At 45.6% G+C, this 57,671-nt stretch carries 49 protein-coding genes and 1 pseudogene (2 of these 50 running past the window's edge); 23 read left to right on the top strand and 27 right to left on the bottom strand.

What is annotated here, in order from left to right; all coding sequences use genetic code 11:
- The 3 genes from CWM47_RS21230 to CWM47_RS21240 all read left to right on the top strand — a co-directional run.
- Positions 1-114: the final stretch of a hypothetical protein gene (locus CWM47_RS21230; protein WP_157816025.1), read on the top strand. It extends 432 nt beyond the left edge of the window; the window shows 114 of its 546 coding nt (coding positions 433-546); its start codon lies off the left edge, out of view; it ends in the stop codon at positions 112-114.
- A gap of 339 nt (positions 115-453) precedes the next feature.
- Positions 454-1,263: a toxin-antitoxin system YwqK family antitoxin gene (locus tag CWM47_RS21235; RefSeq protein WP_100990199.1), complete on the top strand. Its 810-nt coding sequence runs from the start codon at positions 454-456 to the stop codon at positions 1,261-1,263.
- Between the two features lie 305 nt (positions 1,264-1,568).
- Positions 1,569-2,849 carry a DUF4249 domain-containing protein gene (locus CWM47_RS21240; RefSeq protein WP_100990200.1) on the top strand — a complete coding sequence of 427 codons (1,281 nt, stop codon included), beginning with the start codon at positions 1,569-1,571 and terminating at the stop codon, positions 2,847-2,849.
- 253 nt (positions 2,850-3,102) lie between these two features.
- Here the strand turns inward: CWM47_RS21240 and CWM47_RS21245 are convergent, their stop codons facing one another.
- The 14 genes from CWM47_RS21245 to CWM47_RS21310 all read right to left on the bottom strand — a co-directional run bounded on the left by CWM47_RS21245 (position 3,103) and on the right by CWM47_RS21310 (position 15,069).
- The gene (locus tag CWM47_RS21245; RefSeq protein ID WP_100990201.1) at positions 3,103-3,396 is read right to left on the bottom strand and encodes a hypothetical protein; all 294 of its coding nucleotides are present in this window, start codon (positions 3,394-3,396) and stop codon (positions 3,103-3,105) included.
- 135 nt (positions 3,397-3,531) lie between these two features.
- Entirely contained in the window at positions 3,532-3,903 is a 372-nt protein-coding gene (locus CWM47_RS21250) for a hypothetical protein (protein ID WP_100990202.1), read from the bottom strand.
- Positions 3,893-4,168 carry a hypothetical protein gene (locus CWM47_RS21255; protein WP_100990203.1) on the bottom strand — a complete coding sequence of 92 codons (276 nt, stop codon included), beginning with the start codon at positions 4,166-4,168 and terminating at the stop codon, positions 3,893-3,895. Before CWM47_RS21255 ends, CWM47_RS21250 begins: the two co-directional genes overlap by 11 nt.
- Positions 4,169-4,181: 13 nt before the next feature.
- Positions 4,182-4,967 carry a nucleotidyl transferase AbiEii/AbiGii toxin family protein gene (locus tag CWM47_RS21260; protein ID WP_100990204.1) on the bottom strand — a complete coding sequence of 262 codons (786 nt, stop codon included), beginning with the start codon at positions 4,965-4,967 and terminating at the stop codon, positions 4,182-4,184.
- 158 nt (positions 4,968-5,125) lie between these two features.
- Positions 5,126-5,482, bottom strand: coding sequence for a DUF6922 domain-containing protein (locus tag CWM47_RS21265; protein WP_100990205.1), 357 nt, complete (start codon positions 5,480-5,482; stop codon positions 5,126-5,128).
- A gap of 191 nt (positions 5,483-5,673) precedes the next feature.
- The gene (locus CWM47_RS21270; RefSeq protein ID WP_100990206.1) at positions 5,674-6,081 is read right to left on the bottom strand and encodes a hypothetical protein; all 408 of its coding nucleotides are present in this window, start codon (positions 6,079-6,081) and stop codon (positions 5,674-5,676) included.
- A 184-nt stretch (positions 6,082-6,265) separates the two neighbouring features.
- The gene (locus tag CWM47_RS21275) at positions 6,266-6,865 is read right to left on the bottom strand and encodes a phage replication initiation protein, NGO0469 family (RefSeq protein ID WP_100990207.1); all 600 of its coding nucleotides are present in this window, start codon (positions 6,863-6,865) and stop codon (positions 6,266-6,268) included.
- A 12-nt stretch (positions 6,866-6,877) separates the two neighbouring features.
- Positions 6,878-7,453 (bottom strand): LytR/AlgR family response regulator transcription factor, encoded by a 576-nt coding sequence (locus CWM47_RS21280; protein WP_100990208.1) that lies wholly within the window; start codon positions 7,451-7,453, stop codon positions 6,878-6,880.
- A 130-nt stretch (positions 7,454-7,583) separates the two neighbouring features.
- On the bottom strand, positions 7,584-9,776 hold the full coding sequence (topA, locus tag CWM47_RS21285) for a type I DNA topoisomerase (RefSeq protein ID WP_100990209.1): 2,193 nt from the start codon (positions 9,774-9,776) through the stop codon (positions 7,584-7,586).
- Between the two features lie 322 nt (positions 9,777-10,098).
- Positions 10,099-10,509, bottom strand: coding sequence for a hypothetical protein (locus CWM47_RS21290; RefSeq protein WP_157816026.1), 411 nt, complete (start codon positions 10,507-10,509; stop codon positions 10,099-10,101).
- A gap of 986 nt (positions 10,510-11,495) precedes the next feature.
- Positions 11,496-11,747 carry a hypothetical protein gene (locus CWM47_RS38230; protein ID WP_157816027.1) on the bottom strand — a complete coding sequence of 84 codons (252 nt, stop codon included), beginning with the start codon at positions 11,745-11,747 and terminating at the stop codon, positions 11,496-11,498.
- A gap of 621 nt (positions 11,748-12,368) precedes the next feature.
- The gene (locus CWM47_RS21300; RefSeq protein ID WP_100990212.1) at positions 12,369-12,812 is read right to left on the bottom strand and encodes a peptidase associated/transthyretin-like domain-containing protein; all 444 of its coding nucleotides are present in this window, start codon (positions 12,810-12,812) and stop codon (positions 12,369-12,371) included.
- A gap of 242 nt (positions 12,813-13,054) precedes the next feature.
- On the bottom strand, positions 13,055-14,407 hold the full coding sequence (locus CWM47_RS21305) for an erythromycin esterase family protein (protein ID WP_100990213.1): 1,353 nt from the start codon (positions 14,405-14,407) through the stop codon (positions 13,055-13,057).
- A 53-nt stretch (positions 14,408-14,460) separates the two neighbouring features.
- The gene (locus CWM47_RS21310; protein ID WP_100990214.1) at positions 14,461-15,069 is read right to left on the bottom strand and encodes a hypothetical protein; all 609 of its coding nucleotides are present in this window, start codon (positions 15,067-15,069) and stop codon (positions 14,461-14,463) included.
- 578 nt (positions 15,070-15,647) lie between these two features.
- Between CWM47_RS21310 and CWM47_RS21315 the strand changes: the two genes are divergently transcribed.
- Positions 15,648-16,334 carry a hypothetical protein gene (locus tag CWM47_RS21315; RefSeq protein ID WP_100990215.1) on the top strand — a complete coding sequence of 229 codons (687 nt, stop codon included), beginning with the start codon at positions 15,648-15,650 and terminating at the stop codon, positions 16,332-16,334.
- Positions 16,335-16,665: 331 nt separating this feature from the next.
- On the opposite strand, the gene CWM47_RS21320 is transcribed toward CWM47_RS21315, so the two are convergent.
- The 3 genes from CWM47_RS21320 to CWM47_RS38235 all read right to left on the bottom strand — a co-directional run bounded on the left by CWM47_RS21320 (position 16,666) and on the right by CWM47_RS38235 (position 19,590).
- Positions 16,666-17,319 carry a porin family protein gene (locus CWM47_RS21320; RefSeq protein WP_100990216.1) on the bottom strand — a complete coding sequence of 218 codons (654 nt, stop codon included), beginning with the start codon at positions 17,317-17,319 and terminating at the stop codon, positions 16,666-16,668.
- Positions 17,320-17,487: 168 nt separating this feature from the next.
- The gene (locus tag CWM47_RS21325; protein WP_170069438.1) at positions 17,488-18,993 is read right to left on the bottom strand and encodes a T9SS type B sorting domain-containing protein; all 1,506 of its coding nucleotides are present in this window, start codon (positions 18,991-18,993) and stop codon (positions 17,488-17,490) included.
- A gap of 432 nt (positions 18,994-19,425) precedes the next feature.
- Positions 19,426-19,590 (bottom strand): hypothetical protein, encoded by a 165-nt coding sequence (locus CWM47_RS38235; protein ID WP_157816028.1) that lies wholly within the window; start codon positions 19,588-19,590, stop codon positions 19,426-19,428.
- Between the two features lie 368 nt (positions 19,591-19,958).
- Here CWM47_RS38235 and CWM47_RS40315 point away from each other — a divergent pair, with 368 nt between their 5' ends.
- From CWM47_RS40315 to CWM47_RS21400, 15 genes are all read left to right on the top strand, one after another.
- Positions 19,959-20,165: a YodC family protein gene (locus tag CWM47_RS40315; RefSeq protein ID WP_100990218.1), complete on the top strand. Its 207-nt coding sequence runs from the start codon at positions 19,959-19,961 to the stop codon at positions 20,163-20,165.
- A 394-nt stretch (positions 20,166-20,559) separates the two neighbouring features.
- Positions 20,560-20,922 carry a DoxX family protein gene (locus CWM47_RS21335; protein ID WP_100990219.1) on the top strand — a complete coding sequence of 121 codons (363 nt, stop codon included), beginning with the start codon at positions 20,560-20,562 and terminating at the stop codon, positions 20,920-20,922.
- Positions 20,923-21,263: 341 nt separating this feature from the next.
- Positions 21,264-21,728, top strand: a complete 465-nt coding sequence (locus CWM47_RS21340; protein WP_100990220.1) for a hypothetical protein — start codon at positions 21,264-21,266, stop codon at positions 21,726-21,728.
- A gap of 283 nt (positions 21,729-22,011) precedes the next feature.
- A complete protein-coding gene (locus CWM47_RS21345; RefSeq protein ID WP_100990221.1) occupies positions 22,012-23,079 on the top strand; it encodes a TlpA disulfide reductase family protein in 1,068 nt (355 codons plus the stop codon).
- 120 nt (positions 23,080-23,199) lie between these two features.
- Positions 23,200-23,604 (top strand): energy transducer TonB, encoded by a 405-nt coding sequence (locus CWM47_RS21350; RefSeq protein WP_100990222.1) that lies wholly within the window; start codon positions 23,200-23,202, stop codon positions 23,602-23,604.
- Between the two features lie 101 nt (positions 23,605-23,705).
- Complete coding sequence (locus CWM47_RS21355) at positions 23,706-24,206, top strand: ATP-grasp domain-containing protein (RefSeq protein ID WP_100990223.1); 501 nt, start codon at positions 23,706-23,708, stop codon at positions 24,204-24,206.
- 88 nt (positions 24,207-24,294) lie between these two features.
- Complete coding sequence (locus tag CWM47_RS21360) at positions 24,295-24,645, top strand: hypothetical protein (protein ID WP_100990224.1); 351 nt, start codon at positions 24,295-24,297, stop codon at positions 24,643-24,645.
- 317 nt (positions 24,646-24,962) lie between these two features.
- Positions 24,963-25,352, top strand: coding sequence for a hypothetical protein (locus tag CWM47_RS21365; RefSeq protein WP_100990225.1), 390 nt, complete (start codon positions 24,963-24,965; stop codon positions 25,350-25,352).
- Between the two features lie 286 nt (positions 25,353-25,638).
- Positions 25,639-28,035: a TonB-dependent receptor gene (locus CWM47_RS21370; protein WP_100990226.1), complete on the top strand. Its 2,397-nt coding sequence runs from the start codon at positions 25,639-25,641 to the stop codon at positions 28,033-28,035.
- A gap of 21 nt (positions 28,036-28,056) precedes the next feature.
- Entirely contained in the window at positions 28,057-29,376 is a 1,320-nt protein-coding gene (locus tag CWM47_RS21375; RefSeq protein WP_100990227.1) for a DUF4249 domain-containing protein, read from the top strand.
- A gap of 242 nt (positions 29,377-29,618) precedes the next feature.
- Positions 29,619-30,878 (top strand): DUF4249 domain-containing protein, encoded by a 1,260-nt coding sequence (locus CWM47_RS21380; RefSeq protein WP_100993981.1) that lies wholly within the window; start codon positions 29,619-29,621, stop codon positions 30,876-30,878.
- Positions 30,879-30,898: 20 nt separating this feature from the next.
- On the top strand, positions 30,899-32,098 hold the full coding sequence (locus CWM47_RS21385) for a DUF4249 domain-containing protein (protein WP_100990228.1): 1,200 nt from the start codon (positions 30,899-30,901) through the stop codon (positions 32,096-32,098).
- A gap of 68 nt (positions 32,099-32,166) precedes the next feature.
- A complete protein-coding gene (locus CWM47_RS21390; protein WP_157816030.1) occupies positions 32,167-33,510 on the top strand; it encodes a Kelch repeat-containing protein in 1,344 nt (447 codons plus the stop codon).
- A 54-nt stretch (positions 33,511-33,564) separates the two neighbouring features.
- Positions 33,565-34,635 (top strand): DUF4249 domain-containing protein, encoded by a 1,071-nt coding sequence (locus CWM47_RS21395; RefSeq protein WP_100990230.1) that lies wholly within the window; start codon positions 33,565-33,567, stop codon positions 34,633-34,635.
- Between the two features lie 98 nt (positions 34,636-34,733).
- Positions 34,734-37,121 (top strand): TonB-dependent receptor, encoded by a 2,388-nt coding sequence (locus tag CWM47_RS21400; RefSeq protein ID WP_100990231.1) that lies wholly within the window; start codon positions 34,734-34,736, stop codon positions 37,119-37,121.
- Between the two features lie 529 nt (positions 37,122-37,650).
- On the opposite strand, the gene CWM47_RS21410 is transcribed toward CWM47_RS21400, so the two are convergent.
- The 5 genes from CWM47_RS21410 to CWM47_RS21430 form a co-directional block, all read right to left on the bottom strand.
- The gene (locus tag CWM47_RS21410; protein ID WP_100990233.1) at positions 37,651-38,253 is read right to left on the bottom strand and encodes an outer membrane beta-barrel protein; all 603 of its coding nucleotides are present in this window, start codon (positions 38,251-38,253) and stop codon (positions 37,651-37,653) included.
- 132 nt (positions 38,254-38,385) lie between these two features.
- Entirely contained in the window at positions 38,386-38,766 is a 381-nt protein-coding gene (locus CWM47_RS21415) for a hypothetical protein (protein WP_100990234.1), read from the bottom strand.
- A gap of 174 nt (positions 38,767-38,940) precedes the next feature.
- Positions 38,941-41,352, bottom strand: a complete 2,412-nt coding sequence (locus CWM47_RS21420) for an FtsX-like permease family protein (RefSeq protein ID WP_100990235.1) — start codon at positions 41,350-41,352, stop codon at positions 38,941-38,943.
- 118 nt (positions 41,353-41,470) lie between these two features.
- Positions 41,471-42,514: a DUF4249 domain-containing protein gene (locus tag CWM47_RS21425; RefSeq protein WP_100990236.1), complete on the bottom strand. Its 1,044-nt coding sequence runs from the start codon at positions 42,512-42,514 to the stop codon at positions 41,471-41,473.
- A 6-nt stretch (positions 42,515-42,520) separates the two neighbouring features.
- Positions 42,521-43,864: a Kelch repeat-containing protein gene (locus CWM47_RS21430; protein ID WP_100990237.1), complete on the bottom strand. Its 1,344-nt coding sequence runs from the start codon at positions 43,862-43,864 to the stop codon at positions 42,521-42,523.
- Between the two features lie 886 nt (positions 43,865-44,750).
- Here CWM47_RS21430 and CWM47_RS21435 point away from each other — a divergent pair.
- Positions 44,751-45,392: a porin family protein gene (locus CWM47_RS21435; protein ID WP_157816031.1), complete on the top strand. Its 642-nt coding sequence runs from the start codon at positions 44,751-44,753 to the stop codon at positions 45,390-45,392.
- A 330-nt stretch (positions 45,393-45,722) separates the two neighbouring features.
- Here the strand turns inward: CWM47_RS21435 and CWM47_RS21440 are convergent, their stop codons facing one another.
- The 4 genes from CWM47_RS21440 to CWM47_RS21455 form a co-directional block, all read right to left on the bottom strand.
- Complete coding sequence (locus CWM47_RS21440; RefSeq protein WP_100990239.1) at positions 45,723-46,337, bottom strand: hypothetical protein; 615 nt, start codon at positions 46,335-46,337, stop codon at positions 45,723-45,725.
- A 173-nt stretch (positions 46,338-46,510) separates the two neighbouring features.
- Positions 46,511-49,666 (bottom strand): lantibiotic dehydratase, encoded by a 3,156-nt coding sequence (locus CWM47_RS21445; RefSeq protein WP_100990240.1) that lies wholly within the window; start codon positions 49,664-49,666, stop codon positions 46,511-46,513.
- A gap of 565 nt (positions 49,667-50,231) precedes the next feature.
- Positions 50,232-50,990: a LytR/AlgR family response regulator transcription factor gene (locus CWM47_RS21450; RefSeq protein WP_100990241.1), complete on the bottom strand. Its 759-nt coding sequence runs from the start codon at positions 50,988-50,990 to the stop codon at positions 50,232-50,234.
- On the bottom strand, positions 50,974-51,978 hold the full coding sequence (locus CWM47_RS21455) for a sensor histidine kinase (protein ID WP_157816032.1): 1,005 nt from the start codon (positions 51,976-51,978) through the stop codon (positions 50,974-50,976). The genes CWM47_RS21450 and CWM47_RS21455 overlap by 17 nt, the downstream gene beginning before the upstream one ends.
- Before the next feature lie 313 nt (positions 51,979-52,291).
- On the opposite strand from CWM47_RS21455, the pseudogene CWM47_RS40320 reads away from it, so the two are divergent.
- From CWM47_RS40320 to CWM47_RS21465, 3 genes and pseudogenes are all read left to right on the top strand, one after another.
- Positions 52,292-52,666 (top strand): annotated as a pseudogene (locus CWM47_RS40320) (carboxypeptidase-like regulatory domain-containing protein); the annotation flags it as partial.
- A gap of 327 nt (positions 52,667-52,993) precedes the next feature.
- The gene (locus CWM47_RS21460) at positions 52,994-54,754 is read left to right on the top strand and encodes an outer membrane beta-barrel family protein (protein WP_240625383.1); all 1,761 of its coding nucleotides are present in this window, start codon (positions 52,994-52,996) and stop codon (positions 54,752-54,754) included.
- Positions 54,755-54,798: 44 nt separating this feature from the next.
- Positions 54,799-56,346: a serine hydrolase gene (locus CWM47_RS21465; RefSeq protein WP_100990244.1), complete on the top strand. Its 1,548-nt coding sequence runs from the start codon at positions 54,799-54,801 to the stop codon at positions 56,344-56,346.
- A 557-nt stretch (positions 56,347-56,903) separates the two neighbouring features.
- On the opposite strand, the gene CWM47_RS21470 is transcribed toward CWM47_RS21465, so the two are convergent.
- Positions 56,904-57,671, bottom strand: the 3' portion of a protein-coding gene (locus tag CWM47_RS21470) for an IS3 family transposase (protein ID WP_157816232.1). Its footprint extends 153 nt past the window's final position; the window shows 768 of its 921 coding nt (coding positions 154-921); the start codon falls outside the window, past its right edge; its stop codon occupies positions 56,904-56,906.

Raw genomic sequence — 57,671 nt, forward strand, 5'->3', positions numbered from 1 at the left:
AAGACTAAGCTAGTCATAGGCGCCTTCAATCTAGAATTGATCGGTCGCTCGGATGAAGTAGCCCATTTTAAAAATGGTGTTTTTAAAGTCAGAATGACAGACGAGTTTAAATAACTTGTTGGGTCAATCCCTTTTACAGTAGAAAGGCTAACTACGATACATAGGATTAAATGATAGTATACTCAGTTTCATTGCTTTCAGGAGAATGGAACGTTTCATCAGTGTTTCACATAGCATAATCAATGTGGCTGCGGTTGCAAGAGTCATCTAAAGAATTGTCAACTACTATCCAGAGCATAAACCTCTGGATTTTGTTATTCGTTTTGTGTACACTTATAAACCCGGTTGTGTTGCACCTTTCATAGGGTATGTCTGATCACTATTAACTTATTTCCAACCTTTTAAAGTCGTTAGGGGTCTTTGTCTTGTAAGTTATCTATAACAGAAATCCTTATGCGCTACTTTTTTACGGTTGTAAGCCTTTTACTGCTTAACGTAAGCTGCCGGGAACAAAATAGGGTCCCCCCCTTAGATGCTTTTGTTACATCCCTTGCCGACCTGCCTACTACCTACCAATCGTTTCAAGGGGGTAGCGCTGCCGCCGGTCGTCTTAAACGTGAAACCCAGAACGGCAAAACCACTGGCGAATGGCGTTATAATGAGCGCGGCCAATTAATTGAGTGGCGACTTTACCGGTTTGATGCCGTGGAATCAGCCGTTCAGTATCGTTACGACAAAGATGGCCGCTTACTGTATGTACAGCAATTCGCCAATAACTGCGGCTACTCAAGTGTCTATAATTGTAGTGGCCCGGTGGAATGGACCAGTTACGACCAGTTATTGTCTGACGCCGCCGGGCGTATTACGGAGAGCCGGACGTATCTTAAGCTGAATGGAAACTGGGAGTTTCGTAGCAAAAGCGTGTATGCGTATAACGCGCAGGGTCAAATTACAAACGTGCTACGGTATGATGCTAAGGGCGTATTGGCCGTTACTCAAACGCTTACTTACGACACACATGCCAATGTAATAGCTAGTAGAGAACAAAGCACCGTAGCTTCCGCTGACCTCGCTGACCGCACGTTTACCTATGCGTATGACACCGGCCGCAATCCCTATTTTAACACGGTCTACTATCCTGCTGCCCTGTTTTTAAGCCGTAATACGCAATTAGCTCCAGGGTTAACTTATGACTACCGCGCTGATGGCTTGCCGGTACGTATCCGTCAAAATGGGAGCATTACGGAATTGGAGTACTATTAAAAGCAGGAGATATCCAAACAAATGGGCGTAGGCTACTTACTATGTTGGACAGCTATTTAAAATCAGTTTCTTACTAAGCCCTTTTACTTGAGACGACAGAGTCTTCCTACATCTGCTTTAGGAAATGGGCGTTTAAGGAAACGCTTCATTATTAAGTATTTTGCCTGACGCGTCCTACGTTGGCCAACATACGGCCCCCTATACACCAGCCGGGAATGGTTAATTTGGCCCTAGGAAAGCCCAGGTAAGTAAACTAGCCCTAACCCCTACTTTCTTTTGTTTAGCCTTTAGTTGATTCGTTGCTTATGCGATCCGCTACGTTGCAGGCACTTCTTAGCTGCCTACTCGGTCTGTTACTCCTGGCTTGCGTAGACCCCGAAGATCTGGTGCTACACGGCACAGTGGACATTATCGTGGTGGATGGCACCGTGAACAATCTGGCCGAACCCCAGTTTATTCGGCTCACCTACGCCCGAGCCGACCGGCTGACGGGCCGGTCTGGCAACCTGCCCATTACCAAAGCCAGCGTTGAGGTTTGGGAGGACTCCGCCCGAGTGATCGCTTGCCATGAAACCACGGATGGTGTCTACCAACTACCGGCCGACTTTAAAGGTCAGGTGGGTCATGCCTACCAGCTACGATTCACCCTCACCGATGGTAGCCAGTATGTCTCCACTCAACAACTGATGCCCGCGACCGCTCCTATTAATAAGATTCGTGCTCAATTCAACCTGAACAGTCTGTCCCCCTCCGTGCGGGGCTACTATACCTCGGGCCATGATATATTCATCGAGTTACAGGATCCCATCGAGCAGCGCAACTACTACCGCTGGGATCTGGTCGACTATGAACCCCAATACTGGTGCCGTAGCTGCGAGCAGGGCTTTTACAACATCTATAATGTCATCGAAGACTATCATGGCATTTACCGCTCGGGGCCAGACCTCTACGAAGCGTGCTACTACCCGCCTTACGTTTATATCGGTGATTTCGTTTACGGCCGCACGTTTGATTACCGGTGCCGTACCCAATGCTGGGAAATATTGCCCAGCTACGCGGTGACCCTCTTTGATGACCAGTACAGCAACGGGGGCCTCATCCCCAACTTCAAGGTAGCGGGCGTTCCCTTTTATCAGCATGGCCCTTGTCTGGTACAGGTACGGCAGTCCTCCCTGACGGTCGATGCCTACCGCTATTATAAGCTGTTTCAGGCGCAAACCCAGAACACGGGCGGCCTGGCCGACACGCCCCCCACGGCCCCGGTGGGTAATGTCCATAATGTGGCTAGCCCCAACCAGGTGGTGGTGGGTTATTTTACGGCTACGGGGGTGTATACCAAGCCCATTTACATTGATCGTCAGGACTATCAGGGCGTGCCGCTGGGCCTGGATCTAACTAATGGCTATTCGAAATTTATTGGCGGTGAACTCTTCTATGCCCTGAATGGCCGTGAGGTAACACCCGAGCCTGCCCCTGGCTCGAATACGCGCCCCCTTTTCCTCGACGGTACGCCCCGCCCGCCCACGGCCCTGTGTGCGCCCCTTGACCAACGAACACCGGTCAAGCCCGCAGGATGGCCCAACTAGTCACCGTGACTGCCTAGCTGAAAATAAGACTACTTCACGGTGAATCAATCGGTTGTACTTTATCCAGAGCCATAGGCTACGGATGGTGGTGGTCAGTTATCACTAATCCCTGTCTTGTAAAAACGCTCAATTCCTGCAACGGCTTTCTCAAAGGTTGGTCGTGAATTAACCACCAAATAGACAAAATAAACTCAAGTGACGAATTTGGCGGCCGCCGCTGCGCTAGGCCGCTCTAGCGGTCCATTTTTTAGATTTACCCAATTATGGGTAAGTCAAGATAAACGACAGTCGATATAAATACGATCTCATCTCGATAAACAATCCGCATCGAGGAGGACAGCCGGGCGTTCGTATAATTAATGGCTTTCATCAGCGCCTGCTCGATGGTTAGCAAAGCAGGTACGACAAATCCTTCCGCTTCGATTCGTCCGATTAAGTCCAGGATATCGTTAGTCGAATAGGCCAGCACTGGACTCGACTGGTTAGCCATCGTTTCCAGGTAATCAAAAAAGGGATCACTTAGGTCGTATAAAACGGTAGTTCTCATACCTAAATATCGCTTATCAGGGCAGTCCAATCTGGGTTAACAACAAATCTTTGGAAGAGAGGTGAATCATCTTTCCCCCGTTATTGACTTTCGTTTTGTCCAAATTTTTGGACATTTTTCTTACTCTTAACCCAATCAGGAAAACGGAATTTGATCATCTGTAATTTGTTCAGCCAGTTCCTCCGTTGTAAAACACGCTAGCTGAATTGCCGAAAAATAACCGATAATCCGCGTGTTGTTGTCATTAGCTAAAGGTGTTGTTTGTAAGGGCATTTGTGAATGATGGTCAGCATTAAAAGCACTTGGGCTAAAATAAAGGTGATTTTCTTGATCAAGGATAGCTGCGTAGGCGGTGGAGTCACTTTGCTGGAGTTTCTCCGGCATCACGTCTTCAAATGCTTTGGACAAGCCAGCCGCTAGTGACAATTTAGTGAGCATGATTTCTGAGTCGTTTTCGATTAAAAATAGAGTTGCTTGTTGGATGGTAAACACCTGGCTAGCGGCCATCTTTAATGCGGCCACTACCCGTTAGTTTCTTACTTGATACATGAACGGTGTAATGCGCCCTTTCTTCGTCCTGAACCGTAAAACCTAACTGCGTGGCACCGTAAGCCATGACCTGACGGATTTGAGACTCAAACTGATCGAACTGCAAAATGGCATCGGCGGGTTGATCAATTCGTTGCCAGCGGAGCTGGGGATGGTAGTATTCAGTAAAGGCAATTACCGTGGCCTGCGGGTAGGCTTCTGTAATAATTGGGTAGTTCAACATAAATTAAATGAAGTTAAGTCACTCGACGGGTACTGATTGGTCGGGATACCTGAGCAGAGGGCGTTTTCGGTTGACTCGGGAGCGCCTTGGCTGGGGCGGACGACTTTAGATCGGTCAGGTGAGGATTCCCGGGTTTAAGCAAACGGGGTGCTTTCAGTGTTGGTATTTCAGAGGGGTGCTGAACGGCTTTTGCCATAATTTTCTTTACCTGGTCCCAACTCCTGCCGTTTCGAACATCAACTTTGGTTGAATCTGCTTCAGCATCCGTAAAGAAAGTAAGCGCCCGGCGAGTATGGCTCATCGCCATCTGGGAGGGCGAAAACTGACGCTGATAGTTTTTGAGTACCTCTTTTAAGGGCATCCGTTGGAGGATCTCCGCCAGATCGTAAAAATCACGGCGTAATCCGCGGTTAGCCACAGCGTGAACTTTCATCGCTACGGCATCCCTTAGATCCAGAAATCGTATATTCTGCTCCGCCAGGGGGGCATGCTGCATCTGATAAGGAAATCGGATCATATCAAATTTTACCCCATCCAAAAAACCTCGAATACCCAAATCACTTTGTGAATACACATCGACACGAGCGCCAAAGGTTTGCTCCATGAATTTCTTCATGGCCCCTGGCGGAATGGCTTTGGGCGTAAACAAATCAATATCCGTACTTTGCCGGTGGCCCAGGTGCAGGGCAATTGCCCCACCACCGCATAGTAAAAACCCGGCTTGCTCCAGCTCCCGATTCGTCATCAATTCCTGCAGCAACTGGTAGGGTTTTGTATCGATGGTTTGGAGATGATACATGCGGGCTTTTTATTTTCAGGCTTATTTTAAATTCTGTAATCGTGTGGATTCATTTGGTGCTTCTCATGACCTTTTACTTTAAAGCTTGTTTCAGTTTGTCCCTCGATAAGGTTACGAATAAGAAGAGTTGACTGATGATAAGCGCGCTCCTAATTGCGTTAAAACGAAGCATGCTTCAGCTGTGATAAGTCCAGTCGTTTGTAAGCCCGGTACATTTCCGGTTTTAGATTCAGCCAAATGGCCGTGAGGGAAATAGTCGATGACTGCAATTCAGCGGTATTCAATAACGCTTGTTTAATCGTCTCCAGATCAAAAAAATCGATTATGGCCAGCTTGTCTTCATGGGTGCCCGCATCAAAAACGCGCGCGATAATTGTCTGCCGATCCTGATCGTCATCGATATTGAGCGAGTCGACGTCGTAGCCCCATAAACTGCGGGTGGAGATCTGCAACGACTTGCGGGATGTAGCCGGTTTGCCGGTTGCCAGGTTAGGGATTGAATGATCTAAAGCCATGATCTTTTAAACTAAAATGGATGAATAAACCTAAGTCTTATTGACCGAAAACAAAATAATTTTTTAAGCAAATTAGGCCAACAAATGAAATGATAAAATTTATTGATTTTGAGGGCAATCAGGCGTTAAGGGTTTTACTGCAGAGATAAAAAAAGCCATCGCGTTGACCACGATGGCACGGGATGCTCAATCTATAAATCTTGCGGTGAGACTTTCTTCTCATAGGTGGTAATCAACCGCCCATGTTCATCGACAAGGTCAATTTGCTCAACAACTTCAATCGTAGGTGTGGCATTAGCTAGTCGGTAGCCAACGTACAGAGACATACCAATTTGAACAATTTCAGCGGCTATGGCGAGATAGAGCATCCACTGCCGCCCGGTTGCATCCTGTTTAAACAAAGCAAAAACCATCTTTATTAGAAAAACGCTGATGGCCATACCAATGCGAAGCCGGCTGATGAAATAGGCCTCTGGTCCCAGTAGAATGGCGATGGTGAGCCGGATTGCCCCTACCAGGAAAGCCTGTATGTAGTAGGGAATATCAAACAGCTTAGGCACTTTAAACGGTAATGACAGGGGTTCAAAAAGGCGTTTCATGACTAGGCGGGCGTCTTAAAGGTTTCTTCCCTATTCAATATACAATCTACTTCAAAAAGAATCGGGCTAATACGTCTGAAATGAGTACAAGAGCTTATCATTTCTTCCCGGTTATCGCCCTGTTTTATTCGACGCGTTAAATAAACAGCCTAGCTGGTCAGGCACTCTAATCGATACAACTTAGCTACTGATCATGATTTTCAATTGTAGACTGGTTAACCCGGGCGGGCAGCTTTGCATACTCTGGCGATCGGGCAATCTCCTGCTGTAGCTTCTGGCTTAATTCATCGTATATTTCCCAGTTCCAGTCTTTAAATGTCAGCGAATAAAAGTCATATGGACAATCGGATACGCCGGTGTCAGCGGGGAGTGGTTTAATCTGTTTTAACTCAGGATGGCAGGTTTCACCTTTTTTGGTTACCTGTACCGATAAAAGACTGGGAGTTCCTAACAGGGATAACAGATCAAATGGATAGGTAAGCTCCGATTCAGAAAAGTCATAGCCTCTCATCCCAATGACATCACGGTACAGGTGCGAGCTTTGCCGGAGTGATTGCGTGTATTCTTTATGGATCAGGACGGGACGCGGTTGCTTTTGAACGAGTTCATACTGATCCGGCAATACCCAAGTCAACAGTACTTTTGGCCGCTGATACAGTTGATTCGTTTGTTTGAATAGCTCATCCTGCGTTCCTTTTTCAACAATACGAAACAATATGCCCACGTATTCACCCGTGGTTAAGTCGGTTGGACTTTGCTGAATTATTGGCAATAGAAGGCTCATCGTTGGTCTTAGTTAAAGGATTAAATCAAATAACTGGGGAGAGTCCTGCCGTCGTTCACGAAGGTGGCGTCGAGACCAGGGTAACTTCTCATCGGTTTTCAGCAGCAAATACCGGTCTTTCTGTCTCTTTTGTTGATCCAGTAAATACTGCTTTACGTAGATCGGATTAACCGCATGGGTTCGGTGAATTCGGACAAAATCGTGTAAGTATTTCGACACCCATTTTAGACTCATCGCTAATAAATAACGGGTATTATCCTTCAGATAAATGTAGCAATACCCTCCATTGCTTTCCAGTCGAATAATTTCTTCATTGCGCAGAGGCTCCAGCTCAGATTTATTGCCATTAGCGTTCACCTCTCGATAGATCAGATAAGCCGGCTCCCCAACTATAATTGCATTTTGTGTATCGTTTGGCATTGTCGCTTCAGTTAACCATTCTAACTCGTCAGTTGAACAGGGTTCACTCGGCTTACAGGACGAAAGCCGATCATCATTTTCATCCGATACTCTTATTTTTTCGGTACTTCCATGGTAGGTAGGAATTCTTAAATACCGGATCGTTGCATTAAGGCGTATACGGTGCATGGCTAAAGTAGCGTTTTTTGGGGAATTTTAGAGGCGATGTACACCCAACCGTTTATATTAGGTTTCAAATAAATCTTTTTTTGAAGATATTTTTGTTTTTTTTTCGGTTCAAAAAACGCAAAAAAAGTAACTACTTGTTAGTGGCTTTCCTTTTCCATTCCAGATAGGCTTTTATGATAGTCTGTGCATCAGCGGCCTTAATCGTTTTCATCTGGCTTTCCGTAGCAAACTGCTTAGGCAGTTTAGCGTTCGTAACCCCATCCGTTAGGTAGTACCCAAACTGCCCTTTCCTGACTTCGTATTTTCCGGCTTTGTGAATGATTGTAAGTCCTTTAGCAGCCGGTGCCGAAGAACTTGATTCTAACATTGGAATAGCAAGCTCCAGCGTTACCTCATCGGCGGCTAGCGACTCGACCCCCGTAAACGCATCGGCATATAAAAGGTACGTTCCCTGTTTTGAGGTACCGACCCGAACGGGTTTATTCTTATACTCCCCCAGTAATCGAGTAGCCGTTTCCCGCTTGGCATCAGATAGCGTCGCTTCCACGTGAGCAATCATTCGCTGATGCATTTGATCATAGCTCTGAATAACAGTCAGAAATTTGCTTTTGCCTTCGACTATTTCGTCAAGTTGTTTCTCCATGCCTGCCGTAAATCCGTAGTCAATTAATGGGGAGAAATTCGCTTCAAGAAAATCGGCTAATTGAATACCCGTAGCCGTGGGGACCAGTTTTGCTTTATCGCCCCCAACGGATTGTTGTTCGGTCGTGGTACGAATCGTCCCCTGTTTCAGCGTAATGATGGTTGTCGGCAATTTTCGGGCAGCTACATTGCCAGTTTCTGCATAATTCCGCTTTTGAATCGTCGATAGGATACTAGCGTAGGTAGATGGTCGTCCAATCCCTTTCTGTTCCATACTTTTAATCAGTGTTGCTTCATCAAATCGCTTAGGGGGCTGTCGGTAGGTTTGTTTACCCTGCATTTGATCGAGGCGCAGCGTTGTACCAACCGCTACGGGCGAAATAACGGACTCGTCCTCACTTGCCTCCTCCTCATCAGACTCCGTATAGACAGCGCGGTAACCCTCAAAAATTAAGGTACTGGCTTTTGCCTGAAAGGTATCAATGGGCTGCCCGGTGCCGATCGTTAGTATTGTCTCCTCGTACTGGGTTGGTTTCATTTGTGACGCCATGGCCCGCGTGTAGATGAGCCTATACAAGGATTGTTCATCCCCGTTAGTCCCCGCCATTCGAACATCCATATGAGTTGGTCGGATCGCTTCGTGGGCTTCCTGGGCATCCGCTTTGACGGGAAAGCGCCGGGGCTGAAAATAGGTTTCTCCGAATTGGCTAATGACCTGCTCTTGAATTGCCTCGACCGCTTCCAGGGATAGGTTGGGTGAATCAGTACGCATATACGTAATATGACCAGCTGCGAATAACGCCTGAGCAACCTCCATAACCCGTTTTGCCCCCCATCGGTCATTTCCTTTGGATAGTTTGCGAATGGCTTCCTGCTGCAGAGAGGAGGTTGTGAAAGCCGGGCCAGGCTGCCGCAGTACCGGCTTGCTTTGTTTATCCAGCAAGCGCCACAACTTGCCGGTGGCACTATTTAGATAAGCCTGTAAAATAGGCAGTGCATTCATTTTTTGGCTGTCCGCTTCCCCCGCCCCTACGTAATTGGCTTTGATAAACTCATTTTTGGGGCTCGTAAAAACAGCCGTGAGCTTAAAGCTGAACTGATCTGTAAAGGAAGAGATCGTTTTCTCCCGCTCCACAATTAGCTTTAATGCAACACTCTGCACCCGGCCTGCCGTTAAGTTTTTACCTGTTTTGCGCCGGGCGATATCCGAAACTTCGTAGCCGGCAATCCTGTCGATGGCCCGCCGGGCTTCCTGGGCTTTGACCAGGCTCATATTAATTGGCCGTCGGCTATCCAGCGCTGATTTAATAGCTGATTTGGTAATCTCCTGAAAGGTGGCTCGTTGTGCCTTGTCTGGTGATATGTTGAGCAACCGGCTCAAATGCCATGAAATGGCTTCGCCTTCCCGATCAGGGTCAGTGGCTAAAATCACATTATCAGCACCCACCTCCCGGACCAGGTTCTTTAGGCCAGTAACGACTTTTTCCTTATCCCGGCTTACCTGGTATGACATGCTGTAATTGCGCTCCCGGTTTATGCCTAATTCCTTTTCCGGCAGATCCTGAACGTGACCTACACTGGCCGCTACGTACCACTGGCCGCTACCATATAAATCATCGAGATATTGAAGTAATTTTTGCTTTTTATTTGGTGACTCAACAATGAGCAGATGCTTAGCCATGAATCAAGAAAAGTAACGGGTTAGAAAATTAGATAGGTAAGCTGTCAACCCCACAAAAAGTACACGACCATAAAACCCCCATTCATAGGGCCTACCTTGACCATTTGTACCCACGCAAAAGCGAACCGCTATCCAGCTTAGGCCGGTTGCCCAGAGAACACATTGTATCAAACGCCACAACCTCTCCAAAGACCCACCGGCTGTTCTTCTTGCCAGCAGTGAGCTGCTCAGGCGTCCAAACCAAAAATGAATAACTAACCCTAGGACTACGAGTAGCAGAAGTTGACTCCATAACGGCCAGTTTCCTATTTCTTGAGTAAACTTATTCATCCGTATGCATCAGTCGATGAGCCGCATGAAAACAAGTTAGAAATAAGCCTTTTTGCTGATCTGCCATCAACGTTTGACAGCTTGAGAATTCATAATCGAATGGTACAATTCCTAAACTTATAAAGCTGTTGTGGACTTGTAAAGCGTCAATCAAATTTAAATCATCACCGGATTCCATTAGGATGCCAACGTAAGGCATTTCAGGATCTTCGGTATCAATTACATAGACTACACCTACGCTGCCACACGGGTTATGGGGCCCATAATGCGGTTCAGCAAGGGTTACCAGCTGTCCGACTTGCCAAAGCTCAGGCAACGCATCAGCTTTTTGAGATAAATAGGGAAATTGATCCATTAGTGAGGCAAGAGGTTGAGCTATGTGGAAACCTTCAAAATGTTTCATAAATGTATAAATTTAAATACTTTTTGACCAAATTATACGGTCAATATTTTATGAATAAAATTTTTCGATCATAGGTCGATGGTGTGGAAAATTTGAATCTCAGCGGTTAAGACTACCAGAAGTTGATCGGTCCGGTAAATGGAATTTGGTTTGTCTTAAGGTACCTGCCAATATTCCGGGAAAATGTTTCGTCAGATAGGGTGTACTAATTGATAATCAGCAATTTAACTAGACGCCAACATCCCTCTTGCTACGAATGTTAATGGTTCGCCACTGCGGCAACTCCACTATTTTCATTGGATTTGTTCAGGTTAGCTCACTGATTCGCTGAATAGACTGAACCTTAATTGCTGAACAGGTTCGATTAACTAATTTGAGCACTCAAGAATGATTCTTTTGATCCTAGTCATGCTCGGTGAATGGTACATTCATACGTACGTTTCACTTTACTTCCTCATGACTCTCACAGAAATCCTACCCGCCGATCTTGTCCTATAACGTGCTTAAAATCAGAGTAATACTGCTGGCATATGAAACATTTTCCCGAAATGTTGGCAGGTACCCAATATCCTCGACGTTAAAGAGATGCGGCTTAACAACGAGTTTTGCTAACTCGTCTAAAGCATTTTTTTGACCATGAGCCGTTACCATGATAGAGTTGGATTAGTTAAGTACATCCAAATTCGTACCTATTCACTTGTAATGGCAACAAAAGTTGGCGAAATAGCCTAATTAGTTGGTGAGGGGGTGAATGTCTTGTTTTAGGGGGTGAAGTGTAGGTATTCGCTCATCAGTAAGATACAATCTTACACATTTGATACTGTGTTGGGAGTTTTGCGAAATAGAGGTAAGTAGTCAGATAGGAGAGGAGTTAGTCTCACAAGCTCATATGCACCACTGAAAATTAGACTTTGATTTGTGAGATAACAAACGATTCCAAATGACAGATTTTGTACAAAGTGGCAAACGACTCATTATTTAATTTGCTAGTCGTTGCGTTCCGTCCATTGATAGCAAGCACTTGTCTTGTTAAACCGTCGCACAAACACATTCCCATTGATAGCCGTAGTTTTTTCTTCAGGTACGCCAGCACAACTCGCTCGGACTTCCACGTAGACCTTTTGATTAGCTTTTAAGAGAGAATCGGGCAGAGTCAAGGCATATCCAGCGGGAATGCCGTTCACTTGAGGATGGGTATAGGGAGCTTGCTGAGCGGAATCGGCTAGAATATAGACCATCCAACTAAGTCGAATAGTTGTATCTGAACTTTCAATTGATGAAGTCCTAATGGTTAATCCTTGGCTAGGATTATAACACACTGGATCAACAAAAATATGAGCCGGTTTATCGCAAAAGTCGGGCAGTTTAGGCGCTGGACAACTCGTCATTCCCAACGTACCCACTAGTAAAGTCCCAAGATAAGTGAGTTTCATAACATATGTTTATTCGCTTAACGTAGGGGATTTTAACTGTAGTATAAGTGCCATTATGATTACCGAAAGCCTTGATTCTACAAAATATAATGACGGATTTTGTATGAAACAGCAAACATACTCAAAGATGCTATGTAGAAGACATCAGCCATGAGCTTTCAACTTATTCCGGCGTAATTACAGACTCGCCACAATCTGCTTATAATTACTTGCTTGTTTTTGATATTGGTGATTCGAATGAACAACTCGTCCATTTTGACTTATAGTTTGACGGCAATAAAGCAGATTTGTAAATACTGGTGTTGGTAAACGAAACCTTAGGTAACTATTCTTTTTGGGATATTCTTGTCCCTTAAACTGATGGGCCTTTTACAAAAGCCACTGGCCATAAGTTAACCTGAAGGAAAAGCTTCAATTAGTTTTTCTTCAAGATGATCTTGATGGTATGCTGCTTACCTGGAAATAGATAGCCATCAAACTGGTAACCTGATGTGATATTAATACTGGCGTCCGGGATGATTGCCTGGACCGTATCGACTGAATAGGACTGTCCTGAATTTTAAAGTCGAAGGCCCATCGCAGTTCATAGCCTAAGCCACCTAATCCCTCGGATAAAAACAGGCCTTGGTAGGCAAAAGCCCCATTTTTATCGGTGCGAAAATCTTGCTGAGACACTAAGTTACTGCCACCAAAAGTTGACCCATTCTTAGCCAATACGCTGAGCGGATAATTCTCAACGGGTTTTCCCGTATTGAGTTGAACCGTTCCTGTTATTGACGTTTGTTTATCAACGGCCGTAAAGCCACAGCTTAAACTGCCGGTGAGTATGGCCAAAAGCAGGCTATGCTTTACTGCTTTTATCGTTTCCATCTTCTAAAGACCAGAAAAAGGGTTTAACCGTTGGAAATGTGTTGTATAAGTGGCGCAGCGGCAGACCGCAGCCACATTACTTATACAATCTGAATGAGAATAATACAATTTATACGGATTACTAGACAGGTGTGAGGATTTATGTACGACTTTGCAACGCGACCCTAGACATCTAATTTTTGAAAACAATCAATCATCTAAGATTTGAACAATTGGTAGCAAACCAGTATAAACATCGTTGTTTAAAAAAGTAGCTGGGTCGGGGTTGTGTCCCGAAAATGAATTAACACATCGAAGTGGCCGGTCAAGGCAGTTATAGTATAGTATTTCTCAGGGTGAGTTTCATCAAAAACGGCACCCGCATCGAACATTGGGTGCTTGGCGTTCAGCCAGTTGGTTAATACGGTGTCTGGCTGAGGCTGGTACAGGTTCAATGCAAACGTAGCGTACTGCCCTTTACCTAGCAGGTAGTTGAACGAATTGTTTACCCCTTCCGTACGGATCGAGAGGGATTTTAAGCGGCCAATACCTTGAGAGCCGTCGATGGCTGTAAACGAACCGTTGGTGAACAGTTGACCCACGATCAGGTATTTCGTCGTCAATTGCTTTTTCAACACAGCGCCCATCGTGGGCAGGTTACAAGACGCAACAGGCATATTGGCCATGTGATAATTATGAGCCCACAAGCTTACCTTGCCAATGTTCATTCTGGTCAACAGCCATTGCACATTCTCGGCCATATACTGATCCCGTTTGGCACCCGAGTTACAGGTGCTGCCATCGCCTAAATCCTGCTGTTGAATGAGCACGCGAGCTGCCTGCCGAGCAATCTCATACTCCATACGTCCGCCCGCAGCAACCCATCTACCTTCATTGGCCACAAACCGATTAGACAATACGGCCAAACCCTGGGCATACTGCTGCCGAAGCGGATCGGTCGTTGACAACTTGCTCACAAGCGCATATTGACTAACCAGGGAATCAACTTTTGATAAAGAAGCGGGGTCAACCTTAGTCAAAAACTCAGTGAGCAAGGGAAATTCGTCATCCGCATACTGGCAATCAAAACCGTAGAAGGATAGTTGCTGGTCGGCTGATTTACCAGTATTGTAGTCTTTCATCCACTGGAGCAACTCGCGTACCTCGTCGGTTGACCACGTCCAGAAATACATGCTTTTAGCCGCTTCGGCTGCTGAAGCTAGTCCCGTACTCTGGCCATGAATAAACCGGTTTACCATCACTGAGCGGCCGAAACTAGCTTCAAAGGCGATGGTCTGATGGCCATGTTTCTGAACCAGGTAGCGAAACAGGCGGTCTTTCATTCGAAAAAACTCACGCGTCCCGTGGGTGCCTTCGCCCATACCCACCACCTGTGCTTTGGCTAGAACGGTATCCAGAGGGGCTAGCTCAGTAAACTCCCGTGTCGGGTCAGCATCCTGTAAGGGCAGAATGACTTTATTCAACGCCTGTACAACCCGGATCTTGTCCGCAGATAAGTCGGCTAATGGATCAGGTTCCGCCTTTTGGCAACTGGTCACCAACAGGCTGAAGCCAAGAGAGAACAGAAGGTGAAAAGCAGGGTAGGGCCTTTGCATAACCGAATCAGGGAGTGAAAGCTATTAGATAACTATCAATGGTTGCCGCTTCCTTAATTCACCGATAAGGTAACATCGTCGTAATAAACTGTACCTGTCGTTTTTGGTAAGAAAAAGAAGATCACATATAAGTTTTGGGTATTAGCCGGAAATGAATCAAAGGTTAGGGTGTATTCTTTGAAATCATTGGTTCCTGTAATGGCTACTTTCCCTCGGGTTTCAGTAAAAAAAGCCGATGCGTAATTATCGTTGACTCCCTTATAACCCCCCATCGCCATAGAAATGCCTTCACCCTGCATGTTAACGGTCTTAATTTTTGCCTTTAAGGTCAATTTGGCACCAGTCGGAATAGGTGTAGAAGATGTAGTAAGCGACTGTTGAAAAAGTTGATAAGTCGAGTCACTCGGGGCGGCACTGCAACTAACCTTTATAGAATGGGTGGGTGATGAGGCTGCTTCGGTTGAGTAATCGACTGTGTAACTAGTAGGACGAGTAACAGAGTTTTTACTAACATCCGATATCCATGTTGAGTAGGGGGATGTTTCGAAGTCGCCACCGGTAAGCACATTGGCAATGGTCTGCGGTTGGGCATCGTCCTTTTTACAGGAGTTTAATAAAACGCTACTGCTGAGTATGAATAGGAATATCTTAGTCGCTTTCATCAAAAAAATGTAACTATGTAGTTGAATAGTATTAAAAAGTCCGGTTACTCAATTAACTACTTAGCTTAAAAGAAGTTGATTACACCTATAGTTAACTTATTGATCAATTTGATCAAAGAGGCTAGCTTTACCTAGTTCCACTATTGAGATTGATTCACCTTATCTAGCTGAGCGATCAAGAATTTTGACAAGCTTCAGTTGACTATTATCTACTGTTTATCTGATTAACGGCCTTTGACCCAGAAAGGCCACAGAACCAACCTCATCCTATAAATCAAAGATGTGCTTATAGTGTAATATTAAACGCTCCTGCTTGAGACGAAGAAAGTCGGATGTATCTGCTTCTTAAAATGGGCGTTTTTTGAAACACTGCTACTTTGTAGTGCTTAGAAAAACGTAAACTAACTAACCTTGCCTTCTGTCTTACAGCTATAAAACAGCTTTTGTTCTTGTGTTACATTTTGTAGTATTTAATATAGTTCTGATTGTATAACAGAAAAATAGGTTCTCTTGACTAGAACCATTGAGTTATATTCAGTTACTGAAATATTAAGCACCTCACTTATACAACACGAGAAATGATATTTTTTATTAGTCTGTTGATCTTTTTAGCTAAGCCAATTCCGATTAGTGTTATTGAGCAGCAGACTAATTCCTTTTCGGTCAATAAACCGGAGGATAGCTTAACGATCCAGTATGTTGATCTCCGAATAAATCCATTGCTTTTTTCCGAGGTAAAGAAATATATTAAAGAACAGCAGGATAGTAGTCAACTATTTAAAGATGGGTTTGGCTATTTAACAATAGCCGGAATTAAACTGGTTCGTAATGGTAGCCCTATTGAGGTTGGTTCCTTTAAGGAGCATCTAAAAGATGTTGAACTTGAATTTACTATTGGCCTTAGTAGCTTTTACCCAGCACAGAACATAGGCAAGCCACTTTATTATTCATTCGTGGAGAGTAGACTAATCCTTATTTATGATCAGAATGTGAGATGGATACATCAAAACTCCTATTCAACTGCTAGCATAAGCAAACTCAAAGAGCTCGTCAAACAGACACTCATGCCGGTTTTCGATCCTGACTTCACATTTAAAACTCTTCATGGAGATAGTATGGTGCTTACACCCGAACGTAGAGAGCAAATGAGTCAAGAACAGATCTTGGAAATGGCCGCTTCAACTTTATCAAAGCTTAAAACGGTTATCGAGTATGTTGATGGGAGTATTTCCTACCGCTATGTCCAGTTAGGAAAAGTGCGTTAAATATTATTATTCTTACATATTGAAAGCTGTACTGCACGTTTCGTAATTAAAATTTTCCCTTTGCATAACTAAGGTGGCTGTTGCAAAAGTAGGTAAGTATAAAATGAACTGTGTTAAAAGTCAAGCCATCGAGCGTAAAATAAGCTGGTAATGGGGACTTTTAATCTTTATCGAACTTTATAATGACTGACGATATAGCCGCACAGGCGGACCCGCTAATGGCGATTGCTCTGGCGGCCGGTGCCATCAACGGTTTAGTTAAAGCACAGCAAGAAGAACGGAACATATAGACCATTTTATCGAAGGCATTGCAGGTGAACGTATCTCAACGCTACTTAAAAAAATAGCTCAGATTTAATGACCAAACCCGCTGATACTGAGGCGTCAGTTTAATGAAGGTGGACGTTCCTGTTATAGGATCAATAGCGGTAAAGTCTTCATATAGTGATCTCAAACTGTGATAATACCGAACATCCATCACTAGATGAGTACCCAATCGGTATCCCACCCCACCGGTTAAACCTGCATCGAGCCGGTTGATGTTCTGAGCCGCCAGGGCTTGGTCTTTTTTAGAGGAAAAATAACTGCGCCCAGCCAAAAAGTAGCCTATCTGGCCACCTAACTCGATAAATATTCGATCAAATTTTGGTTGGAAGCGAACAAAAATTGGCAGTGTCACATAGTCATATTCACTAATGATGGCATCATTTCCCATGATTCCTGAAACCTTCGCTTTAGCGCCATGACGAGCATATTTCAGTTCCGCAGCCAGGGCAAAGTTTGACGAGAAAGGCTGTTCCACCGTAACACCCGCGGCATACTGCCATCTCAGACCAGACGTTTTGTTGATTGAAGGCGTATTTAGCTGTCCCGCATTTAACCCGCCAGTAATGCCGTATCGAAACGAATTTACACTTTGCCCATAACTTCTTCCTGGAAAAACCAGGAGCCAACATAAGATTAGTACCCGCTTACTTGTTTTCATAGTGCTTAGTCAAATATGGATTGATTCATAATAAAATGCATGTCCCGCAGACTCTTTAACAACAAGTGAAGAATAGTACGAAGGGGCGCCTGAGCGGTCCGCTCCTGCGGCACGAAACGATAAATACGCTCAATTTATCGCTCCCTACAAACGCATAATTGAAAATAATTAGCGAAGTACGGCAACTTTACCTTGGTAGTCCTGGCTTTGTCCGTTAGGTAACTGAACCCGGAGCTGGTAGCTGTAGAAACCCCCTATGACGACTTCCTGATTATCCCCATCCCACAAAATAGCACCGTTTGACAGTGTTTCATTCGTCCGATGAAAAACAACATTTCCCCATCGATTATAGATGATTAAGTCAGTTAGCTGTAAACGGGTAAACGGAAAGAAGAGCGCCCAGCCGTCATTTATCCCATCCCCATTGGGGGAAAAGGAATCTGGCATATAGACCATACTCGCGCAAGGTTCACCTAATTGAATGATTTGGTGGACCAGGCAGTTTCGCCCGTCTTTCACCGTAACTTCGTAGCGACCCGCTGGCAACTGGCTAAAGGATGAATCTGGCTGAAAGTCCTGGCCGTTTACACTATACATACGTTTTCCCTGTGCGGTGGCCGAAACCGTCAAACGGCCATCGAGGCTTCCACACGCAGGGGGTTCAAGCTTAATTGGCCCAATAGCAGGGCCTTCGCTTGGATCAATGATGACCGACTTTGCGGCGCGACAACCCGTTTCATCCCGCACAGTAACAAGGTAGGTTTTAGCGGCTAGATTTAGGAATACACCGGAGGTGTTCACCTGCACGCTGTCCAGCGAGAACGTCAGCTGGCCATTCCCAAGGGTACGACTCAGGTCAATTTGCCCGTTGGACAGGCCACAATGGGTTGCCTTAACGTCGATGTCTTGGAGCTGAAGCGAAATGCTTTTTTTAAGTCTGACCGGTTGCGACGCCAAACATCCGTCCTGATCCCGCACCCATACCCGATAGTCTCCAGCCGCTAAGCTGAGAAACGAATTGGCCGGATTAAAATCCACCCCCGTCAAGGAATACTCAAAGTTACCCGCTCCGCCAAAGGCCGTAATCGCTACGCGACCATTCGACTGGCCACAGGACGGGTCATCGGTATTGACTGAGCTGATTGTAGGGTTTGGCGGAGCGGCTACTGTAACGTTACTGGTACCCCAACAACCGGCGGCACTGGAATCCATAAGCAGGTATGTCCCTGGCGCTAAGTTGGTGAACACAGGTGATCGTTGAGCAGGCCCTTTATTTAAACTATAATAAATGGGGTTACGCGCCGTTTCGCCCGTAGCCGTTACCGAAATAACCCCATCATTTTTACCACAGCTAGCGGGTGTAGTTACCACATTGCGTAAATAGAGCTCAACGATTTCTATCGTGATGGCAACCGGCACGGTTTCCACCCCACCCAGGGTTTGCGTCAGATAATACGTGGTAGTTTGGTCCAGTGAGGGAGTTTGGTAGGTATTTCCCTGGAAAAGCAGTTGTTTTTTGTTCGCGTCGGCGTACCAGCGCACCTGGGTTCCCGTAACGGTTAATATGGGATCGCCGCCCCGACAATTCGAATCGTGGGATAGTAACACAATACTGTCCGAGGCCGTAGCGATTGGCTTGCCACGACGGGCAGGATCTGCCGTGGCTAATGTCACTCGAAATAAAGCGATATGACAAAAAACAACAACTGCGAATACCCATTTTATCCCTCTGGACCCTTGCATTAGGTAGCTATGTTTCACCCTGACAGGACGCTAGACCACACTTATTTACTCATTGGCAACTAACTCTTTATGGCTCTAATACAGAAATACAGCGTAAGCGGAAACATACTGATCGGTAATGAACTAAGGAAAGAATCAGCGGTACCGTCTATCCCTTCAATGGTCAGAGGATGGCTACCTAAACAGACTCTTTAATTTACTTCCAGACTTTTGCAACAGCCACTACCATTATATAATGATACTATTTTATGAGAGCATCTATTTACAAACCTTCGCTATTCGTAAAGCGGTGTGATTCGTATGGAGTCCAATTGAAGCTTGCCACCACGTAATTCTGATAGTTTGACTCGTGAACGGGCTTTTCTAATTTTTACCTATCGGAACATTATCCAGAATCTGAATAACAGCCCCTTCACAGTATATACCCAGATACTTCCCTTTGACGCAGGCTAAATTTACTTCATTATTCTTTCCACACTGAAAGGCCGTTGAAGCCCCAATCAGCAAAACAACAATTGATGCTTTCATAAGAGTAACTATTATTGATGTGTGAATTAGTCCGTAAAGGTCTTTTCTTGTGGAAGTCGTTCCATTCGCTCAGAAGTAATAATGGCATGTTACAAACTTTACAGACTTACTCACGGATCAATAAGTTGATGACATTTTAGCGGCAAAACCAGTTCGTTATAAAGGCATACGGTTCAAGTTAAGTTTTTTAGTATTATGACTTATTGTATCTATATAGGGTACTAACCCGGATAACTGTAGACTTTAAACAAACTCATCGCTGGAAATAGAAGTCTATCCGGCTGATAACCCCTTTCATCGGATATTCATTGAAGCAAGTTGAGCCAATACCAATCTTTGGAATTCGGATCAATAAACAAAAGTTGCTGATGAAGTTTAAAGTAGACGATCTGGTGCGATTAAAGAGCGGTGGGCCGCAAATGATTATTACTGGGTTTGGTTATTCAATTGTTGACAAAGCCTCCTCTACTGCTGATGAATCGAGCCCAATCTATTGTGAATGGTATGAAGGCATAGTGCCTAGACAAAGGATCTATATTGAGGATGATCTTGAACTAGTAAATAATAGTTCATAAAGTACTAGCGTATTTGCACCATACCTATTTGTATGCTATCTGCAAACGAGAGGAGTATCAAGTATTAATATCCTAAGATATTCTTAGTTATATAACAAGGCTGAATAAAGTCATACATTTTCTGTTTTTTAATTACACTCAGTCGATTTTATTTTTTATAGTTGAAAGGAAACGCCTTTCAATACGATAAGATCTTGTTTGATGAACCTAATAGAGCGGTAAAAATGTGGTTTTCAGTTCCAAGTTAATGTCCGCCCCTATTTTGGTCAGCCAGTGAAGCACTTTCACCAGCCTCTCGCTCCTTTTCGTCAGATTAGTAGACTTCTTCAAAGCAAGACCTATTAATTTCCTGTGGAGAATTAAATCCAGTCCTTAATCAACTAATTACCGAATCATGAATACCGCCTTATGGGTTATGCAGGGCTCGCTAGCCGCTATCTTTCTGAGTACGGGTTTAATTAAACTCCTTCAACCCGCCGACAAAGTACGCCAATTAGTACCGGCTGCATTTCCAATGCCATTTGTTCGTCTATTAGCGGGGCTGGAAATAGTCGGATCGATTGGCATTATATTCCCCTGGTTGACGGGTATTTTACCGATCTTGACTCCCTTAACCGCCCTTTGTATGAGTATAGTCTTAGTGGGGGCTATGATCGTTCACAGTCGCCAGCAAGAATGGTCTAAGTTACCTTTTGTTGGTGTGCTTTTAGTAGTATCCTTGGTGGTTGTTTATAGTCGTTATGCTACCCTTTTTTAGCGGTAATGTCATATCGAGCTAATTGTTTTTACGGATTGTTAAAGGTTAAATACAATTTCATTTGGCTTGACAGGATTCCTCTTGTTGTACTATTTAGAGGTTAGTTTTATAACTACCGTGGCTGTTGCAAAATTCGATGCCCAATTAGAAGAGCTTCAACAAAGGGAATATAATAGCCATTTGACAGCCAAAATCTGTCTAATTAATTTGGCCTCTCGGACCCCTTTACGACTTTTGCAACAGACAGGTAGATTATACAACATAAAAATAGGTTCTCTTGACAAGAACCAATGAGTTGTATTTGGTTATTGAACTAGTAAGCACCTCAACTAAAAACAACTATGAAAACTTGGCTCATTCTCTTACCGATTATACTAGTAAGTTGGGCTTGCTCAAAGCCCGAACTGGACCCTGCCCAATCGATCGAAGGCCACTATCAAGCCAAGCTCTATCAAAACGATTCGCAACAGCCTTGGGCCTATCCAATCAGCGGACAAAATGTGCTGTTAGAAATTAAATCGGTAGCCCCTGATACGGCCCAAGTCACGATTTTGCCATCCACTACGACCAGTTCATTTCCTAAAAATGTCTACTCACCTCTTCACGCGCTCACTTACTCAAAAGCGTTTATCAAAGCTGTACCGAGAACCGGTTATACAGCCTACTATCTGTACCTAGTCCCCCCAAGTAATCCTAACTCCCTATCCAATGCTATTGTGCTGACCAGCAACAGTGATTTAGCCTTTTATAACTTTCCTGCCACACCTGAGCAGGACCACACCATTGAGTTCGAGAAGCTACACTAAATAGCCTACTTCGGCTTATATTAGATTAATTAGTCAACATAACGCCACTCATATAACACCTCGTATGCGACTAACTAAAGTTTAGTTATTAAAAAATAATCGTCTCAAAATACGCTCCCAAATGAGACGAAGCAACCTTCATATATATGCTCCTTAAATAAGGCGTTTAGTTGGACGGCTTGTTGTTGACATCTGTTAACAACAAGCCGTACCATACGCTTAACTATAACTATACAATATATAACTAGTAAATTAGTTATATTGCTACGAAATTTATTGTAGCATGAAAACACCATTGACGCTCAAAACATTACTCCTTGCTTTGCTTGGACAATTAGCTGCCTCTCATCCCTCATGCAGTCAGCCAACTTATCTGATTAAAGCACGCCTTACTGGCTTGAACAGTAGCACAGTGGTGATTCAGTATTCAAGGCAAGGAATGCTAATCAAGGACACGGTTAGAGTCCATCAAAGTCAACTCACCCACTCAATGGCGATGACGGATGGGGCTATAGCTACACTTGTACTTAGTCCATCAACCCAACTTCCCTTCTGGCTCGACTCGCCAATTATTTCCATCACCGGTACTTCGGGTTCAGTCCCTTACTTGACCTGTACCGGTACACCGGAGAACGATTTATTAGAACTCTATAGAAAGACCATTGAACGACCTTATAACCTTAGAAAGCAAGGAAAATCAAGTGCGGAGGTTGATGCCATCGTTCTTCAAAAAGACAAGGCTACTCGTCAATTTATTGCCCAACATCCCACTACGCTAACGGCTGCTTATCTGCTCTACTGGCAAGCCATCCATGATACGACTATTTTCGATCAACTAGAATTTCTTTTAGACAAGTTGAGCCCACCGGTTAAAGCCAGCTATTGGGCCCAAAGAACACTTATTAGAATTAATAATGTTCAAAATCGACCTCGGGTTGGTAAATCGTTACCCGCCTTCAGTTTACCCGATGCTACAGGCAAAACGATATCGCTCACTTCATTCCCAGGCAAATACGTATTGCTGGACTTTTGGGGTACCTGGTGTGTTCCCTGCATACAAGGTATACCTGAATTAAAGTCGGTTCATGAAAAGTATAAAAGCCGTTTAGCGATTATCAGTATTGCCTTAGAGCGACCGGCTGATCGCCAGAAGTGGCTGAAAGCGATTGACAAATATGGCTTGAGTTGGACACAGACGGCGGAGTTTCGCAGTGCCCAGGAAGGGATTAACGAGCTGTACAATATCAAAGAATATCCTACCTATCTTTTAGCGGATCCTAACGGGGTTCTAGTGGCAAAACTCGCGTATGGAGAAGTAGAAAGCCAACTTGATCAATTCCTGAGCAAGTAAGTATCGTTAGGTAGTCCTGATTAGACGAATTGCCCCGTCTATCTCTCTTTTCCGGTTAAATTATCTCTAGCAGAACATATACAGATTAATCCTTAATCATCCATTTAACCGCCTAAGTCTATGCGCTCTATTTTTGCCTCATTTGTCATGCTTATGAGCCTGTGTTCTTCAACGCAAGCTCAGCAACTTGATCCTGGTTCATCCCCCCAACGGGTCATTTATGCAACCACCGAACAACAGCCTGAATTTCCGGGCGGCTTGGCTAAACTAAAAGAGTATATTCAAAAAAATTTGCGGTATCCTTCATCGGCCCAAAAGGCGATGAAGGAAGGGACTGTATTTCTTAACTTTATTGTGAGCGAGAAAGGTACCCCAGAAGATGTTCGGGTGAGAATGCCGGTTGATCCAGCTTTAGATGCTGAAGCAATACGGCTAGTACAAAGTATGCCCAACTGGACTCCTGCTAAAATCGCAGGCAAGTCAGTTGCTTGTCGCTATAACTTGCCGATTAAGTTTGCTCTTTGAGTAACCGTCAGCGTTGGTCTTGAGTGCGGCCTGGATGGCCCCGTTTTGCGCTCAAGACCAACGCTAACGGTTACTCAAAGAGCAAACTTATAGTAGCTGCTATGAAGAAGAAGATAATAGGTTTAGTGGTACTTCTCATTATTGGTAAGTCAACTGGTAGCTGGGCACAATCAGAGCGGCCAACTCAAAGTGACGTTTGGCACTTGTGCCCTCCCCCTACTTACTCACCTTTTTCCGATACACTGGCTCGGCGGGCTACACTGGACTCCATGACGATTCGAATGGCAGGACGTTGGAAATTGATCGAGATAGGTGATGGATGGACTTCCCCAAAACAGCCGGCTAAACTTGTCGAAGTACTATTTGATCGACAGGGAAAAGGCATAATCTTTGAAGAAAATAAACGGGTATCTCACTGCCAACTAACCTTGCATAGAAGCTATAACCAGATCTTTTTCAAGATTGATCAACTAGGCCAATCCATCTTTCATTTTCCTACTCTGTCAAACCAAGGTGGGCGAATCCATGCTTGTGAACAGAATTTAGTGATCGGTGACGGTAAGATGGATGGAACAGCATTTGCTTTTAGGCGCGTACGATAGGAGCGTTGCTAACGTAGTTGTACATATATAACAGCAATTCCAACCCTTAGCAGTTGAGAAGTGTCTTGCTCACAAGACAACATCATTTATGAAGCGCGTCTACTTCTTATTTCTATTTTGGGCACTTGTTTCACTATCTGGCTGCGAAAAAGACATTCCTGCTGATTGTGCTGAGGGAGGGGCTTTTGTTAAGCGAGTTGACAATGCCATTGGAACTGTTTACTATGACTCTATACAGACCAAGTATGTAATTAGAGTCCCAAACAGCATGGATTCCCACGATGTAGGTTATCTCTGTGCGCTGGATACTAAATATCAGCAAAACGGACTACAAGTTAAGTTTAGTGGTCGGTACTACGAATACTATAAAACGTTGCCCATGTATCTGGTTGGCGATCGGAATTATTCTTTATCAATAGAGACTATTTCACTTCACTGATTTTTGATTATTCGGTGAAGTATGTCAATCTGTGCTGAACCCCTAAAAGCGAGCCAGTAACTAGGCGTACCGTCACTTAACACCCACCTAATAATCTTACCGTAGTGTCCAGTAAATGTAGTAAGTACAGCTCTAATTTACTTTTTCTCATTAAATAATTTAATTTGAGACGATGGAGTTTTCATGTATATGCTTCACTAATTGGGCGTTTTCGAGACGATTAATTTTTTAATAACCGTCAACTCTAGTTAATCGCATATGCTTATATAACGAACTGGTTCTGATGCTAAAATGTCATCAAATTAATAGTTACTCTTATGAAAGCATCAATTGTTATTTTGCTGATTGGGGCTTCAACGGCCTTTCAGTGTGGAAAGAATAATGAAGTAAATTTAGCCTGCGTCAAAGGGAAGTATCTGGGTATATACTGTGAAGGGGCTGTTATTCAGATTCTGGATAATATTCCAATAAGTAAAAATTGGAAAAGCCCGTTCACGAGTCAAAACTATCAGAATTGCGTGGTGGCAAGCCTAGATACGACCATTTTTAAGGGCACTGGCAGCTATCCGTCTGTACTAGCTAGGTCTACCGATTCTACGTTTTATTTTACCTACAAAGACGGCGGTTATCCAAGAAAAGAGTACAATCTCTGTGAACCGTCCGCTTTTATTACAATTACAGGCGTTTCTGAAACAACTTGCCCTTAAAACAAGGCTAACCCATTTAGTTTCCCCAATTATCCATTAGTACTCAGTTAGTTGAATAAATTCAAATTTAACTTAGTTACCAATTGGTTAGTAATCATAGTTAGTGATCAAACTTATCGGATAGCCGTATTATAGTATATCGGTATAATTTAAGTGGAGACCTCTTCTGCTTAATCAGTTTTCTTTCTACTAACAAATTAGCGTCTTCAATTACATTGATTTATTACTATTTAAAGAGTAAGTTGCGTAAATACCAGTGTTATGCCGGTTAATCCAGTACCAGTTTATGCACCAACGTTTACTGATTAGCTTTTTGTTAGTTTTATGGGCTCGCCCTATACTGGCTCAACCTTCATATACCCTCTCCGGTGTTGTTCAGGATTCGGCCAGTGGACAACCCATTGTGCGGGCGGCTGTGGTGCTGGATTACGAAAAGTCGACGCGGGGCACCTACACCGACACCCAGGGTCACTTCACCATAACTACCAACTCTGGCCAGCATGTCGTCGTCGTTCGAAGCCTGGGGTATGTGCCGTTCCGAACCACGCTGTATCTTCGGGAAAACCGGTCCTTAACGATCAATCTGCCATCGGTGTCCAGCCAGTTGGAAGAGGTCGTGGTGACTAGTAAAGGATACGACCGGAACGTGCGCCAGCCGCTCCTAGGAGTAAGCCAGATCAATATTGCGACGCTTAAAAAGATGCCAGCCGCCCTGGGCGAGGTGGATATTCTGCGTAGTCTGCAAATGCTACCGGGCGTTACCAGCGTGGGCGAAGCGGCCAATGGGCTCAACATTCGAGGTGGCACTACCGATCAAAACCTGATTCTACTCGATGATACCCCGATTTTCAACCCCACCCACATGTTTGGGTTGTTTTCGGTGTTCCCGCCCGATGCGGTGGGTGGGTTGGATCTGTACAAAGGAAACGTACCAGCTCGCTATGGCGGGCGGGCGGCATCGGTGCTGGACATTAGCCTACTTAACCCCGATCTAAATCAGTTTCATCTGACGGGGGGCGTGAGTCTGGTCGCCAATCGGCTCACGGTCGAAACACCCATCATTAAGGGTAAACTAGCACTGCTCGTGTCAGGACGAGGAGCGTTCAATGACTTTCTGCTACGGGCTGTTTCGCCCCGCTTCGATAATATTCGGGCCAAGTTTGGCGATGGAACGGCCAAACTCTTCTGGCGAGTCAATGACAAGAACACAGTGACGGCTATGGGGTATTATAGCCAGGATTTGTTTCAGACCAATCTACTGGGGAGCCTGGCCAATGTTAACGCCATCAATACCCAGTATGCCCAGCAAACGGCCAATGGCATGGTGCGCTGGTTTCACCAGATTAACGACCGAGTCAATGTGCAGACAACGGCCCTGGTAGCCCAGTACATTCCCCGGATTCTATCGACTGAAGACAGTACGGCCAATAAAGTGGTGCTAAAGCAATCATTGCTTCAACGGCAGATCAAATCAAACCTGAATTATCAGTTAGCCAATCAGAAGATTGAGATCGGTATTAGTGGTACCCATTACCGGTTGAATCCCGGCGAGTTGATACCCGGCAATAGTCTGGCCGTCAACTACCAGAAGACTCCGATTGAGAACGCGATGGAACTTGCCATCCATGCTGAAGATGAGATTAGTGTATCCGATAAACTGGCCGTATCGGCAGGACTCCGGTACTCCCACTTTTTGAATGTAGGTCCGTCAGTCGTACGCCGGTATGCCAATGGCGAAATGGCCGATGCCACGACGGTAGTGGATTCGACGGTGTACGGGGCTGGACAGGTGAGTAAGCAATACGGCGGACTGGAACCCCGGCTGGGGCTGCGCTATGCGCTGACGCCCAATTCGTCCATCAAGCTGGGCTATAACCTGATGCGGCAGTATTTACAGGTGATTACCAACACCACCACGCCGTTGCCAACCTCGCGCTGGAAAACGGCCGATACGCACATTCAGCCCCAGGTGAGCCAGCTGTTTTCGGCGGGCTATTTCCAGAATTCGAAGAACAACATTTTTGAATTGTCAGCCGAGGTATACTGGCGCAGTACGCAGCACGTTCTGGACTATAAACCGGGGGCCGATTTTCTCTTGCAGCCCTATCCGGAAACCCAACTACTTTCTGGCAAGAGCAAAGCGTACGGTCTAGAGGTAATGGTGTCCAAGAAGAAAGGGGAGTTGACGGGCTGGATCAATTACACATTTGCCCGTACGCTGAACCAGGTCAACGAAGGGGTTGATTTTCAGCAGCAGATTAATGGAGGTAACTGGTATAGGGCCAACTACGACCGTCCACACAGCTTAAACATGAGCCTGACCATTAACCAGGGCCGTACCCACAGCTTTTCGTTCAATTTCGCCTACAGCTCCGGTCGGCCCTACACCGCACCAGAAGGGTTTATTCGCTATCAGGATCGAACTTATCCCTATTATAATGAGCGCAATCAGTATCGGTTGCCCGACTATCATCGGCTGGATTTTGCTTGGAACATCTATAATCCAAGTATGAAGAATCGGCGCTGGCAAGGCCACTGGACTTTTACAGTCTATAATATTTACGGCCGTAAGAATGTCTATTCAGTCTTTTACCGCACGGAAGGACAGGCGACAAATCCGTACCGGCTCAGCATTTTCGGGGCACCGATTCCGAGTTTGACATACAATTTTGAGTTCAAGTAAATCATCGTTAATTCATGCACGATGCGCGCAACCTTCCCCCGTTTCCTTGTCATTTTGGCTGTACTCCTTCTGCCAATCGCCTGTGTTGATCCAGACGACATAGTGCTACAGGGTACGGTGGACATCCTAGTGGTTGATGGTACGATTACCAATCTGGCTGAGCCCCAAATCATTAAACTCAATCGCTCCAAAGCGGACCGGATCACCGGTCGATTTGGCAGTTTACCCATTACGAAGGCCACAGTAGACGTTTTCGTTGATTCTTCACAGGTGGTGGCTTGCCATGAGACGGTAGATGGCAGCTATCAGTTACCCAGCGACTTTAAAGGGCAGGTTGGGCATGCTTACCAACTGCGCTTTATCCTACCCGATGGTACGCGTTATGAATCATCTCCACAAATTATGCAGCCTGTGTCTTCAATCACGGGCGTAAAAGCCCAATTTAACTTAAAAGCGCTGCCCCCGCTCCAGCTAGGGGGCTATACCGCCGGGCATGACTTCTCGATTGAGAGTCAAGACCCAGCGAATCAGCACAACTACTATCGGTGGGAATGGACGCTTTATGAACGGCAATATTGGTGTCAAACCTGTCAAAATGGGGTCTATACGATCAACAAAGTCCTACCGAATGTGTATAAGGATTTCACCTATTTTGTGACAGGCAACGAACTGTACGAAGACTGTTTTACCCCCCCCGTAGGCCAGGCGGCGTATAATGCGCCATCGGTACGGGGGGGCGACTGGTTTTATGATTACCCGTGCCGAAGCGCCTGCTGGGAAGTTTTAGCCAGTAATGACATTAATGTGTTCGATGATATTTACAGCAATGGCGGTTTAATCACCCGGGAGCATATTGCCAAAATTCCTTTTTATGCGTCTCAACCAGCTTTAGTAGATATTAAACAGTTATCAATGACCAAGGAGGCTTATCGCTATTACAAATTATTTGCGGATCAGACGCAGAATACGGGAGGATTAGCCGATTCTCCCCCTACGGCATTAAATGGAAATGTGCACAGGACGGATGGTAAGCAGGAGGCTATCGTTGGGTATTTTTCGGCCTCGGCCGTATCGATCGTTCATTATTGGCTGGATCGAAAAGATACGCAGGGTATGGCTTATGGTGCCTTAGATCCGGCTGGCCCACACACGAATGTAGGCGATGATTTATTTTATGCGCTAAACGTACGGAGACCCTATCCAGAACCTTCTCCACCCTATATTGGAGGCCGGGAAGAACCCAATATTAAACTATGGCCCAATAACACTCGTCCACCAACCGCTCCCTGTTTACTGAGTGATGGGCGAACGCCATTTAAGCCCGAGGGATGGATGGAGTAGCTAGGGTTAACATAAATTGGGTAGCGAGTAGTTGTGCATCAACAATCGTCAAAATGTTCAATTGCATTTCCGCTTACAGCATTGACCAACCACTCCTTATTCCATTAACCTTAGAAAAGCGTACGAACGTTGCTCATCAATTCACTGGAAGACAATCTACCATTACCCATCGGAAACGCATTTTGGGCGCACCGGTACCAAGCTTATCGGACAATTGTAAGTTAAATAAAAACGACAGCGTTATGCGTCATTTTTGGTTACTAGTAATGGTTTGTCTGGGGACTTGCCTAAGTCAATTGAGCTGCGTAAATCCCGCCGATCTGCTTCTTCGAGGTACCCTGGATGTGGTCGTCATTGACGGCACCTTAACTAATTTAGCCGAATCGCAAGTCATTCAACTGAACCGCTCTAAAGCGGATCCGTTGACGGGATTACCGGGTTCCGTTCCCCTAACAAAAGCCATCGTGGAAGTAGTCGTTGACTCGTCGGAGGTGGTTACAGCGCACGAAACCCTTGACGGACGCTATCAACTGCCGAGTGACTTTAAAGGTCAGATTGGGCATGCCTATCAACTTCGCGTTACCTTACCAGGCGGCACTCACTACGAGTCCACCCAGCAGGTTATGCCGGCGGCACCACCCATCACCACGGTGAAAGCGCAGTTTAACCCGACTAGTTTGCCTTCCTCTCAAATCGGAGGGTATACGGCGGCCCATGAGCTGTCCATAGATACGCAAGACCCACTTAGTCAAGCTAACTTTTACCGCTGGGATTGGAAACTCTGGGAAAAACAGGAGTGGTGTCGAACCTGTGTACAGGGTCAATACTCCATTAATAATGTACAAACGTTATTTTCGGCGAATGGCCTTCCCTATTATCAAACAGGCGATTCTTTAGTTGAGGACTGCTTCTATCCACCACCGGTTATCCAAGGCTATACGCCTATTCCCTACTTTGTGTATGATTACACCTGTAGAACCCAGTGTTGGGCGATCTTATATAGTCATCAGTTAAACGTATTTGCCGATACGTACAGTAATGGGGGAATGATCTCAAATCGACAAGTAGCCCAAATCCCGTTTTATCAGCATACGCCCTGTCTGGTGGAGATTCGGCAATCAGCCCTAACGCCAGTTGCGTACCGATTTTATAAACAGTTTCAAGAGCAGACGCAAAGCAACGGGGGTGTAGCGGACTCACCGCCCAGTGCAATTGTTGGCAACATTCAGAATGTTGCCAACCCCCAGGAGAGTGTGGTTGGCTTCTTTACAGCCTCCGCTGTTTCAACAAACAGGTACTGGCTGGATCGTAAGGATACCCAAGGCATTCCCCCCGGCTTATTTGTGGCGCTGAACGGTCGGGAGCCTATTCCGGAACCGTCCTTTCCATCTGCCCCTGTCATTACCATTATCACGACAATAGCGAACAAACCTCCTTATACAGCGGTCTGCTCGCCAACCGATAGCCGAACACCTGTTAAACCAGTAGGCTGGCGGGATTAATCAAACTAATTACTAATCTTATGTTTACCTACGGTTTATCGTTACGTCTGTTCCTTTGGCTGATCTGGCTAGTACTAGTCGTGATTCCACTGGCTTGCGTGGATCCCTTTAACACGACAGTAAGAAGTTCGCTAAACGCGATTGTGGTGGATGGAACAATTAACAATCTGCCAGTTCCCCAACTGGTCCGATTGAATCAATCCATTCCAGACCCGTCAACGGGGCGTTTTGGATCAGTTCCTCTAACGGGTGCCCACGTTGAGATATGGGTCGATAGTACGACAAAAGTGGCATTGGTGGAGACTGATTCGGGTCGCTATCAGGCACCCGACGGATTTGTCGGTCAGGTTGGTCACTATTACCAGCTACGGTTTAGCCTAAAAGATAACACGACTCGTTACGAGTCAGATCAACAGTTATTGCAGGCGGTGCCACCCATCAGTAAGGTGTATGCTCAGTTCAATCCAACCAGCCTATCCCCGGCCGAGCAGTTGAAAGGTGGATATGCGGCGGCTCATGATGTATTCATTGATGTCAATGATCCAGTCGAAACAAAGAACTATTACCGCTGGGATTGGCAACTCTGGGAACGCCAGGAGTGGTGTCATACCTGCGTGGACGGGGTGTATCAAATCTACCGGCCGGATAGTACACTCCTGGAAGATTGCGCTCCCTATAATGTTTCTTATCCGCCATCCCATTATGTATTTGACTATAACTGTCGGACCCAGTGCTGGGATATTCTAAAAAGCAGCGCCCTGAATTTATTTGATGATCAAGTCAGTAACGGCGGACAGATCACGGCCCGCCAAGTCGCGCAGATTCCGCTTTACAGTAAGGCCCACTGCTTAGTGGAAATCCGGCAATCATCGCTCACCCGAAAAGCCTATAGTTACTTCAAGCAGTTTGCCGAACAGACCCAAAACACGGGCGGCTTAGCCGACTCCCCGCCAGTTGCCCTGGTAGGCAATGTGCGGAATATAACGATCCCAACCGAGCAGGTCATTGGCTACTTTACCGCGTCGGGGATCTCGGCGGTACGTTACTGGCTGACCCGGAGCGATGCCACCGGATTTGCACCAGGTCTGTTCCAGGCCATTAACGGGCGTGACCCCATCCTTGAAGTAGGCGTTCAACCCAATCGCTACCGGCCACCGTTAGCGGTATGCGTACCAAGCGATCGTCGAACACCCATTAAGCCGCCCGGCTGGCAGGATTAAGAAATAAATAATACGATTGTCGTCATGCTATTTCACCAACGATACGTTGATCGAAGTTGATGCTTTTTATGGATAAACGATGCCTTTTTTTACCGAGCCTGTATTGGGTACTGAGTTGTGTGGTTAGTCTAACGAGTGTAGGCTGCAGTTCACCGGATTTAACCGTCATTATCACCGCTGATCCCCTGACACCGCCCCAGGCGTCGCTGGTTAGTGTACAAGCCACTAGTGCGACGGAGGCCGAACTAATCCTAAAAATTACCCAGGGCTTGGCGGCCAATGCCTATCAGTTGACCGCTCGACGGGCGGGGGGGCAATCCCTACCCTTACTCGCAGGCGATGCCCAGTCGGTTGGCAATTTTTCGCTGATTCCACTGCGCCTGAGTGGGTTGACTCCTAAGGAAACCTATACGTTCGATATGCGATTTCGGTTTAACAATCAGGATTCTATACAGGCCATTCGGCGCTATAACCACCGGTTCGCTGGCCCCATCTGGCAGCGCCTGGCCCATGCGCCCCTGGATGGGGGTGACTATACCGCTTATCCCGTGGCGGATGAATTTTCAAATTTGACACTGGGCCGGTATGCAGGCCTAAATCAGATGCAGGCCTGGCAATTTTCTTCCCTTTTTAATAAATGGAACCTGGTCAATGTGCCACTTCTGAAAATGCAACCCCGCCGGGGTATCATTCAATTCAACTTGTTTTACTTTGGCGACTTACATTACTTCTACGGGTTAGGGTATGCCATCAATGAACAGGCCTCCGATAAATACTTTTATTATCATGATATGCGGGCAAAAATTGGCACCTATGAGGGGCCGGTGATCCCGGCTTACGAGGGTGAAAATGGAGAAGTAGCCTTTTTTATTACCCGGGACTCGCTGACCAGTACGGACGACGCGTATTTTCTGACCCAGAATGGAAGTCCAGCCATGCGCTCCATTGATGCCAACTTTCCCCAGGTTTCCAGGGCGTCCTTGCCGGAATCGCCTGGCACCCTAGCCACGTTTACGGTCAATAACATCGGGTACGTGGTGAATCAGTATCCGAATCAACCAATTCACCTCTGGGCCTATAATTCCAAAACTGATTCCTGGCAGCGTCGGGCTGATTTTCCGGGCCCAATGCGCAGTCGGGGTGCGGGATTTTCGCTCAGTGGGAAGGGTTATTTCGGCTTGGGTGCCCGGGAGACCTCGAATCAGGGACTACGGGATCTTTGGCAATATGATCCCACGAGTGACCGCTGGCAATACGTGACGGATTATCCAGGACAGGGAAATCGATACCTGGCGGTCGCTACCCTAAAGGAGAAGGTGTATTTAGGCTGGGGCTACGAAAGCCAGGAAACGGCCTCGGGGGTCGTTCGTCAGGTACCCTGCACGGACTGGTGGTCGTTTCAGCCCCGGTAATTTATTCAGCTTTTCTTCGCCAGTCTCATCAGTAGCCATTTACCGAGTTAGGTTATGCGTCATTATCCAAACACCCTGTATCTATTCCTTACCTTACTAGCAGGGCTAAGTGCGTGCGTCGAACCGGTAGCGCTACCTATTCGGCAAACCGAGCGCCGGTTGGTCGTGGATGGGCTCATTACGGATGAAGCACCGCCTTATCTGATTAAGCTTACCTATTCCGGGAACTTGACCAGTTCTCTGCTCATACCCGAAGAATTAGCCATTAACGGGGCTAAGGTGGTGGTAGCGGACGACGCGGGTAAATCGGTTCTACTGGAGCAGGACCCGCTCAATGCTGCCTACTACTGGGTGCGAGACCCCAGCTTCCGGGGCCAGCCGGGTCGATCCTATACGCTATTTGTTACCCTGCCGGACGGAAGCCGCTACCAGTCGGTACCCGAACGGTTAGCGGCCGTAGCACCTTTAGACCAGCTAACGGCGCAATACCATACCCAGTCTAGCATCCTGGGGCAGCCCGATGCGTATCTGATCGGGGTCGATACCCAGGATCCACCGACGCCGGGCAATTTTTACCGCTGGGAGTCGGTCAGTTACCTGCCCCGCTGGACTAAGTATGATCCCCTTCACCCTCCCATCAGTAATGGGCTGTCCTCCTTTTGCTACTGTTCGTGTTGGGTACCCTACTTTGGACCCCTAACCGATGTGTTATCCGATGCGCTGCTGAACGGAAACCGAATCAGTAACCGGATCGTCTTTAGTTCTCCCATCTACGCCGTGGGCAACCAGTACGTCCAGGTCCGTCAGTTTTCCCTCAGCCGGGCTGCCTACCAGTACTGGACGCTCTTTGAGCAACAACGAACCCGAACCGGCTCGCTCTTCGATCCCCAGCCAGCCTCTATTGAAGGGAACGTGCATGCCGTTGATGACACCACTAAATTGGCGTTAGGTTACTTTGGCGCTTCGGCAGTCAGCCAGCAACGGCTCACCATTCCGGGAGATACCATCAACTATAACCGGTTCCTCGTCCGGTATGGAAATGAATTTATTCCCCCTGATCAGGATTGCTTTCAAGCCTTTGGGCAGGCTCAATTAATCCCTCCTGCGGGGTATCCCCCCCGCTAAACGCATTCATGACAAATAGATTATTGGATCGAATGCACATATCAACTATATAGATTAATTCGCAAAAGACTATCCGGCTGTTATTTCCAATTTGTTGTATGAACCAGACTTGTATTCGTATTGCCTTAAGTAATATCCTGCTCCTGATCGTCGCCACAAACGTTTTGGCCCAAACCCGTTTCCATATTGATGGCCAGGTAACCGATGGCGTTACGGGCAAGCCGCTGATGAAAGCATCGGTGTACGACAAAAAACAAGGCGTTGGCACGACGACCGACAGTTTAGGACGCTTTAGTATAAACGTGTTGCCTGGCCCCTATGAGTTAACCTTCTCCGCCGTCGGCTACTACGCACGCAGCCGTTTCCTGGATTTGAGTCGCGCTGGGGTGCATCTTGACGTCATCCTAAACCCGGATACGCGGCAATTGGATGAGGTGAATGTAACGGGCCGAACACCGGATGCCAACGTGTCGGCCACTCAGATGAGTGTTGTCAAACTGGATATGAAAAACCTGCGGAATATTCCGGTCGTCTTCGGCGAGGTCGATATTTTAAAAGCCCTCACCCTGCAACCCGGTGTGAGCACGGTAGGTGAGGGGGCCGGTGGGTTTAACGTGCGGGGGGGGCGCACTGACCAAAATTTAGTACTCTTAGATGGGGCTCCCTTGTTTAATACCAGTCATTTATTAGGCTTGCTGGGTAATCTGAATGCCGATGCTATTCAGGATGTGACGCTTTATAAGGGCGGAATTCCAGCGGCCTATGGGGGTCGGCTCTCTTCGCTGCTGGTCATGAACAGCAAACCTGGAGAAACCGACCGGCTGCACATTTCGGGTGGCATTGGTCTGCTGACCAGTCGGCTGATGCTAAACGGGCCGGTGACGAAGAATAAACGATTGACCTTCCTGGCCGGTGGCCGCATTGCCTATCCGTCGTTTATTCTGGGCTTATTTCCCGCGCCCACTTCCAAAGACCGCGCCTTTTTCTACGATCTAAATGGCCGGTTGACCTACCGCATCAACGAAAACAGCCAGCTATCGGCTACGGTTTACCGGAGCTTTGATACGTTTAAATTTCCCCAGGATACGCTTTATACCACCCAATCGACCTTGGCCACGGCTCACTGGAGCCAGCGGCTAAACGCCTGGTGGTCATTGAACGTAACGGCGACCCAAAGTGACTACCGGTTTTTCTTAAACGGGCTCACCTCGACCAATACCTATCAGTACCGCTCGACTATTCAGCAGCGGGATGCCCGGCTGGATTGGACCTACAGTACCCCTTCGGATGGTCGGAAATCAACCCACCGGCTTGAATTTGGCGGCTCGGTAACGGGCTACCAGTTGCTCCCCGGATCAATTACGCCGACGGGCAATAACTCGAATATTAACGCCTTGACTTTACCCACCGAGCAGGCTCGGGAATGGGCGGGCTACCTCTCAGAGGAATGGACGCCGTTTCGGGTGCTTTCAGTGCAGGTAGGCGTTCGCTATGCACAGTTTAGCACGCTAGGGCCTGGCCAAGCCTATCAGTACGCGGAAGGACAGCCCCGCACCCGCGAAAGCATTACCGACACCCTTCAGTATGGACCGGGTCAATCCGTGGCTCACTACAGCGGCTGGGAGCCACGCCTAACGGTGCGTACGACGCTCTCACCAACTAGTTCGGTCAAAATCAGTTATAACCGGACACGCCAGTATCTCCATTTAATCTCCAATACCACCGCTATTTCGCCGGTCGATTTCTGGAAAGTGAGCGATGCACTGGTACCACCCCAGGTGGCCGATCAACTGGCAATAGGGTATTTTCGAAACATCCAGGAGAACCAGTATGAAACCTCGGTTGAAGTATATTATAAAACGTTAGAAAACCTGGTTGAATACCGCAACGGAGCGACTTTGTTGTTGAACCCTACCCTGGATGCGGACTTATTACGAGGGCAGGGTAGGGCCTATGGCGTAGAAGTTAGCCTACAGAAAACGCGCGGTTTCTTAACGGGACTTATCGCCTACACCTACTCGCGAACGTTGGCCCGGGTACCCAGTCCGTATGCCAGTGTACAAATCAACGGGGGGGACTGGTATGCTTCCACTTTCGATCGGCCGCATAATCTAAGCATTGCCACCCAGTGGAAATGGAGCCGGGGCTGGACATTTGGAACCAATTTTGTCTATACCAGTGGTCGCCCAACAACCTATCCGGATGGGACCTATCGACTTAACGGGGTCAAAGTACTGGACTATTCCCAGCGGAATACGGACCGGATTCCTGATTATCACCGGTTAGATGTTTCGTTCACCAAAGATGGTCGGCGGTCGGCGGATCAGCGGCACTATAGCAACTGGTCTATCTCGCTCTACAATGTATACGCTCACAAAAATCCCTATTCGATTTACTTTCAACGCGTGAATACGACGACCAAAAGCTATCAGCTGTCGGTTTTTGGTACGATCATTCCGTCCCTTAGCTGGAATTTTACGTTTTGACTGTGAAAACAACCTACTCTATACTGTGTTGCAAAATAGAAATTGTACTAAATCACCTGTTTCTGATGGAGGTGATACCAATTCGGTTTTGAACTTGATTACATGTACCACTCAACTGCAGGTACTCGTATTTTAGCCAAACGGTGGTAGTAAGCGTCTCGAAGGAACCAGGGAGTTGATCAGCTTGGAAAGTATCCTTATCAATCTGAATCTGATAGGGAGTACAACAAGTACAATCGCCTAAAGACGACAGATCGATCTTAGTAATTACTGCGGCTACTTCACCTGGCTGGCTACTAGTAACCGGATCCAGTTCATTTTTTTTGCAGCCTGTTAGTGCAGCCCATAGCAGCATCGACAACAGCAGAGTTTTCCGACTTAGCATTTTTTCAGAATGGCCTTTAATGAATCCATTAGGTTGGAGTCACTACTAGTTCCTTGTTGCACAAGTGCGACTAAATAAAGAGATTATGTTAATATGTGAGTTAAACTACCTTCTACCCACTCTTTAAAGGATTCGACAGATCCATTATTTGTTGAGCTGGTAAGCTAAGCCTACTTGCCAATTCTGATTCATTAAATAATAATAATAATCACGTTTATAATAAGCCGTCAAGCCTTTGAAATAACTAGCTGTTAATCCTACTCGATTAAACTGATAACTAGCACGACCCATTAAGCCAAATTCAAGCCTACGATTGGCATCAAACAGGACTTGAGTATCCGAGCCACGGGTTAATTTGTTCACTAATAAATTCAATTGAGGACCAATCAAAAAATGTAAATTCTTAACAGGTTTGACGCCAACCATTGGCGTTAGACTCAAGTAGCTGTAGGTATTGATAAATTCTGGACTAAGAGGTGAAGTTCGGTTTATGGAGCCTTTTTGCTGATAGGTAAGTTCTAATTGACTAGTAATTAAAGTTGATATCTGATGTTCGTAAGTTAACCCCATGTAAAAGCCCGGTTTTGGATCAAAATCCGGTAGACCAAACAGTGCAGTACTAGTTCGGGTAAGTTTAGAAGTAGCGTACAAGTAACCTGCTTGAAAACTGAATCGATTTATGGATTGGGCTAGCGCAGGCATAGTACTAATCCATACACTGATTAAAAAAGATGCGATTGATTTCATACATGTCTCGTATTCAAGAAGCTAAGAGCAATTGTACGCATGACCCGTTCGTCAATAGTATGGTTGGAACCGTGCTTTATTTACCTGGGCAAGTGAAGATTATGTAAACCCTATTGGTAGTATACTATCGGTTTAAGGAAAATTCGAGTACACCAAATTATTCCGCTGAAAATGGGCGATTGTTGTGGCTATTTCATCATCCCTAATGTCATTTACGCGCTGTCCATCACAATGAAAAAGATACAGGGCAATACCCCCATTTCCCATCATCATGTCAACGATGAAAACAGGTTGGTCCCGGAAGCTTTCCAGGTAAATTTTACCCAGGTAATTGCCTTTGTACGCCATCGTTGCTTTATCTTCATCGGCTTTCGCAATTAGGTCTTTTAGCCAGGGGAGTTCTTTAGCGGGATCGTCAACTCCGCAACTTGTGGAATAGGGTTCAGGCGTTGTTTGTTTTTCGCATTGGAGCGCTAGACCGATCAGGGCGGTGAAAATAAACAGTTTGGTCATGGGGTAGGGAATTTAGGTTGCCTAGTATGACAGACCCTCACAAGCAAACAAACGTTGTACAGGTTACGTACAAAATCCTTAAATGAAAAGAACATACCGGACTGCCCAAACCAAGCCAATTCTGTCCACTTTTGGCTGAGGCTATACAACTTATTTGGTTTGACTCAAGAACGGTTATTCCGAGCGAAGGCTCTTTACGGGATTCAGTAGGGCCGCCCGAATACTCTGGACACTCACCGTTAGGAAGGCAATCCCCAAAGCCAGCAGACTTGTGACCGCAAAGACCCAGACCGACAACTCAATTCGGTACGCAAAATCCTGCAACCACCGCTGCAACATAAACCAGGCGAGTGGACTGGCTAATAACAGGGCGATCAGTACCAGTTTCAGGAAATCTTTGGCTAACAACAGCACCAGATGAGAAAGACTTGCGCCCAGTACTTTGCGTACGCCGATTTCCTTGGTCCGTCGTTTGGCCGTGAACGTGGCCAAACCAAACAAGCCCATACAACAGATGAAAATGGCTAAGCAGGCCGCTACTGAAAACGTCTGAAGTAGTCGTTGCTCGGCCAGGTATTGTTGACCAAAGGCGTTATCTAAATAGGAATAGTTTAACGAATAGGCCGGAAATAGCTTTTCCCAGACCGTGGTCAGATACGTAACGGCTACCGCCGGACTCTGCCCGGCATAGCGAAAGGCGACTACCCTGTAAACGGGCATCTGATTCATGACGACGGGGTGGATCGTTTCTTGTAAGCTGTGCTGATGATAATTCCTGATCACACCGATCACCTTGCCATTGACGCCCGAAACGGCTAACTTCTTCCCGAGTGCCTGTTGAGAACTTGACCAGCCAAAGGCTTTTACGCTCATTTCGTTGATGAGAAATGATTCCGTTTCGTCGGCCTTATTGTCGGCTGAAAAATTGCGCCCCGCTGCAACGCGCAGTTGTAAAGTGGGTAGGTATGCAGCATCTACGGGAATGTGTTCTACCAGAACCCCTTTACCCGCTTGATTGCCATCCCCCGTGGCGAACTGGCCCGTCCAGCCGCTTTGTCCCGGTACGGCGTTGCAGGCGGTTGCCTCTGTAATGTGAGGGGACTTGATCAATTCATTGCGCAACGATGCCGCTAATTCATTCCGGCTTCGGGCCGCTACCTCCTTGAGGTCAACCAGAATCACCTTATGCTGATCAAAGCCCAAGGGTTGCTTTCGCATAAACTGGATCTGCTGCCAGGCCACGATGGTGGCACTAATCAGAAAGACAGCGACTGTAAACTGACCGACTACCAACGCTTTGCGAAGTACCGCTCCTTGAGTAGAATGGGCAAAAAAACCGCGTAGTACCGTAATCGGCTCATAGCGCGTTAAAACCCAGGCGGGATAGAAGCCCGTCAGGGGAATGAGTAGCGCCAGAAAACCGGTTAGCAGTCCGGCCGTAAGGGGCGAAAAAAGGGCGCTATAGGAAATAGCTTTACCGGTAAAGGCATTAAACGTAGGAAGGCCCAGTAGGATCAGTAAAATACCGCCAGCTGTGGCTAACAGACAGATCAAAGCCGCTTCGGTTAGAAACTGGCCAACCAACTGCGCTTTCGCTACACCCAATACTTTTTTGACACCTACTTCCTTGGCTCGCTGAGTAGCCTGGGCGGTGGTCAGGTTAATGACATTCAGACTGGCGATGAGTAGCATGAACAAACCAATGGCGCTAAATAGATACAGGGATTGGGCACTCCCCACAGGACCGTTTTCGGTCGGCATACCTGAGTGCAGATAGATATCGGTCACGGGCCGGAGTTGAAGCGTACTACTCATACCCGTCTCCCGGCTCATGGCCTGCCCCCGCTGACTGACTAAATCCTTAATCTTGTTGGCAAACGCCCCCGGATTCGTCCCCGATTTAAGCAACACGTAATTGACGACATTCAGATCAAACCAACCCGACGCATATTCATAGGTCATATCTTCCGGATACAGGGAATGTAGGGAAGCCAGTGAGCGAACCATGCTAAAGCGGAGATGAGCGTGGGTGGGCAGGTTTTTGAATATGCCCGTTACCCGGTGCGGTAAGGTATCATTGACCATGAGGATTTGGCCCATTCCCCTCCCTTTACCAAAATATTTTTCTTCGGCCTGTGGGCTCAAAATCACACTGAAGGGATCTTTCAGTGCGGTTTGGGGATTGCCTTCCGCTAACTCGTAGCCCAGCACCGACAGGAAATGTTCATCCGCCATCAGGCCCGTCTCCTGCCCGTACATCCCTTTAAGTTTAAGTTGGGGATTCCAGCCTTTTACGTACGTAAGCTGCTCAACTTCGGGGTAATCCGACTGGAGTGTTTTACCCACCGGCCAGCCCACCGATGGTAATTGCCGCTGGGAGCCATCGCGAGCGGTGGTGATGCTTTCCAGTCGGAAAACCCGGTTGGCGTTGGGTAAAAACCGGTCGTAACGCAATTCGTCCAGCACCCATACGCTCACAAAAAAACTACAGCTAATACCAATGGCCAGCCCCAACATATTGATCCCCGAAACCAGTTTATGCTTTCGAATAGAACGCCAGGCGATTTTGAGATACGTACGAATCATAGCTGCTTTCGTTAAGGGTCAATGATTAATGGAATTAGTGATAACGCAAAGTGCCATTTCTTACAGTTGGTTTCGGGAAAAGGCGTAGGACCAGGCTTCCAGGTTGTCCGGTCAATACTCATTTACCGTCTAACCAGTTAACGGGTTCCACACCCGGTGCGTCACCGCACACATTCGCGAACAAACCACCGAAGCGTACAATGAACCGGCCGTAGTTGATTGTATCGCTCGGAATGATTAACCGGCGACGGCTCACGGCCGATGCGCCAAAATAACCCAGCGCCAGCTTGGTGGTGTCGCTCTGCAAGCGGACATTGCCTTCAATACTAGCGGGTTGCGGGTCGAAGAGCGAGCCCGTACGGGTTCGCTGCTGCTCAAAGAGCGTCCAATATTGATACGCTGCTTGCGTGAGTGAGTACTGTTGCACTTCAACGTACCGACGCCCCAAGGTATAAACGGGTAGCGTTAGTACGGGACGGCGGCTGATGCGGTTTCCATTGACCAGCGCGTCAGAGCCTACATCGGTTAGGGGACCATAGACTGCCCCAAACGTGGTATTCAGGGTGACACCCGCAAACGTAGTTGGAACGCCCCCTGCCCAGCAGGGTACATACGCATAAGCGGACCAGCGGTAATAATTGCCTGGCGTGGGGGGATCCTGAGTGTCCAGCAAAACGGTATATGTGTCGGGGGAAGGGGGGCCTGCGGGTGCGCGTTGATAGGCAGCATCCAGTCGGTCGATGGGCGGTACATCGGGTATTCGTTCGGGCTTCGAAACGAAGGTACGGCCGTCCTCCAGTTTCACCCGTAATATGTAGCTACGGCCTGGTTGTCCCCGAAAGGTGCTGTCGCGCAGGTAATAATAGGCAGGCGTGAGCGGATCGGGCTTTAGCCGAACCGTACGTCCCTGATCATCGCTTACGGTTACCACCGCTCCGTTGACCGTTAACCCTTCGGGCAGCTGGCTGAGCGAACTGAACTGCCCAGTAAAGGTGAGCTTAACGGCGTAGGGGGGTGGATCCGTGGTTATCAATCCTTCCACCACTAAACGCGGCTCGATCTGTCGTATAGGGAGGTTAATCTCTTCAACGCAGCTTAGTAGCCCAAGTAAGAAACTAAGCGCTATCCCCTGGTATAGCGTTGTTTTTCTTGTTGCTTTCATAACGACCTAGGGTTTAAACTCCCAAAAATCCGTGCAGCCCACCTGCCGTGCTCCCCCTGAGGGTGTCGGTTGGTTTTCGTAACCCCAGCCCAGGTAGGCTCGATCGCCTGCACTGTTGGTCATCACATACTGATGGCCTTGGCCCGGATAATCCGTCACGTATTGCCAGCGGTCGGTTGTGGGATCATACTGCCACAGATCGCGCAGACCCCGTTCCTCTTCACCCGTCGCACCTAAGCCAAAATAGCCTTGGTTACCCGCAGAAAAACCTACGCCCCGGCTACGGGACGCACCGGGAAAATCGGCCCGGCGACTCCACTGATCGGTCGTGGGATTATAGGCATAGAGGTGAGGGGGTCGCCCTTCAATCTGATTGACGACATTGCCGATACCGTTTACCAGGAAGGTTGCCAGGGTGCCCGGTGCTTCGGGAAAATCGGGGCCTCTATACTGCTCCCAGTTACCCCGACGTATACATAAAGCTGGTGGCCCTAATTGGGTGAGCAAAAATGCACGATCGGAGGTAGTAAAGAACGCAATCTCGCCATCGCCGCCAGCATCCTTGATCTCCTTAACCCCCTGATTGTCTTTCACGAACAGGGTATTTTTATAAAGACGATGATTTTGATCCAGTGCATTGTATAAAAAACCCAAGCCGTTAAAAACGTATGAAACATCCGTCGATGTTTGAAGTTGAAAGCGAATCAGGCCATGCCGGGGAACGTAAGCTGGTACTAAATCGGGAACACTACTGGTTAGCCATTGGTCACGGGATCGATCATAAAGCAAGGCTTGCCACTGCTCGTCGGTGACGTAGCGAACAGCGGATATATAGTCAGTACCACTCTGTTTACTAATCAGTAGACTTCCTGTAAAATCACCCTCGTCCGTATCCAGGTGAGATAGCCGACGCCAATAAGCCGGAAGTGTATGTACGTAGGTCCGCTCGGCACTCAATGTATCCCGGCCATTATAAACAAATTGAAGGGTGAAGCGGTAGGTTTGTCCACTGACCAAACCTGCCGCTTGACAGGTTGTTAAGGTGAACGTTACGAGTGATTGTTTGCTACCGGGGGTTAAGGTGATTGGCCCACCTGAGGTCGTTTCAGCCGCTACCTGCCAGCCCTGGTCGGCCAACCCGGCAGTTGATTTAACAATCACTTCCGCTGTAGAAACGCCTGTCGCTCGTACCGATACCAGGGATGCCTTACTGGCAGCTTGTGAGGCTGGTATATAAATCGTGGGGCTGGGTTCTATGGTTTTGCAACCAGCAACGAGTATTGATCCGAGCAAAAACAGGGGCCATAGCCAGGTATACCCTTGCCGAATGCGTATACATTTCCTAAGCATTTTGCAATCTACAAAGGATAAGTAAAACTTTTTACTGCTATCCCGGAGGAAAGTTAAGCCAACTGATAGCTGCTGTCGATGAATTTTCAACACTGCAAAGCTACATCGATCAATCGCGTAAAATCACATCAGAGTAGATAGGTAAGACGCCCCCTAAAGTAACGATAAGCGTAATCAATAAGCCAATAAGTTAGCTAACTTTCGGGGGGTTGACTGACTCGTTCTTATGCTCCGAAACTACCTTACAATAGCCTTCCGAAATCTACGGTCACAGCGGCTGTTTAGCTGCTCAATGTACTGGGCCTAACCGTTGGACTGACAGGCGGACTGTTGATTTTTCTGTTTCTCCGCTACCACCTCAGTGCGGACCGGTATCAGTACAATCAATTACTGAGTGGAAGTCTGAGCTATTATTTTAAATAAAACACTTACTTTTTGATAATGCTGATTTGTGTACTAATTAGATAAAGTTCTCACTAAGAAATAGCAGTTCCTCGTTATTTTCCCGTAACATAAAGTTAGTGGTTGTTGCAAAAGTCCATTAGCCAGGTCTTTAAGCGATCTGACCTGCCAATTTAGGTTCGAGGACTACCCGTCATCTCGAAATAATGCATGGAGCTGCTAATTCATTTGCATCAAAATACTGTGTACTACTTTGGACTAGAACGTTTGATCATGTACTCCATCCCGTCTCCTCTACCTTCATTCAAAACGAGGGTATCCCTAGGATGGTAAGTTAAGAATTGTAACTACATCCTTGAACAGCTTAACAACTTTCAACAGAGCTCTTTTATAATTCAATCTAAAAGTAAGTTTATTTGTATTTTTGCTTAATGGGTTGTAACAGTCACGGTGATTATATAACATGAAAGTTAATATCTATCTCATGAAAGCTACGCTGCTTATTTCACTAGTCGCCCTAACTACGTTTAGCCAATCGGCATGGGCGCAGACTTCCTTCCGCTGGGGCATAACGGCTGGCCTCAATAACAGCGTACTCCATCATACGTATCTACCTCCCAACAACAGAGTAACTTCTCTGTGGGGATACAATGCTGGCCTAAGTTTTAGCCATGACCTGACAAAAACGCTGAGTCTAGCCTACGACCTGAACTTTACTCGTCAAGGGGAAATTAGTACGTCAACCAGTCCATTAGGTTTGGGAAGCTATCAAATTATTATCTTAGCTGACTATGTGAGTTTACCCCTTATGTTATGCTATCGACCCGGTGGCGGACGACTATGGATTGGGGCAGGGCCTCAGCTTGGATTTCTACTAAGGGGAAAAGTATATGACCCCCAGGAAGGGAAAGCCGATGCAATGTATTGGGATTTACAGCAAGCCAATCGATTCGATATGGGGCTAACAGCGGGTCTGGGCTACCAAATAAGTAGGCATCTACTCCTTACCAGCCGGTACTATTTAAGCTTACGGCCCGTTTTTTCGCCTGGTGCAAATGTAAGATCAGAAGATATTCAGAAGATTTATAATCGAAGCGGGTCGCTCAACCTAGTTTATTACTTTTAGCAGCTTAACGTAATTCTAGTGGCAGTTGTAAAAGTCAGTACTACGAGTAAAAGACCGTTGAAAATTGTGTTAGGGTCAACATAACGTTAGATTATAAAACAGAATTAAATTGATTAATTGGTTACTCATATACTGAGTCAGAGCCTTAGGCGTTACCAAGAAAATGAAAACTTTTCGGATGAAAACTAGCCTATATCTCCCCTTCTAGCCTTTTTGATAAGCCTTCAGTTTCACCAGTCTTAGGGTAAACTGTATAAGTGGTACAATGCTTTCACTTGGAATCATAAATGACTGTATATACTAGCTTTACAGGATACTCGAAGAATGTAATCAAGTAAATAGCATCAATATTGATTCTGAACAAGCCTTGATTGTATCTTCACGGCGATGTATTTCAATTAACTCACGGCATTGTTGATAGAAGTTGTTATACCCATCAAGACAGTATTCAATGTAAATACTATTGATTTCCCGCTCAGCTAACGCCCCTTCATCGGGGCTGATATCACTAACAAGTACATCAAATCCTTCATCTAAGCGCCTTCGTAAATCAGCAAATTTGCGGGTAAACGCTAGTAATTCCCTGTACTGTTCTATTGTTTCTGGAAGAGATGTATGTAGGCCGGAATGAAAATGATAATGAAGCTCTGAGAAAGGGTTGTAAACCAGACTTTCATCATCAACCCATTTTTTGTGTTCATCAATATAGGGTTGAAAATTACCGAGTATAAAGTCAGAACATTCCTTGTATAGCTCTGTAAGGTTGTCAAAAAGTACTTGTGCTTGCTTTGCGCTTTTTATAAAGAAAACAAATTCCTCAGCCATTATTACTGAAGGGTATCCCGGCATGTTATAACAAGAATTCATAACAATGTCTTCCTCCAGAATAGCTTGATCAAGTAACTCTTTAATAAGCTTAATATTCATTGGGGCCATAACTTTCATTTTGATCGTCCTCTGATGCTTTCGTCTCTAAGCTCAACTGCGTACCCTAACATTGGATATTAAAAATAGGCATCTCTTTAAACACTTTCACAAGAGATGCCTATTAACATTGCTTGACCATACCAAAGAATATCTCTATTTCGGAAAAATTACCCTTACTACAAGGCAATTAATTAAAGGATCTTACCTGAGCGTGATTGCAAGGATTCATAATGACGAGTTAAGAAGTGGTAGACAATCATCTCATGCCTTCGATTCTGACCCGCGAACAGGCGATTTAAAGCCATGTGTAGTATAGCTTCGACAAATTGATCATAACCTTTAATAGAGTCTGTCATTTTAAAATATGTCTGAATAGAGACTACTGCGGATTGAATAGTTCTACTGCGTTCCTTTACTAGCTGAATGTGGGTTACTGAGTGAGTGAAAAAAGAGGTACGATACTCCCGATACAAATCATTCAATTTCCGTTTCAGCTCTTTAGTACCTGACTGTTCGTGAAAGAAAGCTTGCTGTAGCCGATGCGTAAGCCTTACTTTATCAGAAAGGGAATAATTAAAGTCGGTAAGCAGTGTATCAATACTTAGCAGAGCCAGTGCATAACGGTCTGCTTCCAGTTGGGTTTCAGTTTGAGTAAGCCAGTTTATAACCAATTGACTGTCGGCACAAAATATAGCCTCACTGAACTCAATTAGATCAGGCTCATACCGCTCAAGTTCTCGCTGATAGGTGTCTAGCTGTATCCGGTTAACTAATCCTGATTCAACATAAGGCAGGAACGCTTTGTGAGCTAACTCAAGCAACTTACCGTCTTTCTTAGGTACGGTCTTAAAACGGATACGAAGATGATTTTCCGGGTCGGCATACCGAACAAAGAATACATTCGTACACCATCCTTTTTTTAAAGCCTGCTGGATGAGGGGTTGTAATACAGTCGCCAAGAACTGATCGGAGACTTGTTCATGAAGATATACTTTGAAATACAACCAATCTTGGCCAGGGGGGAAACTGCGTTGAATACTGGTTTCTTTCGGCTTACTTGGTTCAACTGAGTGAGTGTATTCCCTCACTAGTGACTGTTGACTAGCGACAGTTTTTAACGGGATAACTAACTCAGAGTTATATTGCTTATTGTCATGACTCAGCCAGGGTTGATAGAACTCACCAAGCCATTCCTTCAGTAATATCTTCCCCTGCTTTGTAACCTCCTCTACAAGTACTCTCTGGGCCGGTTCAAACTCAAGATCAAGCAGTAGTTTATTATCGCCCTCTACCAGTTGCACATAACGAGGTAAGCTATAGAGCTTACGCAAACTAGCTGCTGTTAGTACCTGATTAGATGGTATAGATTCTTTTCTAATTGTCCATTGTGCAGGGCTAATAACTAGATTTTGATAAACTAGACGAGGTAGAGAAGGCAATTGGCTTAATGTTTTCCATGACCAACCAAACGGGTAATTCTCGGCCAGATGCACATAGACTAAAAATTGATAAACTTCATCTCCAAGTGCAGGATTATGTGCGCTGCTTAGTTGAGGTCGTACCCGTTGGTATGTTTTTTTACTACGTAGAATGACTTGACCAGCATCCGTAACCGAAACTAGTAGGTCAGATAACGAAATTGTTTGCTCACTTGAAACGCCTTCAGGTGTAAGATATGGAATTTCGTAAGGGCGTAAAACGGGTCTACTAACAACATTCCCTGCTCGTCGTGGGCTGACCGGCCAATGAACAATTTCCGCTAGTATGTCTTCTGAGTATTGCGTTTGCTCCCAGGCACACATGGTTTCAACGGCTCCTCTAAGATTTTCATCACCATGACAGAACCGGCCAAAAAAGAAAGCTGAGGAACCACCTGATGTAGAATTTAAGACAAAGCGCCATCCGTCGGGATAAGCAGATGTAACCGGCTCAGTACTATGCGCTGGATTATTGGTTGATGCCCGCGGCTCAAATAGTTCTCCGTGTACGTACCAAGAAGGGGGCGTAGCCACTCGCAAATGTGGCTGGTCCTTCAATACTGTATTAATGTCATTCTGTGTTATGACTACCTCTTTGCGCCCATCCAATAAGAAACGGCTATAAAGTATTTCTCGCAAATGATCTATAGGATCTGTTCCCATACCAGTATCCGAGGTAGAAGCAAAAGGTAAATCGGCTAAAATAGGGTGACTCGACAAGGTATCATTTGTAAATCCAATCCCAACCTCAGGGTCTAGAACGGTCAGTAAATCAACTTCCTGTTTATCAAATCGTTCTTTAAAACGCGCACAAAAGTCCTGTAATGGTGAGTTGTGTTTAAAAAGCAACAGCGGCAATACCTGATTGAATTGATTTGCAATTTGAAAAATAGTCGGTTTATCTAGCTGCAATCGCGTAGGACGAAGAAATAAGTCCGTTTGAACTAGTGAATCAGACTGATTAACAGGTAAGTCTACCTGGCTTAGTGCTTGCTGTAATAGGCGTTGTGCTTGAAAGAGTTTTTCTTTATCAATTGGTGACTGCCCTAAATTGGTTTGTACAGCTTGAAGCACTGTAGTAACAGGTAGCTTGAAAGGCAAGCTCTTAAGCTGATCTAACAGATACGTACACATATCCAGACCAGTAATAGGTATCGACAGATTACTAATTAGAAACTGATCGTCAATTAGCGCATTTATATACTCAGCAACCTCCTCCTGAAGATCACTTCCGTACAGATTTGTTAATGTCGCATAGTTCAATTGTCCTTTCTGACGAAGCCGTTCAACCAGCTTTCTTAGATCGGGCGTACTAGTTATAGACGATAAAACGATTTTAGATTTGAGGGGTGTCCCGCTTCGTTCAGAAAACCTAAACTGGTCTATTACCTCATATAAACTATTATTAAGCCTGTAATGAAGCCCGGAACGAACAGCTTTGTCCTGGGCTAACGTATGACTTACTGCTGCAAGCGTAGCAGAATCCGGTCGGCTTGCCGTTTGCCACGAATGACTGTCAAAATCAAGTTGTCTTTTAGAACCAATCGTTCCGACACCCAAACCAGCAAAGAGACCATAGGGTGTAGCTCGGCCATACGAACGGAATACGTACCGCCATAAGGCATCAGCTAAAGAGGGTTCTAGTTCTCCTGTTTTGCTTTTTTCGGTTTGCCAAGTGGCATGTAGGCTAGGAGAAGCTAGAAATAGAGCTTCTTCAAACCAATGCTGTTCAAGTAAGGATTGTAATAGAGCGGTATAACTTCCCGGTGAATCTTTTGCATGACTGTCGATCTGGTTAATAAGATCGTTTATTGGCCGGTATGGTAGTCTGACGACAAAAAAGGAATGATGATCGAACGAAGACTTCATTTGAAAATAGTATCAGAAAGAAAACACCCCGCTCAAGTTAATGAGCGGGGTGTTTCCCAAGAGATAAGTTAATACAGCTATGTTACTAGTTACCTACTGTTGATACAATTGTCCCACCTGTTCCACCACAATCCACTGTACTACGAGAGTTCTGATTAGTGGTTGGCGCTGTCATTCTTGACTTTACAGTTTGCTTGGTGTAGGTCTTGAAACGATTTGAGGTCCTCATGCTCATAGTTGGTTTTGTTTACCTACAAAAAAGCGAATAAAGTCCCCAAAAAGCAATAACGACCGTTAAATAAAGACCGTCATGTCTATTGTCGTACCCGATACGACTTTACCTGTAGGCTTTGTGTTACCCTTCTGACGGTCAGAAATTTGTCTTTTGCAGACTTGAAAGCGGTTTTTTGTCTTAGTCTCTTTCATAGTATATTTTTTCTGGCAAGATGCGAACTATTTAAATTCTACATCAGGAAAAGTTGGTGAATAGGTTAACAAAGTTGGTGAGGGGGTGAATACTGCCATTGGGTGGGTGAATTTCAGCTTAAATAGCTAAGAGCCAATCTTATTTGAAACCTTTATCGATCAGGGTCTGCCGTACAGCGTCTCGAAATGTAGTACCAATTGGTAGTTCATCGCCCGTAAAAAGCTTTATCGTGTTAGACGTAAATACATTGATCTGATCGATACGAACGATATACTTCCGATTGATGCGCAAGAAGTCTTGTTGAGGTAGTTTATTTTCCATCTGAGACACCGTTACTTTAGAAAGCAAGGTCTTAGCGGGTTGTCCTTTTAAATGTATCTTGACATAATTGTCTAAGGATTCAATAAAATTTATCGTGTCAAGCGGTAGGTTAACATAGTTGCGATCAACCCGTACTGTAAGTACTTTCTGATCTAACCGTATATCGTTATTCTCTCCAGAATTACTATTTACCTGCTTCCAGCGGGTATGCTCAAGACGCTCCTCGACCCGTTGAATGGCGAGACTAAATCTATCTGGGAAAATAGGTTTCTCTAAAAAATCAACTACTGCATGTTCGTAGCCTTTCAACGCGTATTCCCTGTAAGCCGATGTGATTATGACTAAAGGCGTTGGTTTGGGTAATAAGTCCAAAAACTCGAAGCCGCTTAACCGGGGCATCCGAATATCAAGTAGCAGTAATTCAGGGTTTAACTCTTGACACTTTACTAGAGCTTGTTTTCCATTATTGGCCGTTCCTAGTAGTTCAAGAATAGGGGTACGCTCCACGTGTTCAATTAATAAGTCTTGCGCTAAAGGCTCGTCGTCAATAATCAGACAACTAATTTTGGAACTCATATGAAAGGGAGTGTTTTAAAGGAATAGTCAATAAGACTTTATATTCTTGCGGGCTTTCCTGAATCGTAAGCTTGTAGTCATTGGGATTAAACAGAAGATCCAAGCGATCACGAGCATTCTTTAAGCCGATACCTCCAACCCGACCTTCTGATTCATTTTCTTTAGCCAAACTGTTAGCAATTGCTATGTGTAGGGTTTGGCTAGACTCCTCTATTGATAAATCTATCTCAACCCACCCTTCTTCAAAACTATTGTGTAGACCATGCTTAAACGCATTCTCAATGAAGGTTACAAGTAAGAGAGGGGGAACTAAGAAATGTTGAGCATTACCCGATTGGTTGAAACGAATTCGGTCAGGGTTAAAATGTCGTGTCTTCTCTATTTCGACATAGTTTTTAAGGAACTGTAATTCACCATCTAAGGGTACAAACTCCTTGTCTGTATCATACAAGGTATAGTGTAGTAGTTCAGATAGTTTTCTTAATAAACTAGCTGCTTCCTGATTTGTGCGCTGGATTAAAGCCAATAATGAATTAAAGACATTGAATAGGAAATGTGGGTTAATTTGGGACTGTAGGAGTTGAAGTTGATTCCGCATCAACGTTTGATTCTGTTCCTTTTGTCTAACGATTTCTTCTTGTTGCTTAACGATCTCTCCCTTTTGTTTTACACTCTCTACGCCCCAAGAAATAGCTTCCCGAATGATGCGCAAAAGAAGCGGTAACATCAGATAAGATACATTATAAGCCCAAAGAAAGCTTAGAACGGTATAGCCCGTTAAAACTCCTATTGGACCAGCAGCTAGTAAAACGTCATTGTTGCGCTTCATGTAGGCTGGTGCTGGTAAGTAATGCGAGGTGGCGTAGGTAAATAAATAGTAGTCGTATATATTGAACGCAACGAAAATCGCAATGCTAGAAACAGCGACAAAAAGTAGCCTTCGCCATATAACCCGATTAGTGGCGCGGTAGTTAACAAGCAGTTTCATCAACGAAGGAACGACGAGGTAACCATATGTGTAAAAAAGGATAATTGTTGTCCCTAAGTGGGTTGAGTACATCAACCAGAATAGGCCAGGGTCAGGTGGCAACTTTGGGTCAACCCTAAGTACTCGGTTAAGGGCTATGTAAGCCTCAAATGAGTCAAATGCCCAAAAAAGAATGTGTAAGCTAATTCGACCTGGGGTGATTTTCCGGGGCGGCAGATTAAACAGTGATTCGTCACCATTCCAATTTTGTTTGGTAACTTCGGAGTTCAATTTGGGCATAATTTGAATGGGTAAAGAAACGGCAAATAGGTCGATGACACGCTGGTACTGCTACTTTTCCTTATTTTTATTGGGTTTACTTTCCGTCTGCTCGGCTCAGGTAACTAGTCCAACTAACACGGCTCAAGTTAAGGAAACTTATTCAGTGTCGGGGATAGTACAATCAATGCAGGGCCAACGAATTGTAGCAGCTCTAGTAACTGTTTTAAGACAGGATTCGAGCTATGTAAAAACAACGCTCACCGATTCGACGGGACGTTATGTACTCAGGAATCTAGTTGATAGTTTATATGTAATCCAAGTGTCACATCTTGGGCAAAAAAAGGCGAATCGTTCGGTGAGCTTATCTGATTCGCTTCAAAATGCTACTCTGAACTTCACCTTGGAACCTGCTGCAATTAAATTAAACGAGGTTTCGGTTAGAGAGAAACGGCCTATTTTTGACGTACTCAGCGACCGAATTGTTCTTAATATAGAATCGAATCCAGTCTTTGCGGGCGGTAATGCGCTCGATGCCCTTAGCTTGGCTCCACGAGTAACGGTTGACCCAATTACCAAATCTGCCGGAATTGACGGAAAGTCAGGTTTGATCGTTTATCAGAATGGCCGGCAATTGTATAAGTCAGCCGATGAGGTAATCACGTACCTACAAAACCTGCCCTCTAACTCGATCTCCCGAATTGAAATTCTGACTAACCCACCGGCTCAGTATGATGCTGGCAGTAGCGGGGTCATCTTGATCTTCACAAAGGGGCTTGACTTAAACGGCTTTAACGGTGAGTTGAGCCTTACCGCTGGTGTAGGGCGCTATTTCAAAAGTAATGCTTCTCTAAGCTTGTCACTCCAGACTAAGAAAATTCAGGGTTCATTTTTGTATGCGCCTAACTACCGACCTACCTACTTTAGTTGGCGATCAGAACAGCAACTTACCGATGTACGCCAAAGTGAACAAGGCTTTTCGCGTAGTCAAGAGTTTAATAGAATCGACTATGTTAATCACTTATTACGAACTAGCTGGAATTGGAACATTGCAAAGTCTGCTTCAATCGGTACGGTTATACAGGCATCACAAACCGCTGAAACGGATAACCCTACATCATCTATCCAATATCAGTTAGCTTCCAAGAATTCTTCCGTAACACAAGTTGACGCTGTTACTCAACTCAAATCGACTATTTCAAATTTTGCCCTCAACCTGAATGCGAGAAAGGAATTTAGCAATCCTCAAACCAATTTGTCAGCAGATATAGATTTTGCTCAGTACAACAATAACTCACTTTCATCAGCCACTTTTACTCAAAACCTACCTGCCTTTCGAGCTGCTGAATATGTACGTGTTAAGTATCCCAACATAGTAAAGATAAAAACGGCTAAGATTGATTTTTCGACACCTTTTCTCACAAAGGGCCAATTTCAATCAGGAGTAAAATACAGTTCAATTACTATGAGTAATCTGCCAACTACCGAACAGTATTCACCGTCATTCTCTCAGTTAGAACCTTTGCTATCAAAATCGTATCGGTATCAAGAACAAACATCTTCAGCTTATAGCAATTTTAACTACGTCTGGGCGCATTGGTCTTTACAAGCTGGTTTAAGGCTTGAACACACCTACTACCGTGGTCAGTCTGGACCTTCAACCGTAATTAGCCGGGATTATACGAATCTATTCCCTTCATTGAACCTTCAATACACAACAGTTAAGAAGTACCAATACAGTGCATCGTTCAATCGTCGCATAATTCGTCCGGCTTTCGATTTGTTAAATCCGGCCTATATTTTTTATGATCCTTTAACCCTCTATTCGGGCAACCCACTACTACTGCCCCAGCTCACAACAACGGTCCAGGCTACCTATTTAACCCCCAAACGGATGAATTTAACAGTAGTGTATAGCTACAGTAAGAACCGTATTGCGGAGATTATTTATCGAATTGACTCAAGTTCAGCAACAACTCTTAACTATAAAATCAACTTTGATTGGGAAAAACGAATTGCGGCAACGTATTCTGTCCCTATTGAGATAACTCCTAGCTGGCAACTACTGGCATCTGTAACCGGGGCCAACTCTGAGTTTTACTCTACGTTCAAAGATGTGCCGATCTCGACCAGACAATCAACGGCTATCTTCCGGTTGAGTAACACGATTAAGGGTAAAATCTGGTCTGCTAATGTCAACCTCACCTACCGTACCAGAGCGGTTGTTGGTTACATGCTATATGACCCGATATGGTTTTTAGACTTGGGCGTTCAACGCCCACTTGGGCCAAGAGCAACCATTAAATTAGCGGCATCAGATATTTTTCATACGTTGATAATTACCAATTATGGCAACTATCTGAATACAAATATTATCTTCCATCACAAATACGAAAGTCAACGTGTATTGCTTACCTACGCCTATCGCTTTGGGAACTCCAAAGCTAAAACGCTTAAAGAGCGGTCATTTGGCTCAGATACAGAGCAGGAAAGGCTAGGGGGTGATAATAAAAATTAATCTTAAACCAACACTTGTAATCTGCCTGCACACTGGTTAGCTATATGAATAAAAAGCACTGGTTTCTATTATTCTTTTTGACGCACAGTTATTTATCAAGTTTGGCTCAAACGCCCGTTTTTATCTCTGATAGCTTACAGGCCTATATAAAAAGAGGCATGGCAGACTGGCAAATACCAGGCATGGCCGTTGCGATTGTCAAAGATGGTGAAGTAATTGTCAGTAAAGGCTTTGGCGTATTAGAGGTAGGCAAAGACAGCAGGGTAGATGAAAACACCCTGTTTTTCATTGCCTCAAATACTAAATTATTTACAGCTACAGACTTCGCCCTTTTAGATGAACGTAAAAAGCTTTCCTTAGACGATAAGGTCATTAAGTATCTTCCTGACTTCCGGTTAGCGGATGCGTCTACTACTCAACTGGTCACTATCAGGGATTTGCTATCCCATCGTATAGGGACAAAAAATTTTCAGGGAGATTTCATGTTTTGGGATACCGATTTAACGCGTAAGGACGTATTGAATCGAATGCGTTTGTTAGCAGCACCAAATCAATTTCGTCAGGATTTCGGCTATTCAAACCAGGGATACGTAGTAGCCTCTGAGATTATCCCTAAAATTAGCGGCATGAACTGGGAAACCTTTACCGAAAGCTCACTATTGAAACCCTTGGGCATGAATCGAACATTCATGCTCTCGGCGGGAGCCGATAAGCGTTCTAATATAGCCTTGCCCTATACTACCTGCTGTAGTGCAGACAGTAAACTCACAAAATTGCCCTTCGACAATCTCGACAATTTAGGACCCGCTACCGGTATGCTATCTAGCGTCAGTGATCTGTCCCGCTGGATGATCATGCAGCTTGATAGTGGTCGCTTTGACGGGAAACGTATTCTTCCTTGGGCCGTGTTAGAAAAAACACGTGTTGTCAATACACTTGCCAGCACGGACAAAATGAAGGCGTTCCCACTTTCTTATCAATTTTATTGCTTAGGTACTGGCCTTTTTGACTACGCGGGATACTACGTCTATGCCCATGCGGGAGCCTGTTCCGGTTTTAAAAGCACAACAACGTTAGTTCCGGAAAAAAATTTAGGCATTGTCGTCCTGACCAATCAAGACAATAGTAACTTTCATGAAGCACTACGTTTTCAAATTCTCGATGCTTATCTGAACGTGCCTTATACCAACCGTCACAGTTATTATTTGAACCGTGCCAAAAGCAAAGATCAAAAGAGCAGAGATGAAATTAAGGGGTTAACTCAACGTGTTGAAAAGAAATTAAAACCTAAAATTCCCTTACTGGCTTACTGCGGGACATACAGAAATGAGTTGTACGGTACGTTGTCAGTTGCACTCGATACGGTAAAGGGAAGATCAGGGCTGACCATTCATTTTGAACACCATCAAAGCCTTATTGCTCAACTAGACTACATGGATGGGGAAGAATTTAGGTTAACGTTTTCCAATCCAAGATTTGGAATTTTTCCGGTGTCGTTTACAAAGGCTAACAATCAAGTAGAAAGTCTGGAAATTAAGGGGACTGATTTCGTTGACCACGATTCATACGAGTTCAAAAAAATGAATGAGTAAGTAAATTATGACTTATTTATAAATCTCTGAACTAATTCTTACAGGCTACATCTAGACCACCTTTTGGTGCTGTGATTTCATTCTGGGGCTAATCTGCGTCTGCTTGGTTGGATCAACTCTTAAAGGCATCACTACCAACCTAATTTTGTTATATTTTATCAATAATCAGTCCTAAATTGATTTCATCGTGGCCCTTTGCATAATTGTAGCACCCGGCAGCCCGCATGAATCCTCAAACTAGTGTAATAAGCCTTATTGTCTATATTAGAGACGTCATGAAGTAAGCCAGCTAACTGTTTAACAAAACTGGATTTTGTTAAACTTTTCTCGTAGCTTATCAAAAATGAGATTATACAACAGGTCGTATGCCTTTAGGTTTGTGCCATGATATTATTCGAAGGTTGGCTTTCGTAATCCAGCTACCTTCGATGACTCACAAATGTGAGTAGCCCTACTGCTTCGGCAGGCCCCACAGAGTTGCCTTAAACCGTATGCCAGGTAAGACCTATCCGTAGATCTAAGCCTCTGTGGACTTGCAATAGTATAGTGGAGATTTTTTAGGCGGCCATTGAGGAAGTGTAAAAATAAGATTCTTGCTGACTGGGCGTGCGATAATTCAATACCGAATGTTTCCGTCGGCGATTGTACCAACCCTCGATATACTCGAAGGTTGCTAACCGGGCTGCTGCCCGCGTCGCAAAATAAGTATGGTTGACCATCTCGCACTTGAGGGTCTTAAAAAAACTCTCGGCAACCGCATTATCCCAACAATTTCCTTTTCGGCTCATACTTTGCTCAACCGGTAAGTGCTTTAGTTCATCCTTAAATTCAGTGCAGGCATATTGGATGCCACGGTCTGAATGAAACAGAAGCTGATCATCTATTACTCGGTTTTTGAAGGCCATACGTAAGGCTGCTACACTCGTATCCACCGCTTTCATACTATCGCTCAAGGCCCAACCAACCACTTTTCGGTCGGCCAGATCCAAAATCACGGTTAGATAGAGCCAACCCTGACCAGTGGCGATATAAGTGAGGTCTGACACCCACTTTTGCCCTGGTTTATCGGCCGTAAACTCCCTATTTAGCAGGTTTTTAGCCACTGGGTAATTATGATTTGATTCCGTAGTCTGCACCCGATACTTTTTATACATGATGCTACGAATACCTGCCTTATGCATGAGTCTGGCAATGCGGTTACGGGAGGCTTTCACTCCCTGCTCGCGGAGTTCATCCGCAATCCGGGGACTGCCGTAGCGCGATTGGCTTTGGGTATGCACTTGTCGGATGCGGTTGATCAACTTATCTTGATTCAGTTGCCTCTT

This window comes from Spirosoma pollinicola, from assembly GCF_002831565.1.
Classification (GTDB): domain Bacteria; phylum Bacteroidota; class Bacteroidia; order Cytophagales; family Spirosomataceae; genus Spirosoma; species Spirosoma pollinicola.

Coding starts and splice junctions, on each gene's coding strand:
- CWM47_RS21340 (WP_100990220.1), top strand. CDS start 21,264: ATGAAAACTTGGCTCATTCTCTTACCGATTATACTAGTAAGTTGGGCT.
- CWM47_RS21320 (WP_100990216.1), bottom strand. CDS start 17,319: ATGAAAACAAGTAAGCGGGTACTAATCTTATGTTGGCTCCTGGTTTTT.
- CWM47_RS21365 (WP_100990225.1), top strand. CDS start 24,963: ATGAAAGCATCAATTGTTATTTTGCTGATTGGGGCTTCAACGGCCTTT.
- CWM47_RS21440 (WP_100990239.1), bottom strand. CDS start 46,337: ATGAAAGTTATGGCCCCAATGAATATTAAGCTTATTAAAGAGTTACTT.
- CWM47_RS38235 (WP_157816028.1), bottom strand. CDS start 19,590: ATGAAAGCATCAATTGTTGTTTTGCTGATTGGGGCTTCAACGGCCTTT.
- CWM47_RS21415 (WP_100990234.1), bottom strand. CDS start 38,766: ATGACCAAACTGTTTATTTTCACCGCCCTGATCGGTCTAGCGCTCCAA.
- CWM47_RS21265 (WP_100990205.1), bottom strand. CDS start 5,482: ATGGCTTTAGATCATTCAATCCCTAACCTGGCAACCGGCAAACCGGCT.
- CWM47_RS21275 (WP_100990207.1), bottom strand. CDS start 6,865: ATGAGCCTTCTATTGCCAATAATTCAGCAAAGTCCAACCGACTTAACC.
- CWM47_RS21345 (WP_100990221.1), top strand. CDS start 22,012: ATGAAAACACCATTGACGCTCAAAACATTACTCCTTGCTTTGCTTGGA.
- CWM47_RS21445 (WP_100990240.1), bottom strand. CDS start 49,666: ATGAAGTCTTCGTTCGATCATCATTCCTTTTTTGTCGTCAGACTACCA.
- CWM47_RS21435 (WP_157816031.1), top strand. CDS start 44,751: ATGAAAGCTACGCTGCTTATTTCACTAGTCGCCCTAACTACGTTTAGC.
- CWM47_RS21255 (WP_100990203.1), bottom strand. CDS start 4,168: ATGTTGAACTACCCAATTATTACAGAAGCCTACCCGCAGGCCACGGTA.
- CWM47_RS21235 (WP_100990199.1), top strand. CDS start 454: ATGCGCTACTTTTTTACGGTTGTAAGCCTTTTACTGCTTAACGTAAGC.
- CWM47_RS21450 (WP_100990241.1), bottom strand. CDS start 50,990: ATGAGTTCCAAAATTAGTTGTCTGATTATTGACGACGAGCCTTTAGCG.
- CWM47_RS21465 (WP_100990244.1), top strand. CDS start 54,799: ATGAATAAAAAGCACTGGTTTCTATTATTCTTTTTGACGCACAGTTAT.
- CWM47_RS21420 (WP_100990235.1), bottom strand. CDS start 41,352: ATGATTCGTACGTATCTCAAAATCGCCTGGCGTTCTATTCGAAAGCAT.
- CWM47_RS21355 (WP_100990223.1), top strand. CDS start 23,706: ATGAAGAAGAAGATAATAGGTTTAGTGGTACTTCTCATTATTGGTAAG.
- CWM47_RS21260 (WP_100990204.1), bottom strand. CDS start 4,967: ATGTATCATCTCCAAACCATCGATACAAAACCCTACCAGTTGCTGCAG.
- CWM47_RS21350 (WP_100990222.1), top strand. CDS start 23,200: ATGCGCTCTATTTTTGCCTCATTTGTCATGCTTATGAGCCTGTGTTCT.
- CWM47_RS21250 (WP_100990202.1), bottom strand. CDS start 3,903: ATGGCCGCTAGCCAGGTGTTTACCATCCAACAAGCAACTCTATTTTTA.
- CWM47_RS21395 (WP_100990230.1), top strand. CDS start 33,565: ATGCGTCATTATCCAAACACCCTGTATCTATTCCTTACCTTACTAGCA.
- CWM47_RS21425 (WP_100990236.1), bottom strand. CDS start 42,514: ATGAAAGCAACAAGAAAAACAACGCTATACCAGGGGATAGCGCTTAGT.
- CWM47_RS21370 (WP_100990226.1), top strand. CDS start 25,639: ATGCACCAACGTTTACTGATTAGCTTTTTGTTAGTTTTATGGGCTCGC.
- CWM47_RS21270 (WP_100990206.1), bottom strand. CDS start 6,081: ATGAAACGCCTTTTTGAACCCCTGTCATTACCGTTTAAAGTGCCTAAG.
- topA (WP_100990209.1), bottom strand. CDS start 9,776: ATGGCTAAGCATCTGCTCATTGTTGAGTCACCAAATAAAAAGCAAAAA.
- CWM47_RS21360 (WP_100990224.1), top strand. CDS start 24,295: ATGAAGCGCGTCTACTTCTTATTTCTATTTTGGGCACTTGTTTCACTA.
- CWM47_RS40315 (WP_100990218.1), top strand. CDS start 19,959: ATGAAGTTTAAAGTAGACGATCTGGTGCGATTAAAGAGCGGTGGGCCG.
- CWM47_RS21390 (WP_157816030.1), top strand. CDS start 32,167: ATGGATAAACGATGCCTTTTTTTACCGAGCCTGTATTGGGTACTGAGT.
- CWM47_RS21430 (WP_100990237.1), bottom strand. CDS start 43,864: ATGCTTAGGAAATGTATACGCATTCGGCAAGGGTATACCTGGCTATGG.
- CWM47_RS21280 (WP_100990208.1), bottom strand. CDS start 7,453: ATGCACCGTATACGCCTTAATGCAACGATCCGGTATTTAAGAATTCCT.
- CWM47_RS21410 (WP_100990233.1), bottom strand. CDS start 38,253: ATGAAATCAATCGCATCTTTTTTAATCAGTGTATGGATTAGTACTATG.
- CWM47_RS38230 (WP_157816027.1), bottom strand. CDS start 11,747: ATGGTCTATATTCTAGCCGATTCCGCTCAGCAAGCTCCCTATACCCAT.
- CWM47_RS21315 (WP_100990215.1), top strand. CDS start 15,648: ATGATATTTTTTATTAGTCTGTTGATCTTTTTAGCTAAGCCAATTCCG.
- CWM47_RS21385 (WP_100990228.1), top strand. CDS start 30,899: ATGTTTACCTACGGTTTATCGTTACGTCTGTTCCTTTGGCTGATCTGG.
- CWM47_RS21300 (WP_100990212.1), bottom strand. CDS start 12,812: ATGGAAACGATAAAAGCAGTAAAGCATAGCCTGCTTTTGGCCATACTC.
- CWM47_RS21305 (WP_100990213.1), bottom strand. CDS start 14,407: ATGCAAAGGCCCTACCCTGCTTTTCACCTTCTGTTCTCTCTTGGCTTC.
- CWM47_RS21240 (WP_100990200.1), top strand. CDS start 1,569: ATGCGATCCGCTACGTTGCAGGCACTTCTTAGCTGCCTACTCGGTCTG.
- CWM47_RS21400 (WP_100990231.1), top strand. CDS start 34,734: ATGAACCAGACTTGTATTCGTATTGCCTTAAGTAATATCCTGCTCCTG.
- CWM47_RS21335 (WP_100990219.1), top strand. CDS start 20,560: ATGAATACCGCCTTATGGGTTATGCAGGGCTCGCTAGCCGCTATCTTT.
- CWM47_RS21310 (WP_100990214.1), bottom strand. CDS start 15,069: ATGAAAGCGACTAAGATATTCCTATTCATACTCAGCAGTAGCGTTTTA.
- CWM47_RS21290 (WP_157816026.1), bottom strand. CDS start 10,509: ATGAAACATTTTGAAGGTTTCCACATAGCTCAACCTCTTGCCTCACTA.
- CWM47_RS21455 (WP_157816032.1), bottom strand. CDS start 51,978: ATGAAACTGCTTGTTAACTACCGCGCCACTAATCGGGTTATATGGCGA.
- CWM47_RS21380 (WP_100993981.1), top strand. CDS start 29,619: ATGCGTCATTTTTGGTTACTAGTAATGGTTTGTCTGGGGACTTGCCTA.
- CWM47_RS21375 (WP_100990227.1), top strand. CDS start 28,057: ATGCGCGCAACCTTCCCCCGTTTCCTTGTCATTTTGGCTGTACTCCTT.
- CWM47_RS21245 (WP_100990201.1), bottom strand. CDS start 3,396: ATGAGAACTACCGTTTTATACGACCTAAGTGATCCCTTTTTTGATTAC.